Source organism: Actinomycetospora sp., from assembly GCF_036497245.1.
Lineage (GTDB): Bacteria > Actinomycetota > Actinomycetes > Mycobacteriales > Pseudonocardiaceae > Actinomycetospora.
On record NZ_DASXJS010000029.1, the window covers coordinates 1 to 42,931 of the forward strand.

The following is a 42,931-nucleotide window of genomic DNA, read 5'->3' on the forward strand; positions in this document are numbered from 1 at the left end:
CCCCGCGTGTGGGCGTTCAACATGCCGGTCGCCTACAAGCGCTTCGCGAAGATCGCGACGGCCATGGGCGTGGACACCACGCACATGACCGACGTGCAGGCCGCGGAGGCCGCGCTCGCCGCCTCCATCCGGCTGCTCCGCGACGTGGGCATCCCGGAGAAGTTCACCGACGTCACCCAGGACTCGTACTCGAAGAACCGCCTCGGGCAGGGCCCGACGAAGTTCTACGAGAACGAGAAGACCATCACGGGTAACGACGCCGACGTGGACCGCATCACCAACCACGTCCTCGGTGACGCCTGCACCCCGGGCAACCCGAAGGAGTGCACCTTCACGACGGTGCGCCCCGTCATCGACCACTGCCTCAACGGTGACCTCGACGACCTGCTCAGCTGACGTTCCTGGCTGATACTCGTCACTGGTGCCCGGCGGACCCTCCAGGGCCCGCCGGGCATCGGTGCGTTCCCCTCGCCTTGCACCGTAGGAAGGACCCTCGCGTGACCAGCACGTCCGAGCAGCCCGCTCCCGAGACCGCGGCCGCCCCCGCCGACCCGTTCGCCTCGGTCGACGACGTCGTCGAGGCGCTCTCGGCCCAGGGCTACATCGCCGACCGGCGGCTGGCCACCACCGTCTTCCTCCTGACCCGTCTGGAGAAGCCGCTCCTGCTGGAGGGCCCGGCCGGCGTCGGCAAGACGGAGCTGGCCAAGATGCTCGCCGCGGCCACGGGCCGCAGGTTCCTGCGGCTGCAGTGCTACGAGGGCCAGGACGAGACCAAGGCCCTCTACGAGTGGGACTACGGCAAGCAGCTGCTCTACACCCAGATCCTCCGGGAGAAGATCGGGCAGGTCGTCGAGGACGCTCCCGACATCCCGACCGCCGTCGACCGCATCGGCGCCCAGGACTCCGTCTTCTTCTCCGAGCGCTTCCTCGCCCCGCGCCCGCTGCTGCAGGCGATCCGCTCCGAGGAGCCCGTCGTCCTCCTGATCGACGAGGTCGACCGCGCCGACGAGGCCCTCGAGGCGGTGCTGCTCGAGACGCTCGGCGAGTTCCAGATCTCGGTGCCCGAGGTCGGGACCTTCGTCGCGGACAACAAGCCCTACGTCATCCTGACCAGCAACAACACGCGTGACCTGGCGGCCGCCCTCAAGCGCCGCTGCCTGCACCTGTTCCTCGACTACCCGACGGCCGAGCGGGAGCTCGAGATCGTCCGCTCGAAGGAGACCGGGCTGCCGGAGGCCGCGGCCCGCGAGCTGGTCGAGGTCGTGCGCGGGCTGCGCGAGCTGGAGTTGCGCAAGGCCCCGAGCATCTCCGAGACGATCGATTGGGCGCGGACGCTGGCCGTGCTCGGCGTCGACGAGCTGAACTCCCAGATCCTCGCCGACACCGTCTCCGTCGTCGTCAAGTACGACAAGGACGTCACCAAGGCCCTCGGTGCCCTGCCGAAGCTCGTGGACCCGAACTCGGTGGTCGACGACTCGAACGCCCACGGCCACGGACACGGGCACGGCCACGGGCACGACGGGGACCACTCCCACGACGACGCGGCCTCGTCGGGCGCTCGCGACGGCGGGCGGGTGCAGGTCGAGGACGACGACGAGAACGACGGCCCGGACGGCCGCGCCGTCCGGGCGGCGAAGGACCAGGAGGGCAGGCACGCCGGCGTCTACGGCGCACCGGGGCGCGACGCCCAGGAGGCCGCGCGCCGCGCCGACGAGCTGGGCGTGAAGCCGCGGCCGGTGAGCCCCTCGCAGGGAAGCCGCTCCTTCGGGCTCGGCAAGCGCCGCGCGCTGTAGACCACCCGTCGCGTCGGGGAGATGGGCACGCCGGCGCTCCCCGGCCGCAGCGTCCTGCGCCCCGCCGTTCCCACACTCGAGAGGAGGCCGTCGTGGAGGCCAGCATCCACCGTTTCGTGCGGCTCCTGCGCATCCGCCAGGTCCGGGTCTCCACCTCGGAGGTCCTCGACGCCATGCGCTGTGCCCGGGAGCCGGGCGTGCTCGCCGACCGCGCGACGCTCAAGGCCGCGCTGCAGGTCTCACTGATCAAGGACATCCGCGACGAGGCGACGTTCGAAGAGATCTTCGACGCGTTCTTCGCGCTCGTGCGCATCGGCGAGCGGGACACCGGCCACGGTCACGGGCACGGCCACGAGGACCTCTCCGACAACGGCGCCCTGGAGAACTTCACGCTGTCCGAGGAGCCCTCGGAGACCCCGGAGCAGGGTCACGACCACGGCACGCCCGTCGACATCAAGCAGTTCTTCGACCCGGAAGACATGGCGCAGCAGTACAACCTCCACCAGGAGGCCAACAAGATCGACCTCGCGGCGATGACCGACGAGATCGTCTTCTCCAAGGACGGGGCCACCGACCAGACGAACACCGGTGAGAAGGTCCAGATCGAGACCGACCACCTGCACGGCGGTGGCATCCCCGGCGAGATCGCGACGGACTCCGGCACGAAGGTCGACGCCGACCTCAACGTCGCCCAGCAGGAGGCCCTGCTCGGGTGGCTGCAGGGCGTCGAGGACGGTATCGACGACGACGGCGACGAGACCGACGCGATGGCCTTGCGCCGGCGCCTCGCCGGGATGCTTGAGAACCTCCCCGAGGCGATCAAGGCCCACCTCGAGCGGCTGCTGGAGATCGAGCAGCGGGTGATGGACGGCGGGCACGCCGACGAGGACGCGCGCCAGGCGGAGGTCGACCGCGCCGAGGAGCACGAGCGCCAGCAGCTCGAGGACTCGCTGCGCCGGCTGGCCAAGACCCTCCACGGGGCGCTCACCCACCGCCGTCGCCAGTCCCCGCGCGGGCGGATCGACGCCGGGCGCACCATGCGCCGCAACATGCGCTTCGACGGCGTCCCGTTCACCCCGGTCACGGTGAGCCGCGCGGAGGACAAGCCGCGCCTCGTGATCCTGGCCGACGTGTCGCTCTCGGTGCGGGCCACCGCCCGGTTCACCCTGCACCTCGTGCACGGGCTGCAGGATATGTTCGGCCAGGTGCGCTCGTTCGCGTTCGTGGGCGAGCTCGTCGAGGTCACCGACCTGTTCGCCGACCACACCGTGGAGGACGCCCTCGGGCTGATCTTCGGCGGCGACATGCTCGATGTGGACGCCAACTCCAACTACGGCGAGGCGTTCGGGACCTTCCTCGAGGACCACGCCTCGGCCGTCAACCGGCGCTCCACGGTGATCATCCTGGGCGACGGCCGGGGCAACGGGAACGACCCGAACCTCGAGGCGTTCGCCGAGATCGCCCGTCGCGCCCGCGAGACGATCTGGTTGACCCCGGAACCGCGCTACTCGTGGGGTCTGGGGGCGTGCGACCTGCCGCAGTACGCCGAGTTCGTCGACCGCATCCGCGTGGTCCGCGACCTGACCGGGCTCTCCGAGGTCAGCCACGACATGGCCGCCGAGATGATCGGCCGCTAGCCCGGTGGAGACGACGCAGCGGTGACCGTCACCCCGCCCGCGGCAGGCAGTGCCCGCATCGACCCGCTCGCCCCGGCCCACCCCGGCCGGTGGGAGAACGGCCCCGTGGTGGTGTGCCACCTCGACCGCGCCGCGGTCCCCGTCCGGCTCGCGTCGCAGCGCGCGCCCGAACTGGTCACCGAGCACTTCGAGGTGCACCGTCCCGGCGGGCGCCTGCTCGTCCTGCACCGCTTCCGGCCCGACGAGCTCGACGACGACGTGTCGGCGCTCGTGGCGGGCGAGCTCGGCGCGGTGGTGGACTCGGCACCGGTCTTCGAGCGGGTCGTCACGGGCATCGTGCGCTCGACGGTGGGCGACGCCCTCACGGCGTGGTCGACGTTCTACGCCAACTCCCTCGCCGTCCTGCGCCACCCGGACGGCGTGGCGGCCGCGGGCCCCGGCGCGATGGACGGGCTCCCCGGGGCCGCGTACCCGCCGGAGGCGTCGCTGGCCGGGTTCGCGCCGGTGCACGCGCGGGCGCTCGAGGAGGTCGGCGGCACGACGGTCGCCGACCTCGGAGCGTGCTTCGGCTTCCTCCCGCTGCTCATGGCCGAGCGGGGCCTCGACGTGATCGCGACCGACCACACGCAGGGCACGATGCGGCTGCTCGCCGCCGTCGCGGGCGCCGGGGTGGTCCCGGAGGCGACGACCCGGCTGCGGACGCTGGCCTGCGACGCGCGGGCGGTGCCGCTGGGTGACGACGCCGTCGACACCGTCACCGCGATCCACCTGCTCGAGCACCTGCCGGCGAGCGGCTCGGCGGGCGTCGTCGCCGAGATGTGCCGGGTCGCGCGCCGGCGGGTGGTGGTCGCGGTGCCCTTCGAGGACGTTCCCGACCCCGTCTACGGCCACCTGTGCCGCTTCGACACGGACACGCTGACCGCGCTCGGCGAGCAGACGGGCGCGCGGTTCCGGGTCGACGAGGACCACGGTGGGTGGCTGGTGATCGACCTCTAGACCGGGCACCCCTGCCCGCGGGCGACCTGCTGCTCGTCGAGGCGGAACATCGGGCCGGACTCGGTCGGCTCGTCGTAGTACCGGTGGAAGACCGGCGTGAGGCCACCCGAGATCGGCGGGACGATCCAGCTCCAGTCCACCGGGCACGACCGTCCCGCGCTCTCCTCGCGCTCGAGGTGACGCAGGAAGCGCTGGGACTCCCCGTGGTGGTCGGCCATCGAGACGCCGGCCTGGTCGAACGAGTGCTGGACGGCGAGGGTCAGCTCGACCGCGGCGCGGTCGCGCCACATCGTCCGGTCGCTCGAGGTGTCCAGGCCCATCCGCTCGGCCACCTCGCCGAGCATGTCGTAGCGCTCGGAGTCGGCGAAGTTGCGGGCCCCGATCTCGGTCGCCATGTACCAGCCGTTGAAGGGGGCCGCGGGGTAGGAGACGCCGCCGATGTCGAGCCGCATGTTGCTGATCACCGGGAGGGCGTGCCACCGCAGCCCGAGCTCGGCGAACCACGGGTGGTCGGGGTGCGTGAGCTCCACCTCGAGCGCGGACTCCCGCGGCACCTCGGAGAACTGCGGACCCTTCTCGGCCCATTCGCCGCCGCCCGAGACCACCAGCGGGAGCACGTCGAAGCGTCCCATCGGCGAGGGCGGGACCCAGCCGAGCGAGCGCGCGTGATCGGTGAACCCGACGTAGCGCGGGTCGCCGAGCACCCGCCCGCCGGTGCGGTACCCGGCGTAGCGGATGAGCTGCTCGTTCCACACCCGGGGACCCGGCGAGGTCGGGGTGTCGGGGGCGAAGACGGTGATCGTCGAACGGATCCGCCCCCGCCGGGTCGCGTCGTCGAGGTGGCCGACGCACTCGGCGGCGACCTCCTCGGGCGCAGTGACGTGGCGGCGGTCGCGCAGGTGCAGGCTGCGCCAGTACAGCCGCCCGATGCAGCGCGCGGAGCTCCGCCAGGCCACGCGGGCCCCGAAGGTGAGCTCCGCGGAGGTGTGGACGTAGGTGCCGGTCCGCTCGATCTCGTCGCGGACCTCCTCGAGGCGCTCCTCCAGCGGCGCCGTCCGGCCCGCCGCGCCCTTGACGGTGGTCGCGCCGGGCTCCTCGCCCTCGGCGTAGAAGAGCCGGAGGAACTCCTCCGCCACCTCGGGGTCCACCGGCGCCACCGACGTCGACGACGAGGCGGGAGCGCCCCAGGACGTCGCCCCGGAGCCCTCCGTGGCGTCAGCGACGACCTCGGCGGCCGGGGCGGCAACGGCAGCGGGGTCGGGAGCAGCAGGTTCGGGAGCGGTGGGGTCGGGAGCAGTGACGGCGGGGTCCGGGCCGACGGTGGGGTCCGTGGCCTGCCCCGGCGGTGAGGCGGTCCGGGCCGCGGGCACCCGCGGCGCCGCCACGGTCGCCTCCGGGTCCGCGGACGGGTCGGCCGCGGACGGGCCGGCCGCTGGCGCCGGGTCGGCGGCGGGCCGCGGGTCGGCGGCGGGCGCCGGGTCGGACCCGGACGCCGCGTCGGGCCGGGACGCCTGCGGCGGCGCGCCGTAGGGACGCGGTCGCGGGGTGGGGCGGGGCCGGCCGGACTGCGGGGGGGCGGACGGCTCGGGGGCGGGAGGCGTCGTCCCGGACACCGCCGGGACCTCGCCGCCCGGTTCCTGGCCGCCCGTTCCCTGTGCCGTCAGCGGTGCCGTCGGCTCACCGGTTCGGCCGTGGTCGGGACCGACCGCCTGCCGTTCCGGGGACGGGATACCGCCAGCCGGCGTGCTCGGCTCCTCGGCGTCCGCCGTGGGGCCGTTCACGGCCATCGTGGCCATGCCGCGCGCCATGCCACCTCCGTGTCCGAGGTCCTGCCGTTTCGTCGTGTCTCGTCGCCCGCGACGTCGGCGATGTGAAGCCATCACCGTCGTCCCTGACGACCCGAGCCGGACCCCCGCGCGCCCGCCGTCCATCATCACTGCCGGGCAACAGAATGGGATCTGGCCGTTCGGACTCAAATCATCCGGTGAGCAGCCCTTCGATCATCGGCCGTTCGGAGCATTCCCTGCCGCCGGAACCACCTGCGACACCGCCCGGGAGCCCGATTCCCGCCCAGGTCGAGTGGTCCAGCTCGACCGTGCGGGACCTGCTGCGGGCGCGATTCACGCCGACCGGTGTCGAAGAGGTCACGGCGCACCACTGTAGGGGGTCGCCCGTCGCCCCCTGGTGTGCGGCACGTCATCACCGATCGTCACCCGACCGGGCCGTCCGTGTCCGGGCCCCGATGACCGGTCGCTGCGCCGTCTGGCACCCTGTCTCGACGACCGGCAGTAGTCGTTGCGCGAACCGTGCGTGACGAGATGACGGTGGGAGGACCACGCGTGAGCCGAGCCGGACGGGGCCGTCCCGGGGGTAGTGGTGGTCGCGGGCGCGCGGGCGAGATGCGCGAGCGCGCGGACGAGATGGCCGCACTGCTCGACGAGGCCGCCCCGCGTGCCGCCCGCACCCGCCGTCGCCGGACCACCGCCGTGCCTGCCGCCGTGGCGGCGTTCGGCGCTCTGAGCATCGGCGGGGTCGGGCTGGCGCTCGGCCTGACGCCGACCGGTGCGGAGGGCGTCCTGCCCGCCAGCCCTTCCCCCGCGCTCGCCGACCCGGCCTCGTCGCTGCCCACGACGGCGCCGGACGGCACGACGGGCGGCACCCCGACCGAGGACGGTCGGGTCGCGGACCCGGCGGTCGCGGGCGCGGACCTCATCCGCGCCGACGACCACGGCACACCCGCCGACCACTCCGAGGCGCGCCCGGCCCCCGCCGCCGGGTCGACGACGGCGCCCCCGTCGACCACCCGGGCCCCCCGGCCGACCAGCGCCAGGCCGGCTCCCACCTCGACGCGCCACCGCCCCCCGTCGTCGCGGCCCACCCCGACCTCGACCCGGTCCGCGACGCCGCGCTCCACCTCCACCCGACCCGCGACGGGCCGGACGTCGTCGCCGACCCCGCGGCCCGTGGCGCAGCGCGCGTCGCTCCCGCCGCGGACCTCCGGATCCGACGGGCCCGCGAGCACCGGGTCCGGACCGGCGACGACCACGACCGCTTCGTCCCCGCCCGACGCGGGTTCCCCCTCCGAGTGAGAAGAACGGTCGATTGGCGACGACGGGTGACGACGAGCGCCGGACCGTCGCTCGTCCGTGGTCGAAACCGACACCGCTCACCGGTCCCGGCCGTACGCTGACCGCACGGCCGCACACGCCCGATGCTCGCGCGGGGACACCGAGTAACGTGACGCGCTAGTGCCCACCGGTAGGGTGCCCTCGCGGGGGGCCGAGCGAGTCATCGTGAGATGAGGAGTCGACCGGACGTGACCGCAGCGAGGAACAACGGTCCCGACGCGGGGCGTCATGGCCCCGGCGGGCCTGCGGGTCCTCCCCGCGATACGGGACCCGGCCGGGACGACGGTGCCTGGACAACCCCGGGCCACGAGCGTGCCGGCGGATGGGGTGCCGCAGCCCTCGACCGACCCACGGTGACGGGACACGGCCCGTCCGATCCCGGAACGTACGGGTCGTCCGGCGCCGGACCGGCCGGACGGGCACCCTTCGGAGGCGGGTCCTACGACCCGGACGACGCCGTGTTCGACATCGCCGACGACCGGCGCGACGACGGGACGACGATGAGCCAAGCCCCCGGCCGCGGAGCGGTACCCCCGCCTCCGCCGCGAAGCCCGGCCTACCCCCCGCCCTCCCCCCGGGAGCCCGGCCAGGGGTACGAGCCCGGCGGTTACGAGACCGGTGGCCACGAGCCCGGCGGCTACGACACGGGGGGCTACTCCTCCGGTGGCGGGTACGGCGGCCGGTCGTCCGGTGGCTACGACGGGTACTCGACCGGCGGCTACGACGACTCCGGCCGTGGCGGGTCCGGCTTCGGCAGCTCCGGCCACAGCGGCAACGGGTACGGCGACCCCGGCTTCGGTGGGTCCGGGAACGGTGGGTCCGCGTACGGCGGCGACCCCGGCTTCGGCAGCTCCGGCTTCGGCAGCTCCGGCTTCGGCAGCTCCGGTTTCGGCGGCTCCGCCTTCGGTGGGTCCGGCAACGGTGGGTCCGGCAACGGCGGGTCCGCGTACGGCGGCGACCCCGGCTTCGGCGGATCCAGCTACGGCGGCTCCGCGTACGGCGGCTCGGGCAACAGTGGCTCCGGGTACGGCGGCGACGCCGGCTTCGGCAGTTCCGACTTCGGCAGCTCCGGGAACGCCGGCTTCGGGGACTCCGGCTACGGCGGATCCGGCTACGGCGGCTCCGCGTACGGCGGCTCCGCGTACGGCGGCACCGACACCGCCGGACGGAGCGGGCACTCGGCCCCCGGACAGGGCGGCTACGGCGCGCCGCCGGCGAACGGCACCGGGAACCACGGCGGCTGGTCGAGCCACGAGGAGCCGGCCCGCACGACGGCCATGTCCGCCGCCGTCGGCCCGACCGGCATGGCCGACGGCGTCGGCCTGCCGACGCCGCGCGAGTCCACCCCCGCGCCCCAGCAGGACGCCTCGGACATGGTGGCGATCATCCGGAGCAGCTTCGAGGCGGTCGCGCCGCGCGCCGACGAGCTGACCCAGCTGTTCTACGGCTGGCTCTTCCGGATCGCCCCGGAGACCCGCGAGCTCTTCCCCGTGACGATGGAGCTCCAGCGCACCCGCCTGCTGCGCGCGCTCATCCACGTGGTGCAGATGGTCGACCGTCCCGACGAACTGACGGTCTTCCTGCGCCAGCTCGGCCGCGACCACCGCAAGTTCGGGGTCATCGGCGAGCACTACGACAAGGTCGGCCAGGCGCTTCTCGGCGCCATCGGCGAGATCGCGGGCCCGCTATGGACCCCGGAGATCAAGCAGGCCTGGGTCGGCGCCTACGGGATCGTCTCCCAGGCGATGCGTGAAGCCGCCGACGCCGAGCGCGGACCGGCCGTGTGGATGGCCCGGGTGATGGAGCACCGCCGGGTGGCGCCCGACCTCGCCGTCATCCGGGTGCAGACCAGCCAGCCGGTGCCGTACCTCGCCGGCCAGTACGTCTCGGTCGAGACGCCGCAGCGCCCACGGATGTGGCGCTCGCTGACCCCGGCGAACGCGCCCGGCCCGGACTGCGTCATGGAGTTCCACGTCCACACCGTCCCCGGCGGCTGGGTGAGCCGGGCGATCGTCTCGCACGCCCGCGTCGGTGACGTGTGGCGGATCGGCCCGCCGATGGGCCAGATGACGCTGGACCCGCGGTCCCGCGCCGACCTGCTCATGGTCGCGGGCGGCACCGGCCTCGCCCCGGCCCGTTCGCTCATCGAGCAGCTCATGGTCGACGGCTCGGACCGCAAGGTGGCGCTGTTCGTCGGCGGCCGCACGTGGGACTCGCTCTACGACATCGACACGCTGCGCCGCATGGCCCAGGACAACCCGTGGCTGACGGTCGTCCCGGTCATCGAGGAGGACGGCCGACGCCACGGCGCCGAGACCGGCACCCTCGGTGAGGTCGTCGCCCGTTACGGCGCCTGGGCCGACCGGCAGGTCGTCGTCGCGGGCTCGCCGCCGATGGTCCGCTCGACGGTCTCGGCGATGCTCGACGCGGGCACGCCGTTCATGCAGATCCACTACGACCCGTACCACACCGACTGACGGGTCCACCGCGACGACGACAGCCCCCTCGCTCCTGGTGAGCGAGGGGGGCCGTCGTCGTGCGAGCGGTCGGTCAGGCCTGGGCGGTGGCGCCCTGCTTGCCGAGGTTCAGCGAGACCTGCGGCGAGCTGACCAGGGTCTGGTAGACGACGCAGTACCGCTCGGTCAGCTTGTGCAGCGTCGCGAGGGTGTCGTCGTCGGCGTCGGTGTCCAGGTCGAACGACAGCCGGATGTCCTTGAAGCCCACCGGGGCGTCCTTGGCGACGCCCAGCGTCCCGCGGAAGTCGAGGTCACCCTCGGCGTGGATCGTCCCGCCGCGCACGTCCACGCCCATCGACGTGGCGACCGCGCGCAGCGTCACCCCGGAGCAGGCGACGAGCGCCTCGAGGAGCATGTCCCCGGAGCAGAGCAGCTCCCCGGTGCCGCCGGTCGCGGGGTGCAGCCCGGCCTCGACCATGGCCTGCGCGGTCGAGACGCGACACGCGATGCCCGAGCCCGCCAGGTCGCCGTCGGCCTTGAGGACGACGGTGGCCGACTCGGGGTCGTCACGGTACTGCTGCTTGAGGGGGCCCTGGGTCTCGGCGAGCGCTGCCTTGTCCATCCTTCGAGTCTGCCTGTTCCGGCGCCTCGGCGCCGCTTCGGGTCGGGGCCTGGATGACCGCCCGGCGGCGCGGACGGCACGCGAAGACCGCGATCGCCCCGAGGAGCGAGAACACGGTCGCGACGATGACGGCGGTGTCGAATCCCTGGAGCAGTCCGACGGGGCCGGGAGGCAGGCCGGGTCGGGTCGCCACCACGGCCACGACCGTCGTGCCGATGGCCGACCCGACGTAGCGCGCCATGTTGTTCGCGCCGCTGCCCATCGCCGCGCGCCCGGCGGGCACGCTGGCGACCGCCTCGCGGCCCAGGGCGGAGTTCACCACCCCGCTCGTGATCCCGGCGACGAACAGCCCGGGGACGTAGCGCCACGGCGAGGACTCCGGCGTGGCGCCCAGCAGCATCAGCTGACCGACCGCGACGACGACGAGGCCGACCGCGAGCTGGAGCCGCCCGCTCCACGACACCGGGAGCCGCCGGGCGAGCAGCGAGGTGACCACGCCCGTGGCCGACCACGCCAGGAGCACGACGGCGCCGATGACCGCGGGCGCGCCGAGGCCGCGCGACATGACGGTGAGCAGGAACGAGCTCGTGGCGATGATCCCCGCCCCGGTCGCGAGCGCCGCCAGCGTGGCCGCCAGGAACGGCGGCGAGCGGAAGAGCCCGACGTCGATCATCGGGGCGCTGCTGCGGCGCTCGACGAGCAGCCAGAGGCCGAGCAGCAGGAGCCCGCCGAGCACCAGGACGATCACGAGCGGGCGGGTCGGGCCGCTGCGGGCCTCGACGAGCCCGGTCAGCAGGACCCCGACCCCCGCGGCGAGCAGGACCACCCCCGGCACGTCCACCGAGCGCGGGTGCTCGGCCCGGGACTCCTCGAGCAGGAACCGCGCCGCCAGGGCGAGCGCTACGGCAAGCACCGCCTCGAGCCAGTACGACGCCGCCCAGCCGGCGAACCGTTCGGCCCCGGTCGCGAGCAGCGGGCCGACCGCGATGCCCGCCCCGAGCGCCGCGCCCCAGATGCCGCTGGCCCGCCGCGCCTCCGGCGTCCCGGCGGGGAAGGCGTGGCCGATCAGGCCGAGACCTGCCGCGATCAGCGCCGCGCCGCCCACCCCGGCCGCGATCCGGCCGGCCACGAGCACGGCCGTCGTCGGGGAGAGCGCGCAGACCACCGAGGACACGGCGAGCACCAGGCTGCCGAGGACCAGCGCCCGCCTGCGTCCCAGGTCGTCGGCGACCGCGCCGGTGGAGAGCAGCGCGACGCCGAGCCCGATGCTCATCGAGCTGAGGATCCACGCCTGCCCCTCGGGCCCGGACCCGAGGGCCGCGGACGTCGCGGGGAGTGTCGCGAGTGGAGTGGTGAAGGCGATGAGGGCGAGGAACGTCGCCGTGGAGGCGACGGTGACCGTGGCGCCGGAGCTGGACCGCACGGTCCGGAACGCTAGCACGATCGGTTCGGTCATTGAACCGATGTGACGTTACCCTGGTCTTCGTGCCTCTCGGCCAGGGATATCCACGGCAGGACTGCTCGATCGCGCGCGCCCTCGAGGTGGTCGGCGACCGTTGGACGCTGCTGGTGCTGCGCGACTGCTTCTTCGGCGTCCACCGCTTCGCCGACCTCGTCGCCCGCCTCGACGTCCCCCGCGCCGTGCTCTCCGACCGCCTCGCCCGCCTCGTCGAGGCCGGGCTCCTCGCCCGCGACGGGGCGGACTACCGGGTCACCGACGAGGCGACGCCGCTCTGGCCCGCGCTACGGGCGCTGGCCGCCTGGGGGGAGTCCGGTCAGCGCGCGGCCGGCGGGTCGGTGCGTCGCTTCGCCCACGCGGACTGCCCCGCCGGGGGCCGGCCGGACACGACGCCCGACGGCCGCTGCCCCGCCTGCGGCACGGTGCCCGGCCCGGCCGACCTGGTCGTGCGACCGGAGGACGGGTCGGGCACCTCGCGCCGCGACGACGCCGTCAGCCGCGCGCTCGGCGAGCCGCACCGCATGCTGACACCGCTGCCGTGAGGGCGGCTGACGCGATCACCATCCGCCGCCCGCGGGCTGGCGCACCGGGGCGTTGAGCCGGTTGAACAGGTTCGAGGTGGCGATCCAGAGCAGCAGGGCCGCGATCCCCGTCTCGTCGTAGTGCCGGGTGACGTCCGCCCACAGGGCGTCCGGGACGGCCTCGCCGCGGTCGGCGAGCCGCGTGACGTGCTCGGCGAGCTCGAGCGCGGCACGCTCGGCGTCGGTGAACCACGGCGCCTCGCGCCAGGCCCCGACCGTGGCGAGCCGGTCGTCGGTCTCCCCGGCGTCGCGCAGGCCCCGCGTGCCCGCGTGGACGCACGACGAGCAGCCGTTGATCAGGCTCACGCGCAGGTGGACGAGCTCGAGCAGGCCCTCCGGGAGCCCACCGGCGTGGGCGGCCGCGGCGAGCCCGCCGATCGCCTCCCCCACGCCGGGCAGCAGCGCCGCGGGGTTGGGCATGCGTGCGGTGAGGGTGGCCGTGCTGGTCATGGATGCTCCTCGTGTCGGACCGCGTGCCGGTCACGTTCTGCCGGGTCGGTCGGTCATGGTGATGACACCGACGCGCGGAGGAACGTGACCGATGGAGCCGACCGGGGCCCTCGCCGCCCGATTCACCGAGCACCGCCCGCACCTGCTCGCCGTGGCCCAGCGCCTGCTCGGCCCGACCGGCGAGGCGGACGACGCCGTCCAGGAGACCTGGCTGCGCCTGCAGCGCGCGTACGCCTCCGCCGACCCCGGGATCGAGAACCTCGCGGCGTGGCTCACCACGGTGGTCGCCCGCATCGCGCTCAACCTGCTGCGAGCGCGACGCACCCACCCCGAGGAGTCGACCGACGAGAACCACGACGCCCCGCCGTCGGCGGATCCCGGTCCCGAGGAGCAGGCGCTCGCCGCGGATGCGATGGGGCCCGCGCTGCTGGTCGTGCTCGACACCCTCGCGCCCGCCGAGCGGCTCGCGTTCGTCCTCCACGACGTGTTCGGGCTGCCCTTCGACGAGATCGCCCCCATCGTCGAACGCTCGGTGCCGGCGACCCGTCAGCTCGCGAGCCGGGCCCGCCGCCGGGTGCGCGGGGGCGGGTCGGTGACCGACGACGTCGTGCGGCGGCGGGAGGTCGTCGAGGCGTTCCTCACCGCCTCGCGCGAGGGCGACTTCGGCGCGCTGCTCGCCGTCCTCGACCCCGACGTGGTGCTGCGCGCCGACCCGGTGGCCGTGTCGATGGCGGCGGCGAACGCCGGACGGGGCGCCCCCGAGCTCTCCGACCAGGTCTCCGGGGCCGACGCGGTGGCCCGGGTGTTCGCCGGCCGCGCCCGTGCCGCGGCGCCTGCGCTGCTCGACGGCGTCCCCGGGCTGGCCTTCGCGATGCGCGGTCGGACGCTGTCGCTGTTCCGGATGACGATCAGCGACGGCCGGATCACGGCGGTCGAGCTCGTCGCCGACCCGGAGACGATCGCCGAGGTGGACGTCGAGTTCACCTGAGGGCCCCGGGCGGGTGGCCGAGTTCGGCCTTCACCCTGGCGCCGAACGCGCTCGCGGAGGCGTAGCCGAACTCGGTGGCGACCCGGGACGGCGGGTCGCCGCGCGCGAGCGCCTCGAGCGCGCCCGCGAGCCGCGCCCGTCGCCGCCACCGGGCCACGCCGAGCCCGGTCTCCTCGGCGAACCGCCGCTCCACCGTCCGCCGGGCGGCGCCGCAGCGCCGGCAGAGGAGGTCGACCCCGCCCGGCTCACCCGGGTCCGCGAGGATCCGGCTCGCGACGAGGTCGTGCGGATGCGGTGTGGTTCACCGGCCGCGACCACCACGGCGGCGCCGGGCGGCACGAACCAGGTGCCCTCCGGTACCTCGACCGTCATCGCCCCGGACGCCGCCAGCAGCACCTGTGCTTCCGGTGGAGCGCCAGCCCCGGGCCGCGCCAGACTCGCCGCCATGGACGAACACCCCCGGGCCGGGACCGTGGCCCACTTCGCCGTCAACGCCGACGACCTCGAGGCCAGCCGCGCCTTCTACGAGGCGGTCCTGGACTGGCGGTTCGTGCCGTGGGGCCCGCCGGAGTTCTTCCAGATCCAGGGCCCCGATGGGACCACGCCCGGCCCGATCGGCGCGCTGCAACGGCGACGGACCTTCGACGACGGGACCGCGGCGCCGGTGGAGATCACGGTCGCCGTCGACGACGTCGCCGCGTGCTGCGCCGCCGCGGTGAGCTCGGGCGGACGGGTGCTCATGGCGGCGACCGTCATCGCCGGGGTCGGGGAACTGGCCTTCGTCGCCGATCCGGCGGGCACGCCGATCGGGCTGATGCGCTACGACTCGACGGCGGAGTAGGCCCGGCCCATGATCACCGGGACGGTGTGGCTACGGTCTCGGGAGGACGACAGCCACCCGGTCCCGATGATCACGGCAGAGGTTCGACGGCGGCGCGGGTGACGCGCTCGCGCAGCCCCGCGGCGAGCCCGGCGACGGTCAGCAGGTCCGCCAGCTCGCCACCGGTGCGCACCAGCCAGACCCGGCGCACCCCGGCGATGCGGAAGCGCAGGTGCACGCGTGTCCCGGCCGCACCGGGACGGAGGACGATCGCCCAGCTGATCCGCAGCTCGCCGCGCTCGGAGCGGTGCACCAGCGTCGTCGGCGGGGTGTGCTCGACGATGGTGAACGTCGCGTCGCGACCGCCCCAGTCGTCGATGACGTCGCCCGGGGCGAGGTGCTGCAGCGTCGGCTCGATCCGGCGCAGACCGCGACCGCGGGACGGGACCGCCCGCTCGATCCACGCGGGGAGATACCAGCCGGCGCGATTCCTGCCGAGCTGCGCGAACCACGGCCAGACCGTCTCCGGCGCGGCGGGGAGGTCGAACGCGCGGTCCATCGTCACCTGGGCGTCGGGCACGATCCCGTCCCCCGCCAGGCGCGCCGCCACCTCGTCAGGGCGGGCGGAGACCCTCAGATCAGGCCCATCTTCGAGGCGGCGTACACGGCCTCGGCGCGACGGGAGACGTCGAGCTTGCGCATGAGGTTGCCGACGTGGAACTTCACCGTCGTCTCCGAGATGAACAGCTCCTTGCCGATGGTGCGGTTGCTCATCCCGCGGGCGAGCAGGCGCAGCACGTCCAGCTCGCGGCCGGTCAACGTCTCGCCGTGCGGCTGCTGGCCGTTGAGGGAGCGCACCACCGCGGCGGCGGAGCGGGAGTCGAACGCCGACTCCCCCCGCGACACGGCGCGGATCGCGGCGATGAGCTCCGTGGTGTCGACGTCCTTCACGACGTAGCCCCGGGCACCCGCGTGCACGGCCTCGACGACGAGGCGGTCGTCCAGGAACGTCGTCAGCACCAGGACCCCGACGCCCGGGTGGGCCTGGGTGAGCTGCCGGCACAGCTGCAGGCCCTCGGAGTCGGAGCTGGTGGAGAGCTTGAGGTCGAGCAGGACGATCGAGGGCCGCTCGTGGGCGACAACGGCGAGGGCCTCGGGGGCGCTGGACGCCTCGCCGACGATCGAGAGCTGCGGCTCGCGCTCGAGCACCGAGCGCAGGCCCTGGCGCACGATCGCGTGGTCGTCGACGAGCACGATGCGGACCTCGCCGCGGCGGACCGCCGCGCGGGCGGGGATGCGGATGTCGGTCATGTCGTGCTCCCAAGATCATGCGCGGCGGGGTCGTTCGCGGCCGGGCGGTGCCCGGAAGGCTCGCGCGCGGCGTCGGCGGTCCGCTGTCCATCCTCACCGCCGGAGGGTGCCGCGGTCCCTCCCGGTTCGGAGGGTTCTCCGTGCTGTGCGGGGCCCGGCGTCGTGACGTGCGGGGTGGCGCGCGCGGCGCGGGCGGCGTTGGCCACCTCGTCGATGGGCAGCGGCACGCCCACCTGGACGCGGATGCCGCCCTGGCGGGCCCGCTGCACCTGCAGCGAACCGCCGATCTCGCGGGCCCGCTCGGCCATGTTCGCGAGGCCGCGGTGCGACCCGTCGAGGTCGCGGGCGGCGGCCACCCGCAGGGAGCGGCGCACCTGCTCCGGGTCGCCCGTGCCGTCGTCGGCGACCGTGAGCACCAGCCGGTCCTTGCGGAACGCGAGCCGGACGACGGCGACCGAGGCCTCCGCGTGGACGGCGGCGTTGAACAGCGCCTCGCCGGCCACGCGGAAGAGCGAGCGCTCGGCGGTGGCGGGAAGCGAGACCGGGCGGCCCTCGATGCGCACCTGGACCTGCAGGTCGGAGGGCATGTGCACCGTCGAGAGCTCCTCGAGCATCGCGGGGAGGCTGCGGTGCCCGTGCTCGCCGGAGTGGTTCAGTGCGTAGATCGCCGAGCGCAGCTGCTCGACCGCGCGCCGGGTCAGCTGCTTCGCGGTCTCGAGGCGCTCGCGCTGGCCCTCGTCGCGAATCTCCGAGCGCACCACCTCGATCTGCATGCCCGCCGAGAGGGCGTACTGGGTGACCGAGTCGTGCAGCTCCCGGGCGATGCGGTGGCGCTCGGAGTCCAGGACCTCACGCTGCCGGGCGACGGTGAGCGCGTCACGGGTGCGCTGCAGCTGTTCGTTGCGCGCGGCGAGATCCGCCGCGTGGCGGCTCGCCTCGTCGTAGAGCGAGAGCGTGCGCTGGTGCAGCGCGGAGTTCTGCAGCGCCGCAGCGGTCTGGCTGGCGAGCACCCGCAGCACGGACGCGTCCGTGGCGTCGATTCGGCGGTCGACCCCGGTCCACGCGACGATCTCGCCGACGACGGCCCCGTCGAGCCGGACGGGGACGTGGAGGTGGTGCGGGTCGTGCGGCCGGGTCACGCGCGAGGAACCGCCCTCGGCGGCGTCGAGACCGGGCAACCCGTCCCCGTGGGGGCCTGCGCCGGTGGACCCGAGGTCGGAGGCCTCGTGCTCGCCGTGCCGTACCGCCTGCAGGTGGCGCAGGACGAAGGGCGGGAGCGCGTCGGGATCGTCGGTCGGGGCCTCGACGAGGTCGGGGCCGAGGACGAGGACGCGTGGCGCGGCCTCGGGCAGCGCGCCGTCGGCGAGTGCGAACACCACCCAGTGCGCGGTCAGGTGCTCGGCGGCCGCCTCGGCGACCGCACGGACCAGGGTTCCCGGGCCCTCGGTGGTGCGCACGAGCGCACGGCTGATCCGGTCGAGCGCGTGGATCACCCGGCGCAGGCGCTCCGCCGAGGCGAGGTACTCGACGTAGAAGGACGGCTTGCCCGACCGGATGCCGGTGAGCAGGTCGAGGTCGGGGCCCTCGGCGCGGTGTTCGACGGACCTGGGATCGATACGGGGTTCCACGGGGATGCGGCTACAACGCCTGCCGGAACAGCGCCTCGATGTCGGCGCGGTCGGCCTCGCGCGGATTGGTCGACAGACAGGCATCGGCCATGGTCATCGTCGAGAGGGTCGGCACGTCCTCCGCTGTCACCCCGATCTCGCCCAGGCCCTTGGGGACGCCGAGCTCGTCGGCGAGGCGCCGGACCTCGCAGGCCGCCCACTCGGCGGCGTCCTCGGCCATCGCCTGGGTGCACGACCGTCCGACCGTGCCCGGGAAACCGAGCGCCTGCGCGATCGGGACGAAACGCGACGGGTCCGGAGCGGCGTTGAAGCGCACGACGTGCGGCAGCAGGATCCCGTTGATCACGCCGTGGGGCAGGTCCAGCAGTCCGCCGACCTGATGGCTCATCGCGTGCGCGGCGCCCAGGATCGCGTTCGTGAAGGCGAGCCCGGCCTCCAGGGCGGCCTGCGCCATGTGGGTCCGCGACTCCTGCTCGAGCGGGTGGTCCATGGTGCGCTCGAGGTGGCCGCCGACCAGCGAGATCGCCTGCAGCGCGTGGTGGTCGGTCAGCGGGTTGTGCGCCCGCGAGACGTACGCCTCGATGCCGTGGGTGAGGGCGTCCAGCCCGGTCGCGGCGTTGAGCCAGTCCGGCATCGTGGTGAGCAGGTGCGGGTCGACCACCGAGACGTCCGGGACGAGGGCCCGGCCGAGGATCGTGATCTTCGTGTGCCGCACGGTGTCGGTGACGATGCAGAACTGCGAGACGTCCGCGCCGGTGCCCGACGTCGCGGGCACCATCACCATCGGGGGGATCGGGGCGACCATTCGGTCGACACCCTCGAAGTCGGTGATCACGCCGCCGTTGCCGGCGAGCAGTGCGATCCCCTTGGCAGCGTCGATGACCGACCCGCCGCCCACCGCGACCAGGACGTCGCACCCCGCCGCGCGGTAGGCCTCGTGCCCGGCGGCGATCTCGTGGTCCTTGGGGTTCGGGGTGACCCCGCTCCAGACGGTGGCGTCCATGCCCCCGTCGGCGAGGTGACGGCGCAGCTGGTCGGGCCAGCCGGCCGCGAGCAGGCCCTCGTCGGTGACGAGCATCGGCCGACGCGCTCCGAGGCGGGCCGCGGCATGCGCGGCCTCGGGGAGGGAACCGGGCCCGAACACGATCTCCGGGACGTGGAACTTGGCCAGGCGCGGGGTCTCCGGCTGCGCCGCGACGTGCGCGGCGCCGTGCGGGCGCGACGGCCCGGCGGGCGCGTGCGGCATCGCGCGTGAGCCCGGCCCGGACGTCGGCGGGTCGTCCTCCCGGGACTGCCTGCCGCGGACCACCATGGACTGACCCGCTCGCGTCACGGATTCGACGAGGACCACGCTGCCCCCTTCCCCACCGTCGGATGCTCGGTGTTGCCCACGTTACAGCCGGAAGCGGGACGGCGGCAGCCTCGGAGCCCACCCCCGGACCCGTCGAGGCCACCGAATCGGGTGGTCCCGGCCCCTACCCGCTGGTAGGGGTCGGGACCGTCCGATCAGCGTGGTCCGGATGCGAGCTCCGCGGCGCGAATACCCGGTTCGACGTTGGAATCGCCGTGGATCGGGCCTTCGCGGTCGGACAACGGGGTCCCGTCGCCGCCCCACTGCCGGGCGATCATCTCGGCAGCGATGGACACCGCGGTCTCCTCCGGGGTCCGTGCGCCCAGGTCGAGACCGATGGGGCTGGACATGCGCTCCAGCTCGGTCTCGGTGACCCCGATCTCGCGCAGCCGGTCCATCCGGTCCTCGTGGGTCCGCCGCGACCCCATCGCCCCGATGTAGCCGATCTCAGGCAGCCGCAGCGCGACCTCGAGCAGCGGGACGTCGAACTTCGGGTCGTGGGTGAGGACGGCGAGCGCGGTGCGGCCGTCGATGCGTCCGGCCTCGGCCTCGGCGGCGAGGTAGCGGTGCGGCCACTCGACGACGACCTCGTGGGCCTCCGGGAAGCGGCTCGACGTCGCGAACACCGGTCGGGCGTCGCAGACCGTCACGCGCATCCCGAGGAAGGTCCCGATGCGGGCGACGGCGGCCGCGAAGTCGATGGCGCCGAAGACGATGAGGCGGGGCGGGGGCGCGAACGACTCGACGAAGATCCCGAGTCCCTCGCCGCGGCGCTCCCCGTCGGTGCCGTAGGTGACGAGGGTGGTGCGCCCGGCGGCGAGCAGGCCGCGGACGTCGTCGCGGACGGCGTCGTCGAGGCGATCGCTGCCGAGCGTGCCCTCGACGCGATCCGGCCACACCACCAGGCGGCGCCCGACGCCGGGCCCGGACACGATCGTCGCCGTCGCGACGGACCGGTGATCGCGGACCGCCTCGGCGATCTCCCCGAGCTGCGGGAAGTTCTCGCGGTCGACCTGCTCGACGAACACGTCGAGGATGCCGCCGCAGGTCAGCCCGACGGCGAACGCGTCGTCGTCGGAGACCCCGTAGCGCTGCAGCGTCGGGTCGGCGCCCTCGAGGATCTCGTTCCCGAGCTCGTACACCGCGCCCTCGACGCAGCCGCCCGACACACTCCCGACGGCCTGGCCGTCGGAGCTGACGAGCATCGAGGCGCCCGGCTGCCTCGGCGCCGAGCGGAAGGTCCCGACGACGGTGGCGAGCGCCGTCGACCGGCCCTCGTCCCACCACGACCCGAGGGTCGGGAGCACGTCACGCATCCGACAGCACCTCCGTGAGCTCCTGCAGCGTCGCCAGCGAGTGGCCGGCCAGCAATCGGTCAACGTGCGGCAGGGCCGCGGCGATTCCCCCCTGCACCGGCTCGTAGCCGCGCTTGCCCGCGTGCGGGTTCACCCACACCACGCCGTGGGCGAGGCGGGCGAGGCGCTCCATCTGCTCGCCGAGCAGCTCGGTCCCCCCTCGCTCCCAGCCGTCGGAGAACACGACGACGACGGCCCGGCGCGCGACGCCGCGCTGACCCCAGTGGTCGAGGAACGCTCTCAGCACCTCGCCGAGCCGGGTTCCGCCCGACCAGTCCGGGATGGCGTTGCCCGCGTCGCGCAGTGCCCGTTCGGGATCGCGCTGGCGCAGCTCGCGGGTCACGCGGGTGAGCCGGGTGCCGAGGGTGAAGGTCTCGACGGCCTGCGGGGTCCGCCGCGTGAGCACGTGCGCGAAGCGCAGCAGCGTGTCGGCGTAGGGCGCCATCGACCCGGACACGTCCAGGAGCAGCACCACCCGGCGGGGACGCTCGCGCCGGGCGCGACGCTCGAGCCCCGGAATCTCGCCCGCGTGACGCAGGGTCGACCGCAGGGTCCGGCGCGCGTCCGGTTCCCCGCGGCGCGCGGGACGGCGCCTGCGGGCCCGGCGTCGTGGGGGGTCCGGGCGCAGCAGCGCGAGCATCCGGCGCATGTGCTCGCGCTCGCCGATGGTCAGGTCGGCGATGTCCCGGTCGCGCAGCACCTCCTCGCCGGAGGCGGCGACACGCAGTTCGGGGACATCGCCGTCGTCCTCGCCGCTCCCGCTGCGCTCGGGGCTCGAGAGCGCGGCGATCGTCGCGGTCCGCGGCTTCGGCGGCGCGGCGCGGCCCATCCGCTGCTCGCGCGGGTCGGACGAGAACCACGCGTGGAAGGCCTGGTCGTAGCGGGCGATGTCGTCGGGGTCGGCGCACAGCGTCAGGCGGCCCGCCCAGTAGGTCGCGACCTCGCTCGCCAGGTCGACCTCGCGCAGGGCCCGCAGGTAGGTCGCGGTGCGGTCGGGGGTGACCGGAACCCCCGCGTTGCGCAGCAGGCGGGTGAAGGCGGTGAGGTCGGTCAGGACGGCGTCCCTGTCGGGGGCGGCGGTGTCGTCGAGCTCTTCGACGACACCGGAGGCCAGCAGCGCGCCGGCGTGCGGGCGGGGGGCGGGTCCGTCGGTGCTCCCGCCGCGGTCGCCAGTACTCATGACGCGAGCAGGGCGTCCAGCGCGTCGCGGGCCCGGTCGGCGTCCTCGCGGTACTTCAGGACGGCACCCAGCGTCGCGGTGGCCGACTCCAGGTCGAGGCGGCGCGCGCCGACGAGCTCGAGGGCCGCGGCCCAGTCCAGCGTCTCGGCGACCCCCGGCGGCTTGAGCAGGTCGAGCCCGCGGAGCCGCTGCACGGCCTGCGCCACCTGCTGGGCGAGGTCGTCGGCGAGCTGGGGCATGCGGGCCTTGAGGATGGCGACCTCGCGGGCGAGGTCGGGGTGGTCGAGCCAGAGGTAGAGGCAGCGACGCTTGAGTGCGTCGTGCACCTCGCGGGTGCGGTTGGAGGTGAGGACCACCAGCGGCGGCGTCTCGGCCTTCACGACGCCGATCTCGGGGATCGTCACCGAGTTCTCCGCGAGCACCTCGAGCAGGAACGCCTCGAACTCGTCGTCGGCGCGGTCCACCTCGTCGACGAGCAGCACGCTCGGCGTCGTCTGCAGCGCCTCGAGCACCGGACGGGCCAGCAGGAAGCGGCGGTCGTAGAGGGAGGCCTCGACGGCGTCCGCGTCGAGCTCGGAGTGCGACGCGGTCGCCGCCGCCTCCATGGTGCGCAGGTGCAGCAGCTGACGCGGGAAGTCCCAGTCGTAGAGGGCCTGCGCGGCGTCGATGCCCTCGTGGCACTGCAGCCGGATCAGCGGAGCCTCGAGCACCTCCGCCAGGGCCTGGGCGAGCGCGGTCTTCCCGGTGCCGGGCTCGCCCTCACAGAACAGCGGGCGTCCCATGCGCAGGGCGAGGAACGCCGCCGAGGCGAGGCCGGAGTCGGCGAGGTACCCGGTGCGCGCAAGAGCGGCGCTGACGTCGTCGGGCCCGGCGAGATCGGTGGCAACGGTCACGGGTCCATCGTCCCCCAGGCGGGATCACCGGACCACCAGGGCGTCGGACACCCCGACCCGACGAGTGCTCTGCATCACATTCTTTCCTGAGAACACGGTGACGACTGTGACAGTCCCGCCTCCTGTCACGGCCGTATGACATCGATGAGAACACCGCTGGTCATCGCACTGAGCAGGCGCAATGAGCGTGCGGCCCGGGGATCGCCGGTGTTTTCGCTGATCGTTTCTCTTCTGAGACCGGGTTGAAACAGCGCGTGTGCTCCGTACCGTTCGGCGTCGGCCGTCCCGAGGACGGTCCGAACCACCCCGGGGTCGCCGCGCCCGCCGCTTGTCCAGCGTCTCCGGGAGACCCCACACGAGAGGTGCGGACCGGACAGGCGCGAGCAGCACGGAACTCGGCACGCCCCACGGGGCGTGCCCGGTGGCGAGACCGCGTGGAACCGGTCGACGACCCGCTGGGGAGCTCTTCCCGGTCCGTTGTCTGCGGGGGCGCGGTGCGAGTGAGAGGTCATGCTTCGTAGTAACAATGAGTCGCTGGCGCGCGTCCTCACCCGTCGGGCGGCCCAGATGACGCTGGTCGGCGCGCTGGCGGCGACCCCGCTGGCGATGGCGGCAGGCACGGCCTCCGCGACGGACTGGGACTCGATCGCCCAGTGCGAGAGCAGCGGCAACTGGAACACCAACACCGGCAACGGGTACGGCGGTGGGCTGCAGTTCACCGACTCGACCTGGAAGGCCTTCGGCGGCAAGGGCAGCCCCGAGAACGCCAGCCGCGAGCAGCAGATCCAGGTGGCCGAGAAGGTCAAGGGCAGCCAGGGCATGGGCGCCTGGCCGGTCTGCTCCAAGAAGTCGGGCGAGTCGGGCTCCTCGAAGTCTTCCTCGTCGAAGTCGTCCAGCTCGTCCGACGACAGCTCGTCGAGCTCGTCCGACGACAACTGAGGCACGACCTCTCCGGGCCCCGACCCGGATGCACGACGCCCCGGCACCCGCGCGGTGCCGGGGCGTCGTCGTGTCAGCGGCCCCTCAGGGGCAGTTCACCCACTCCTGGGAGCCGTCCGCGAACTCCTGGCGCTTCCACACCGGCAGCTGCCGCTTGACCTCGTCGACCAGCTCGCTGCACGCGTCGAACGCCTCGCGGCGGTGCTCGGCGGCGACCGCGCAGGCGAGCGCGACGTCGCCGATCGCGAGCGGCCCGACCCGGTGCGACACGGCCACCGCGGTGACGCCGGCGAAGCGCCCGGCCACCTCCGCGGCGACGCGCTCCACCACCGCGCCCGCGCTCGGGTGGCCCTCGTAGTCCAGGGCGCGCACCGACCGGCCGTGATCGTGGTCGCGCACCACGCCGGAGAAGGTGACCACGGCACCGCTGCGGGGCCCGTCGACGAGTGCGGCGTGGGCCGACACGTCGAGCGGCTCCTCCCCGACGGCGGCGCGCAGCACGACGGGGGTGGTCGGCGCGGTACTCACTGGTGGTCCCCTCCCTGGATCTGGTCGACGGCGTGGTCGAGCACGGGTTCGAGCACGGCCAGACCGTCGCGCACCCCGCCCGGCGAGCCGGGCAGGTTCACCACCAGTGTGCGTCCGGCGACGCCGGCGACGCCGCGGGAGAGCATCGACGTCGGCACCTTCTCCGCGCCCGCCGCGCGCACCGCGTCCGCCAGACCCGGGACCTCGTAGTCGATCACGGCGCGGGTGGCCTCCGGGGTGGCGTCGGTCGGCGAGATGCCGGTTCCGCCGGTGGTCAGCACCACCTGCACCCGCTCCGCGACCGCGGCGCGCAGCGCCTGGGCCACCGGCTCGCCGTCGGGCACCACCAGGGCGTCGTCGGCGGTGTACCCGTGGGTGCGCAGCCAGTCGACGATCAGCGGGCCGCCGCGGTCGTCGTAGACACCCGCCGCGGCCCGGTTCGAGGCGGTGACGACGCGGGCCCGGCGCAGCGGTTCGTTCTCGGCCATGCCGCCCATCATCGCCCTTCCGGCCGGGTCCAGACGCCGGAGCGCCCGCCCTCCTTGCGCTCCAGCCGCACCCCGTCCATCGTCGCCGCGGGGTCGAGCGCCTTGACCATGTCGTGCAGCGCGAGCCCTGCGACCGACACGGCCGTCAGGGCCTCCATCTCCACCCCGGTGCGGTCGGCGCTGCGCGCGGTCGCCGCCACCCGGACCTCGGTCTCGCCCACCTCGAGGTCCACCGTCACGCCCGCGAGCGGGATGGGGTGGCAGAGCGGGATGAGGTCCGGGGTGCGCTTGGCGCCCATGATCCCGGCGATCCGCGCGGTGGCCAGTGCGTCGCCCTTGGGGACGGTGCCGTCGCGCAGCGCGGCGCACACCTCGGCGGTGGTGCGCAGAACGCCGCTCGCCGTGGCCACGCGTCGGGTGACCTCCTTGTCGCCGACATCGACCATGCGGGCGGCGCCGGTCGCGTCGACGTGGGTGAGACGGCCCGCACCGTCCTGCGGGCTCACCCGTCCTCCTCGCGACGCGCGCCGTCCGCGGACTCCGACCCGGCGTCGAGGGCGTCCTGGACCGAGCCGGTCGGGCGCCCGGCGCGCTCGCCCTCGCTGACCCGCCGCACGGCGGACGCGACCGCGGGCGACACCGTCGAGTCGAAGACGCTCGGCACGATGAACAGCGGGTTCGGCTCGGTGACCACGTCCGCGATCGCGGCCGACGCCGCGAGCAGCATCGCGTCGGTGATCCCGCGGGCCTGCGCGTCGAGGAGGCCGCGGAAGATGCCGGGGAACGCGAGCACGTTGTTGATCTGGTTCGGGTAGTCCGAGCGGCCCGTGGCGACCACGGCGGCGTGGTGCACCGCGATGCCCGGGTCGATCTCGGGGTCGGGGTTGGCGAGCGCGAAGACGATCGCGTCGGTGGCCATGCCCTTGACGTCGTCGGCGGTCAGCAGGTTCGGGGCCGAGACGCCGATGAAGACGTCCGCCTCCGGCAGGGCGTCGTGCACGTCGCCGGTGCGGCCCCCGGAGTTGGTCTGTTCGGCGACCCAGCGCAACGAGTCGTGCAGCCCCGGACGGTCGCGGTGGATGATCCCGTCGACGTCGACCGCGATCAGGTCCGCCGGCTCGAGCGGCAGCAGCAACCGGATGATCGCCGATCCGGCCGCGCCGACCCCGCACACCACGATCCGGCAGTCCTCCGAGCGCTTCCCGACCACCCGCAGGGCGTTGCGCAGCGCCCCGAGCACGACGACGGCGGTGCCGTGCTGGTCGTCGTGGAACACCGGGACGTCGAGGCTTTCCCGCAGCCGCGCCTCGATCTCGAAGCAGCGCGGGGCGGCGATGTCCTCGAGGTTGATCCCGCCGTAGACGGGGGCGAGCACCTGGACCGTCCGGATGATCTCCTCGGTGTCCTGGGTGTCGAGGCACACCGGCCACGCGTCCACCCCGGCGAAGCGCTTGAACAGCGCCGCCTTGCCCTCCATGACCGGCATCGCCGCGGCGGCGCCGAGGTTGCCCAGGCCCAGCACCGCGGACCCGTCGGTGACGACGGCGACGGTGTTCCGCTTGATCGTGAGGCTGCGGGCGTCGTCCGGGCGCGCCGCGATGGCCTGGCACACCCGCGCGACGCCCGGGGTGTAGGCCCGTGAGAGGTCCTCCCGGGTGCGCAGGCCGACCTTCGGGGTGACCTCGATCTTCCCGCCGAGGTGCACGAGGAACGTCCGGTCGGAGACGTTGCGCACCCGCACGCCGTCGAGGCCGCCGAGGGCCTCGGTGATCTCCTCGGCGTGCCGCTCGGAGAGGGCGTTGCACGAGATGTCGACGATGACCGCCTCGGCGCGGGACTCCACCACGTCGAACGCCGTCATCACGCCGCCCACGCGGCCGACGGCCACCGCGAGGTCGCCCGCCGCGGTGGCGCTGGCCGGCGCCTCGACGCGCGCGGTGATGGCGTAGCCCGGACCCGGGACCGCCACGGTCCTCACCTCTCCCGATCGGCGCTGATCCCGCCACGGACCCTGGCCAGGTCGGCCGGGGTGTCGACGTCGTCACGGGTCGCGAGGTCGCCGACCTCCACGGTCCGCACGTCGTCGCGCCCAGCAAGGTATCCCCGGGCCCCGACGTCGTCGTGCGCGGCCGCCGCCACGGCGGGCAGGTGCTCCGCCCCGAGCAGGACCGGGTGGCCCGGACGGCCCCGGTAGCTGCCCCGGGCGAGCCCGGCGGGGTCCGCGGCGGCGGCGACCCGGCCGAGGGCCGCGGCGCCGATGCCGGGGGTGTCGACGAGCAGCACGAGCACGGCGTCCACATCGCGCGGCACGGCCCCGAGACCCGCGCGCAGCGAGGCACCCATCCCGTCGGCCCAGTCGGGCGCGACGACGACGACGGCCTCGGGATCGGCCGCGTCCACGGCGCCGGCCGCCCGGTCGGCCTCGGCGCCGAGCACGACCAGTCGCGGGTCGAGCCCGCCCCCGCGCAGCGCACGCAGGGCGCGGGCGACCAGCGGCTCGCCGTCGAGCTCGACGAGCGCCTTCGGCCCACCCATGCGCCTGCCGGCCCCCGCGGCGAGCAGGAGGCCGGCGACCCGCACTAGCGGTTGATCTCCGTGACGGGGTGCTCGTAGCCGAGCTCGTCCTGGGGTAGCGGGAACTGCGTCTCGCCGAACGGCGAGGAGGCGCCCTGGGTCGGGGCCAGCAGCTCGGTGACGGGATGACCGCCCTCGACCTCCGGCCACCACGGGTCCTGCCGCGGCGTGACGGCCTTCTCGCCCTCGCTCTGCGCTGCCACCGGTTCCTCCTGGTCGGGCGTGGTCGGCCTGCTCGGCCGGGGTCCCAGTCTGCCGCACCCACCACCCCGGGGGCGAACCGCTCGCCCCGCGCGGGTGGCCGGCGTGGTCTCCTGGGCCCGTCCGCGTCGTCCCCGGTGAGGCCCCGGACGGCCACGACTACGCTGGTCGGGATGGCCGGCCGACCCGGGACCCTGCTCGACCACCTGCGCGCCCAGGACGACACGACCCTGGGCGCCCTGCTGCGCGCCCGCCCGGACCTGGCCCTGCCCGCGCCGGCCGACACCGGCGTCGTCGCGACCCGCGCCGGGGTGCGCACCTCCGTCGGGCGCGCCCTCGAGGACCTCGACGCGCTGCACCTCGCCGTCGTCGACGCCCTGCTGGTCGCGGGGGCCGACGAGGGGCCCGTCCCGCCGGACTCCGTCCTGGCCCTGCTCGGCCCGGCCGTCCCCCGCGAGGCCGCACGCGCGGCGCTCGACCGGCTGCGCGCCCTGGCGCTCGCCTGGGACGTCGACGCGAAGGGCACCCTCGACGACGGCGCGTCGGTGTCCCTCGACGGCGGACCCGGCGGGGTCCGCGCGGCCCCCGCCCTGCGCGACGCCGCCCGCCGCCATCCCGCCGGGCTCGGCAGGCCCGCCCCCGAGACCTCGGCACTGCGCACGGGCGACCCGGCCGCGGTCGTGGCCGCGCTGCCCGACGACCAGCGCGCCGTCGTCGACGCCCTCGACCGCGACGGCCCCGTCGGGCGCAGCCGGGCCCGCGACGGCGACGACAACCCGGTCGCCCGGCTGCTCGCCTCCGGGCTCCTGCGCCGGGTCGACGACGAGACCGTGGAGCTCACCCGCGAGGCCGGTCTGGCCCTGCGCGGCGACCACCCGCTCGGCGAGATCGCCGCGACCGACCCCATGCCCGCCCCCCGCGAGCACGACCCGGACACCGTCGACGCCACCGCCGCGGGCGAGGCGCTGGAGACACTGCGCCGCGCCGAGGGGGTCATCGCCGCGTGGTCGGCCGCCCCGCCCACGGTGCTGCGCTCCGGCGGGCTCGGCGTGCGCGACCTGCGCAGGCTCGCGAAGGACCTCGAGACCGACGAGTCCGGCGCCGGGCTGCTCGTCGAGGTGCTCGCCTCCGCGTCGCTGGTCGCGGTCAGCGAGGACGGCGACCCGGTCTGGTGCCCGACGACGACCGCGGACCGCTGGCTCGCCGCGCCGCCGGAGACGCAGTGGGTCGCGCTGGCCCGGGCCTGGATGGAGATGCCGCGCCTGCCGTCGTCGATCGGCGCCCGCGACTCGAACGACAAGCTGGTCGGGCCGCTGTCCGACGAGGTGCGCCGCCCGTGGGCCCCCCAGGTCCGGCGCCGGGTGCTCGAGCGGCTCGCCGAGTTCGGTGAGGGCGCGGGGCCGGCCTCGGTCGACGACCTCGTCGCCTCGCTGGCCTGGCGCGCCCCGCGCCGCGGCGGCCGGGCCCGCGACGAGCTGGTCCGCGCCGCCGTGCGGGAGGCGACCGCGCTCGGCGTCGTCGCCCTCGACGCCCTCACCTCGGCCGGGCGGGAGCTGCTGCGCACACCGAAGCGGCCCGACGACGACCCGGACGCCGCGGCGGCCGGCGCCCTGCGCCCGGCGCTGCCCGCCCCCGTCGGGCACGTGCTGCTGCAGGCCGACCTCACCGCTGTCGCGCCCGGACGGCTGGAGCCCGAGCTGGCCGCGGCGATGGACCGCGTCGCCGACGTGGAGTCCGCGGGCGGCGCGACGGTCTACCGCATCAGCGAGGCCTCGGTCCGGCGCGCGCTCGACCTGGGCTGGACCGCCGCCGAGGTCCACGACCTGTTCGGCACCCGCTCGGCGACCCCGGTGCCGCAGAACCTGACCTACCTCGTCGACGACGTGGCCCGGCGTCACGGGCGCCTGCGCGGCGGGTCGGCGGCGTCGTTCCTGCGCTCCGAGGACGAGGCGCTGCTCGCGGAGGTCGTGTCGCGGCCGGAGGCGGAGGCGCTGGAGCTGCGCCGGATCGCCCCGACCGTGGTGGTGTCGACCCACCCGCTCGCCGAGGTGCTCGACGCGCTGCGCGGCGCCGGGCTCTCCCCCGTCGCGGAGGACGCCGAGGGCGGGGTGCTCGACCTGCGCCCCCGGGGGCGGCGCACCGCCCCGCGCCGGCCCGACCGCGCGGGCATCGGCGGGTCACCGCGACTGTCCGACGACCAGGTGGCGGCGCTCGTCGCGCAGCTGCGCGCGGGGGACAAGGCGGCGACGGCGTCGCGCGGACCGGCGACGGTGCCCGGGTCCACCCGCCAGACCGCGTCGGCCACCGTCGCAGTGCTCGCGGACGCGGCCCGCTCCGGGCGCACGGTGTGGATCGGCTACGTCGACGCGCAGGGCACCGCTTCGCAGCGGGTGGTCCGCCCGCTGCGCGTGGGCCACGGGCTGCTCGAGGGGACCGACGCCGCCGTCGAGGACGACGCCGAGCCCGGCCCTTCGGTGAGCTTCGCGCTGCACCGGATCACGTCGGTCAGCGTGCTGGCCTGACCGCGCGGGTAGCGCGTCCGGCGGGGTCCGGGACTCCGGATGAACGATCGCCCCCACGTGGGAGCGTTCCTACACTGCTCCGGTGACCACCGCCGGACGTCGCCCCGGGTCGGTGAGCCGATCGCCGCAGGGCGGCCTCGCCGAGGTGCTCGACCTCATCCTCGACAAGGGCCTGGTCATCGACGTCTTCATCAAGGTCTCGGTGATCGGTATCGAGATCCTGACCATCGACGCCCGGGTGGTCGTCGCGAGCGTCGACACCTACCTGCGTTTCGCGGCGGCCACGGATCGCCTCGACCTGCACGCCAAGGGCGGCATGGGACTCGACGAGCTCCCGGGCAAGATGACCGAGGACACCATGCACGGCGCGGCCAAGGGCATCACCAAGGGCGTGCTCGACGCGGGCCACGAGATGTGGCGCGAAGTGCGCGACGAACATCGCGAGAAGAAGCAGGCGCGACGCGACCGGTGAGGCTCCCCGACCCGCGGCCCGGCCTGCGGCGGGCCGCACCGACAGGGCGAGCGCCTAGGCTCGGGCGCCGACCGCCCAGACCTGCATGGCGTGCTCGACGAGCGCGATGAGGGTCTCCTTCGTGGACTCGCGGTCCCGGGCGTCCACCGTCACGACGGGCACGGCCGGGTCGACGGCCAGTGCGTCCACCACGTCCTGCAGGGAGTGCGCGAGCACCCCGTCGAAGCAGTTGACCCCGAGCACGTAGGGCAGGTTGCGGTCCTCGAAGAAGTCGACCGCGGCGAAGCAGTCGGCGAGCCTGCGGGTGTCGACCAGGACGACCGCGCCGATCGCGCCGCGCACCAGGTCGTCCCACATGAACCAGAACCGGTCCTGCCCGGGCGTCCCGAACAGGTAGAGGATCAGGTCGGCGTCGAGCGTCACGCGCCCGAAGTCCATGGCGACCGTCGTGGTGCGCTTGTTCGGCACCGCCGTGAGGTCGTCGACACCGGCGCTGGCGTCGGTCATCACGGCCTCGGTGGTCAGGGGGTCGATCTCGGAGACCGATCCCACGAAGGTCGTCTTGCCGACCCCGAACCCCCCGGCGACGACGATCTTCGCCGACGTGGTCGTCGGCGCAGGAGCCTCAGAGCCGTCGTAGTCCACTCAACACCCTTTCCATCAACGCCATGTCCGGGGAATCGCCCGTCGACGAGGCGGTCTCGTGCACCACGATCGAACCGTGCGCGGCCATGTCGCCCAGCAGGACGCGGGCGACGCCGAGCGGCAGGGACAACAACGCGCCGACCTCGGCGACCGACTTGGGCTCGCGGCACAGGTCGGCGATCATGCGGTGCTCGTACTGGGTGACCTGTTCGGGGTCGCGTCCGTGGGCCGTCGTCGACAGCAGCGTCTCGACGGCGAGGTCGTAGGCCGGCCGGGTCCGGCCGCGGGTCCAGGCGTAGGGCCGCACGAAGGACGACTCGGGCGGCTCGTCGCCACCGCGGGGACCGTCGGGGTAGTCGGGCGGTCCCTGGTCGTACTGGCCCACCGGGATACCGCCGGGCGTGGTCGGCGCCGCGGTGTCGGCCTCGTCCGGACGGCCCGCGACGTCGGGGCGCCAGCCACCGGGCTGCGGTCCCGACGGCGGCCCGAGCGGTACGCCCTGCGGAGGGCTCCGGTGGGCGCCGCCCTGGTCCATCGGCGGCCGGCCGTCGAGGGACTGCGCGGCATCGCGGTCGGCGGCGGACGTGTCGTCCGTGTCCTTGCGACGGCGCCCGAACAGCCCGCGCCGCTCACCCGAGCGACGCGCCGTCCCGCCGGTGATCCCGTTGAGGACGTCGGCGAAAGCGTCCTCGTCCGGTCCTTGGCTCACCGTCGCTCACCTCTCCCGGCGGCTCATCGGAATCCCGATCCCTGCAGCTCGGCACGCAGCTCGGGGGTGAGCAGCTGGCCCACCCGGTCGACGAGGAGGGTCATCTCGTAGCCGACCAGCCCGATGTCGCAGTTCGGCGCGGCGAGGGTCGCGAGACACGAGCCGTCGCTGATCGACATGAGGAGCACGATCCCGCGCTCCATCTCGACCACGGTCTGCACCACCTCGCCCGCCTCGAAGCACCGGGCGGCGCCCTGGGTGAGGCTGATCAGCCCGGACGCCACGGCGGCGAGCTGGTCGGCCCGGTCGCGCGGGAGCCGGTTCGACGCGGTGAGCAGCAGGCCGTCCGCCGACACCACGACCGCGTGCGCGACGCCCGGGACGCGCTCCGCGAAGTTCGAGACCAGCCAGCCGAACCTGCTGGGCTGCGACTGGGGTGCCGTCACTGCTCCTCCTCGTCGGTGCGTGGGCCGGCGGAGTGCGCCGGGCCGTTCGTCGGGTCCTCGTCGGCGGGTCCGCCGTCGGGGGGCTGGGGCGGGCGCGTCGACCGGCCGTCGGCGACACCGCGCTGGTAGCTGGCGAGCCGGCCCCGGACGGCGTCCGGGTTGCGGCGCGGCGTGGCGGTGTCCGCGGACGCCGCGGCGGCAGGCGGCGGGGCGGCCGGGGCGCTGCCCGGCACCAGCTGGGCCCGGGGACGCCTGCGCGGCAGCCCGGCCTCGGTGGTGCCCGCGTCCACGGAGGTCAGCGAGGGCGCCCCGGCGGCGAAGCCGGGGTGGCCGCCGTCGGCCCATTCCGGGTCGACGCCCGCCGGGTCGTTCGGCTCCGCCTCACGGAACCAGACCGACGCGACCTCGTCGAAGATCGGGGTGCGTTCCCGGTTGGGGAGCACCGCTCCCGGTCGCCGGGACAGGGTCTCGGACCCCGGACGGGTCGGGCCGGGGGTCCCGCGGCCGTTCCCGTTCCGGCCGTTCCCGTTCTGACCGTTGCCGTTCTGACCGTTGCCGTTCTGACCCGCACCGTTGCGGCCGTTGCCGTTCTGGCCGGCTGCGGCCTGGTCGGCGCCGTGCTGGTCGACTCCTGGCTGCTCGGCCCCGTGCGGGTCGGCGTCGGCCGGAGCCGCTCCGTGCGCGCCTGCCCCGTGGGAGGCCACGCCGTTCGGCGCGTGCGGCTCGGGTGCGGCGTCGACCGGCGGGCCGACCGCGGCGGCACCGGTGTCCTCGGCGGACGCGAACAGCTCGTCACCCGCCGCGGACTGCTCTGCGGCATCCGATCCGTCCGCCTCCTGGAAGGGACGGGGACGCAGCCGGGGCGCCGAGCCGGGCCGCAGCAGCGGGCCCCCCTCGGTCTGGCGCCGTTGGGAGAGCGGGCGCAGCGAGAGCCGGGACGGCCGGGGGACGGGCGTCTCGCCCGGCTCCTCGACCGCCGTGTCCGCCGCGGGCCGACCCGTCCCGTCGTCGTACGCGGCCGGGGTCGCGTCGGCGGCACCGGCCACCGCCCCGTCGGCCGGGGCGGCGTGGTCGGGGAACTCGGGGTACGTCGGTGCGGGGACGTCCGCGTCGTGCGGGGCGACCGGCGCGGCCGCCTCCTCCGGAGCGTCCTGCGGTGTCGGGAAGCCACCCGTGCCTGCGGTCTCCGCCGGCGCCGCGTCGCCCGCGGGCGGCGGAACGACCTCGGCCCCGTTCCACATCGGTGGCTGCGGAGCGGGCGGCGTGCTCGCCGGGCCGGCGCCCTGGTCGGACGCGGCGGGCTGCTCCCCGGACCCGCCACCGGGCGGGGCCCAGGGGCCGGGACGCGGACCCGGCTGGGGGCGGCCCGGGAGGGCGCCCGGGCGCGGCGGGAAGCCGGGGTGGCTCGGCGGGCCGGGGCGGGCCCCGGGAGGCGGCGGACCCTGCTCGGCGGGTGTCCACCCGTCCGGCCGGGGGACCGGACGGGGTCGCGGCGCGAACCCGCCGTCGGGGGCGCCCTGCGGACCCGGGCGCGGCGGCAGCATGCCGTGCCGTCCTGCGGGCCCGTCACCCTCGGTGACCGGCGCGGCGTCGTCGGACGCCTCGCCGTCGGTGTCCTCCACGATCCTGCCGTCGGGGCCCCGCCAGGCGTGCGCCGCGACCGCGCGCGTCGGCACGCCTGGCCCCGGAGCGGGCTCCTCGGCCGGCGGTGCCGGCGTCGCGGTCGCGGTTCCGGCGGCATCGGCCTCGTCCGGGTCGCCGCCGGTCTGGCTCCAGACGGTCACGCCGTCGTCGCCGTTCCCGGTGTCGTCGCCGATCACCGAGGCGACGCGGTCGTCCTCGTCGTCGACCTCGTCGGTGTCGTCGTCGTCCGCCTCGTGACCCGTGACCGCGGGCGCGGGTCCGGCGGGGGCCGGAACGTCCTGGTCCGGGCCGGCGGCGTCCTCGAAGGTGGGCGCCGGACCGGGCCGCATCGGACGTCGCGGCAGCGCGGACGCGAGTGAACCGGGCAGGCCGTTGCGGCGCGGCTGCTCCCCGCCGGCCTCCGGCTCCGGAGCGGACAGCGGGCCCGGGGCCTGCGTGGCGCCCCCGTCGCCGTCGGGGTCGACGGCCGGCGCGAAGAACGCCGCCGCGCCGGCGGCACCGGCCACGCCGGCGGCACCCGCCGCGGCCGCACCGCCGCGGGAGGCGGTCCGGCGGGGCAGGCCCGGAGCACCCTCACGCGGTTCGCCCGCGCCCTGGCGCGGGATGGGCGTGCCCGCCGTCTCCGGGCGGGGCGAGCCGTTCGTCGGGGACGCGGGCGCGCCCTGCGGGCTCTGGCCCGGCGCACGGACCGGCAGACCGGTCCCGCCGAGCGCGCGGGTCGACTGGGTGCCGACCGCACGGCCACCGGGGCCGCCGGACAGCACGGCCGCCGCGGGGATCCGCACCGCGGCGATCACGCCGCCGCCGTCGCGGGTGTGCAGCGTGACCGCGATGCCGTGGCGGATCGCGAGCCGGCCGACCACGAACAGGCCCATGCGCCGCGACGCGGAGACGTCGACGGTGGGGGGCGACCCGAGGCGCTGGTTCGACTCGGCGAGGTCCTGGTCGGTCATGCCGACGCCGCGGTCGGAGATCTCGAGGACGATGGCGCCGTCCTGGTCCGGACGGGCCCCGACGTCGACGCGGGTCTCCGGGGCCGAGAACGCCGCGGCGTTCTCCAGCAGCTCGGCGACGAGGTGCACGACGTCGCCCGCGGTGCGGCCGAGCAGCTGCACCGACGGCGGCGAGGCCAGCTCGACGCGCTGGTACTGCTCCACCTCGGACGCCGCGGCGCGCAGCACGTCGACCAGCGGCACCGGGCGTCCGCCGCGGCGTGCGAGGTCGGTGCCGGAGAGGACGAGGAGGTTCTCCGAGTTGCGGCGCATGCGCGTCGCGAGGTGGTCGAGCTGGAAGAGCTCGGCCAGCGCCTCCGGGTCCTCCTCCTTGTTCTCCAGCTGCTCGATGAGGCGCAGCTGGCGCTCGACGAGGGCCTGCGAGCGCCGCGAGAGGTTGACGAAGATGCTGTTGAAGGCGGTGCGCAGACCAGCCTGTTCGGCCGCCAGGCGGACCGCCTGCTCGTGCACCTGGTCGAACGCGCGAGCGACCTCGCCGATCTCCTCGCGCGTCTCGATCGGTGTCCGGGTCACCTCGGTGTCCGGTGCCTCGCCCTCGCGCAGGCTCCGGACCGCCGCGGGGAGTCTGCGCTCGGCGACGTCGAGGGCGGTGCGGCGCAGCAGCCGCAGGGGCCGCAGCAGCGAGCGGGTCACGAAGAACACGACCGCGGCGCCTGCCATCAGCGCGAGCAGCAGCACCACCGAGGCCACGCCCGCCGCGTTGCGCGCGCCGTTCTGCAGGGCCGCGGCGTTCGACTGGAGGCGTTCGCGCAGCTGGTCGGAGACGTCGGTGACCTTCTGCTGCACCGCGTTCGACGCCGCGTCCCAGTCCTGCGCCGAGACCTGCAGGGGCAGGCCGGCGCTGCCCCGGCCGAGGACGACCTGGGCCAGCCGGTCCCGGGCGTCGACGTCGGGCCCGACGACGGCGTCGGCCAGTGGGGCGTTGTCGGTGCCCACCGCGCTGCGGAACTCGTCGACGGCGATGCTGCGGCGCAGCGTGGCGTTGCGGGCCTGGTCGATCGAGGGGGCGTCGATCCGCCCGCCCGCGATCGCCGAGGCGACGACCGCCTGCACGTAGGCGTCCTGCTCACGGACCTCGGAGAGCGCGTAGAGGCCGTTCGACAGCCCGGCGATGGAGGGGTCGGCGGCCTCGCGCGTGAGCGACTCGTCGAAGGTCAGCACCGCGGAGGTGGCGTCGGTGTAGCGCGAGATCGCTCCCGCCGGGTCGACCCGCCCGCCCCGCACGTCGTCGCGCACCCGGTCGAGCTGCGCGATCGCGCCCGACGCGTCCCGGTAGGAGGACCGCGTCTGGTCGTCGACCGAGTTCGCCGACTCGTAGGTGCTGCGCAGCCGCGCGAACTTGTCGTTGGTGTCGTCCGCCCGGTCCTGGACGGGCCCGAACCCACCCGCCCGGTTGGTCGCGAGGAACACCGCGGCGCCACGACGCTCCCCGTCGAGAGCGCCGAGCAGCCGGGCGCTGTCCCCCTCGAGCGCGACGGCCTGCTGCACGCCGTCGTACGACCGGGCCTTCTCGGTCTGTTCGACGATGCGCAGCACGCCCAGCGTGATGACGAACAGCGTCGGGACGAGCAGGACGGCCGCGAGCTTGACCGGCAGGCTCCAGTTGCGCAGCGCCAGGCGCTCGCCCATGGGCGCGCGGTCGGGCGCGCCGGGCTCGGGGGCACCACCCGCGCGGGCGTCACCCCGCGCGTCGGGTCGGCGGACGGGAGCGGTCACGCGCTCATCCTTCCCATTGCACCGGTCGGTCGGTGGCCTGCCGTCGGTCGTGGCCCCTGATCGGACGCCTGCCGCACCGTGCGTAGTTGTTCATGGGCTACACTGCCCGCGAACAGTCCGACGCGGCGCCAACGGAGTGACGGTGTCACCCCGGGTAACGAGCGTGCGTGCGCACAGCGTGCATGCGGCGCAGTCGTGAGACGCATTCGGTGGGTCCATCGCAGGTGTTCGGCCCGGGTGGACAGTACGGACGGATCCGCGGCCGATGCTCCCGGGCGGGGTATGGGGGTCAGGGCAGGTCGGCCGGGGCGCGAGCACACGATCAGTGCGCCCACGGCGGCCCCGTCGGGTGGTGTGTCACTCCTCGGAGCAGGTGTCGGTGGCCCGGGAGTGTATCCGCACCCCCCGACGAGATCATCTCCCCGTCGACGACACCCCCCGTCCGCGCGCGGACGATCACGGGACGTGGCTGGTCAGCGCATCGGGCGGACGCGGGCCGGTGATCGTCTCCCGAACGGGGACAATGGAGACCGACGGCGGGTCGCCGTCGCCCGCACCATCGAGCATCGCCGAGGAGGACCCGAGACCGTGAGCACCCCCGGGACCGGACCGCTGATCGTCCAGTCCGACAAGACGTTGCTCCTCGAGGTCGACCACGAGGACGCCGGAGCGGCGCGCATCGCCATCGCGCCCTTCGCCGAGCTCGAGCGCGCGCCGGAGCACGTGCACACCTATCGGGTCACCCCGCTGGCGCTGTGGAACGCCCGGGCGGCGGGGCACGACGCCGAGCAGGTCGTCGACGCCCTCGTGAAGTACTCCCGCTTCGCGGTCCCGCAGGCGCTGCTCATGGACGTCGTCGAGACGATGGGCCGCTACGGGCGCCTCCAGCTGACCAACGACCCCGCCCACGGTCTCGTCCTCGTCTCCTTCGACCGCGCGGTCCTCGAGGAGGTGCTGCGCAACAAGAAGATCGCCCCGATGCTCGGCACGCGCCTGGACGACGACACCGTCGCGGTCCACGCCTCCGAGCGCGGCCGGCTCAAGCAGATGCTGCTCAAGGTGGGCTGGCCCGCCGAGGACCTCGCGGGCTACGTCGACGGCGAGGCGCACGCCATCGAGCTCGACCAGACCGAGTGGCAGCTGCGCGACTACCAGTCCGAGGCCGTCGAGGGCTTCTGGGCCGGCGGGTCGGGCGTCGTGGTCCTGCCCTGTGGTGCCGGGAAGACGCTGGTCGGCGCGGCGGCGATGGCGAAGGCCTCCGCGACGACGCTGATCCTCGTCACCAACACCGTCGCCGGGCGCCAGTGGAAGCGCGAGCTGGTGGCGCGCACGTCGCTGACCGAGGAGGAGATCGGCGAGTACTCCGGGGAGCGCAAGGAGATCCGGCCGGTCACGATCGCGACCTACCAGGTCATGACCCGCAAGACGAAGGGCGAGTACCGGGCGCTGGAGCTCTTCGACTCCCGCGACTGGGGCCTGATCATCTACGACGAGGTCCACCTGCTGCCCGCGCCGGTGTTCCGCATGACCTCGGACCTGCAGTCGCGCCGGCGGCTCGGCCTCACCGCCACGCTGGTCCGCGAGGACAACCGCGAGGGCGACGTCTTCTCCCTCATCGGGCCCAAGCGCTACGACGCGCCGTGGAAGGACATCGAGGCGCAGGGCTGGGTCGCGCCCGCCGACTGCGTCGAGGTCCGCGTGACGATGACCGACAACGAGCGGATCATCTACGCGACGTCCGAGGCCGAGGAGCGCTACCGGATGTGCGCCTGCGCCCGGACCAAGATCCCGGTGGTGCGCTCGATCCTGGACCGCCACCCCGACGAGCCCACCCTGGTCATCGGCGCCTACATCGACCAGCTCGAGGAGATGGGCGCCGCGCTGGACTGCCCGATCATCCAGGGCTCGACGACCAACAAGGAGCGCGAGCGGCTGTTCGGGGAGTTCCGCCGCGGCGAGCTTCCCCGGCTGGTCGTCTCGAAGGTCGCGAACTTCTCGATCGACCTGCCCGAGGCCTCCGTCGCCATCCAGATCTCGGGGACGTTCGGGTCACGGCAGGAGGAGGCCCAGCGGCTGGGTCGGCTGCTGCGCCCGAAGGGTGACGGCAGGCAGGCGCACTTCTACTCGGTGGTCTCGCGCGACTCGGTCGACGCCGAGTACGCCGCGCACCGGCAGCGCTTCCTCGCCGAGCAGGGCTACGCCTACCGCATCGTCGACGCCGACGACCTGCTCGGCCCGGCGGTGCCCGAGACCACCACGGAGACCGAGGGTGACCCCGAGGAGCGCGACACGTCGTCCTGAGGTGCCGACCCGGTCCCGGCCGGATCAGGGCGTCGGGGCCTTCTCGACCAGCTCGAGGGCGCCGAGACCGGTGAGCAGGCCCAGCTCGTCGGCCACCATGTGGATCCCCGAGATCCGGCCGTCCGTCAGGGTGAGGACGTCGATCACGCGGACGTCGATGGGCTGCCCGGTCGGCGCCACGGTGCCGAGCGGGGTGGCGAGCGGGCCCGTGTGGGTGCCGCGCAAGCGGAAGGCGATGACCAGGCGGTCGGGGGTGTCGACGCGGTCGAGCAGGTGGTGGTGGAGCCCGCTGTAGGCACCCTGCAGGGCACGGGCCCGGGCCAGCAGGTCGGCGGCGGCCACGACCGTGCCGTTGACCTCGACGGAGTCGGTGTAGAGCCCGCGGACGGCGGCGAGCGCCTCGGCGTCGTCGTCGGGCAACGGTGTCGACCACAGGCTCATCAGGCGGGCGGCGAGGTCGTCGGGGGTGTTCGAGGAGTGCGTGGTCACGGCCTTCTCCGATCTTCGGGACGGGAGTCCGGCGGTCGGGCCTGCTCCGTCCCGGCCGGCGGCGCGTCCCGGCGCCTCAGCGGCCGTACCAGGGGATCTCGGTCTGCGGGGGCCGCCCGGCCACCGGAGCCGGTGCGGTCATGGCGCGCGGCGGGGCCACACCGAACGAGCGCTTGTCGTCGACGTCGACGATCCGGCGCCCGAGCGGGGTGAGCGAGACCGGGATCAGCTTCAGGTTCGCCCACGCGAACGGGATGCCGACGATGGTCACGGCGAGCGCGATCGCGGTGACGATGTGCCCGATCGCCAGCCACCACCCGGCGACGACGAACCACACGATGTTGCCCAGCGTCGACCCGAGACCCGCCTGGGGAAGGCGCTCGAGTCGCTGACCGAAGGGCCACAGCGCGAACAGGGCGATCCGGAACGAGGCGATCCCCCAGGGGATGGTCACGATCAGGCAGCAGCAGATGACGCCCGCGATCACGTAGCCGATCGCCATCCACACGCCGGCCAGCACGAGCCAGACGACGTTCAGGACGATCCGGATGCCTTCCATGGCTCCAGGATGCCCCGTCCGGGCTGAGCAGCGGCTGAGGAAGACGGTAACTATTTCCCGACGACGGGTCCCCGCGGTCCGCTTCCCCTCACTCGGCCCTCTCCCCCGGCCGTGATCACCGTTTCGTCGCGGATCCGAGGACTGGGCATCCAGATCCGCGACGTTCTGATGATCACGGCCGAACAGGGAGCCGCGCGGCCCCGAATCGCGTCCAACCCACGTGGACATCCAACGGTTCCTGGCCACGCACGACGGCGTGATCTCCCGCGCTCAGGCACATGCCTGTGGCCTGAGCGACGACCAGATCGCGTGGAAGGTCGCGACCGGCGAGTGGATCCGCCGCGCGCCGGGGGTCTATTTCGCGGTCGCCTGGCCGTGGGCGCCGGCCGCGCGGGTCCGGGTCGCCGCGGAGTGGGTGCGTCCGGTCGGGGCGCTCGTCGGCATGAGCGCTGCCTGGTGGCTGGGACTCGGGGTGGCGAGCCCGCACCCGGTCACGGTGACCGCGCCGCCCGGGTCCCGCCGGCGTGCGCCGTCCGGTGTCTACCTCGTCCGCCGCGATCTACGCGGTGACCGCATCGAGTACCGCGGGCTGTGGGTGGCGAGCAAGGCCCTGGCCACGCTGGACGCGGCGGTCGCCCTCGGCCGTGACGGCCAAGCGTTCCTCGACCGCGTCCTCCAGCAGCGCGTGGTGACCCTCGAGGAGCTGCGCGCCACGCAGGCCCGGCACCTGGGTCGACGCGGCTCCGCCACCGCACATCGGTTGCTCGTCCAGGCCGGCGACCGGGCGGCCTCGGAGCCCGAGCGCCGCTTCGTCGCGCTCCTGCGCCGCGGCGGTATCGCGGGCTGGCGTGTGAACCTGGAGGTCACGCTGACCAGCGGCCGCGAGGCGATCCTCGATGTCGCGTTCCCCGCGGTCCGCTTCGCGATCGAGGTCGACGGGTGGGCCTTTCACAGCGAGCGGGATCGCTTTGTCCGGGACCGCTCACGCAAACGCGCGCTCGTGGCCGATGGCTGGACGGTCGTCGAGGTCACCTGGGACGACCTGGTGAACCGTCCCGGCGAGGTACTGGACGAGGTTCGCCGCACCCTCGCGCGGCTGGGCGCGGTCACTCGGTGATCGCCAGAAGATCGCGGATTCGAGGCCTGGGCATCCGGATCCGCGACGTTCCGGTGATCATGGACCGGCGGCGGGCTCAGCTGAGGACCCGGCCCTTCGTCTCCGGCAGCGTCAGGATGATCAGGAACGCGACCAGTGCCGCGCCGGAGACGTACCAGAAGAACAGCTGGGGCTGGCCCGCGCCGGACAGGGCCGAGATCAGCAGGGGCGCGGTGCCGCCGAAGATCGCGACCGTGAGGTTGTACCAGGCACCGATCCCCAGGGCCCGCAGCTCGGTCGGGAACAGTTCGCTCATGATCGCCGGCGCGATCGAGGACATGAACGTGTAGAGCCCGAGACCGACGGCGAACACCACGATGAGGTTGATCAACGGGGTCCGCTCCGTGATGAGCAGCGACAGCGGGACGGTGAGCACGACCATCAGCGCCGACCAGATCAGCAGCTGGGGCTTCCGCCCGAACCGGTCGGACGCCGCGCCCATCGGGTACTGCAGCGCGATGAACACGACGGTGCCGATCGAGAGCGCGAGGAAGACGCTTCCGCCGGTCGCGCCCCGGAACTGCACCGCGAACGGGGTGATCGCGGTGAAGAAGACGTAGAAGCACAGCGTCGAGAGCAGCGTGAACCCGAAGAGCTGCAGCACCGAGCGCGGGTGGTCGGCCAGGGTGCGGAGCAGCGGGTTCCGGGTCTGGCGGGCGCGCTCGACGTTCTGCTCGAACTGCTCGGTCTCGGTCAGCGTACGGCGCAGCCACAGACCGACGAGGCCGAGAACGCCACCGGCCGCGAACGCGATCCGCCAGCCCCACGACTCGAGCTCGGGACGGGTCAGCGTCGTCGTCAGGAGCAGGCCGAGCAGGCTCGCGAGGAGCAGCGCGACGCCCGTCGAGATGTAGAAGAAGCTCGAGTAGCGCCCGCGCCGCTCGGGTGGGGCGATCTCGGCCAGGTAGACCGACGCGTTGGACACCTCGCCGCCGAGCGCGAGTCCCTGCGCGATCCGGGCGAGCAGCAGCAGGATCGGCGCGAGCCACCCGACCATCGCGTAGGTCGGCAGGATCGCGATGACGAGCGACCCGCCCGCCATGAGCACGATCGTCATGATCATCGCGAACCGCCTGCCCCGCAGATCGGCGAACCGGCCGAGGAGCACCCCGCCCAGCGGCCGGAAGAAGAACGCCAGCGCGTAGGTGCTCGTGGTGCCGATGAGCGCGAGGGTCGGGTTCGCCTTGTCGAAGAACTGCGAGGAGAAGTAGACGGTGAACGTCGCGTAGATCGTCCAGTCGAACCACTCGACGGCGTTGCCGATGCTCGCCGCGACGAGGGTCCGGACGGGAAGACGATGACGCTCGGTGGACGACGGGTCGGTCACCTGGCTCATGAGCGCTCCTCACGGTCATCCCCCGGACGCGCACCGTAGGCGATTCGTCCGGCCTCGACCAGAGCCGCCACGGGGGTTCGGCCGTCCGCGGACGAGGGGCACACCAGGCCGTCCGGACGGACCCCGCCGCTGCCTCCGGTGCTGATGACCAGCGACGGGCCCGGGCCAGCGACAGCCCCGGATCAGCGACAGGCCCCGGACAGCCGAAAGGCCGCACCCCCGTGTGGGGATGCGGCCCTTCGACCGGATCAGGAGGCGGGACTCAGAAGTCCATGCCGCCCATGCCACCCGTCGGGTCGCCGCCTGCACCGGCGCCGGCCTTCTCGGGCTTGTCGGCCACGACGGCCTCGGTGGTGAGGAACAGCGCGGCGATCGACGCGGCGTTCTGCAGCGCCGAGCGGGTCACCTTGGCCGGGTCGATGATGCCGGCCTTGACCAGGTCCTTGTACTCGCCGGTGGCGGCGTCGAGGCCCTCACCGAGCGGGAGACCGCGGACCTTCTCGGCCACGACGCCGGGCTCGAGGCCGGCGTTGTGCGCGATCTGC

36 protein-coding genes and 3 pseudogenes are annotated in these 42,931 nt (G+C 74.5%); 14 read left to right on the forward strand and 25 right to left on the reverse strand.

The genetic code is table 11. The features are described from left to right. The 4 genes and pseudogenes from VGI02_RS03815 to mftM all read left to right on the forward strand — a co-directional run. Nucleotides 1–396, forward strand: a pseudogene (locus VGI02_RS03815) (NDMA-dependent methanol dehydrogenase); the annotation flags it as partial. Between the two features lie 101 nt (nucleotides 397–497). Beyond that, nucleotides 498–1,793 carry an AAA family ATPase gene (locus VGI02_RS03820; RefSeq protein WP_331625931.1) on the forward strand — a complete coding sequence of 432 codons (1,296 nt, stop codon included), beginning with the start codon at nucleotides 498–500 and terminating at the stop codon, nucleotides 1,791–1,793. 92 nt (nucleotides 1,794–1,885) lie between these two features. Beyond that, nucleotides 1,886–3,430: a VWA domain-containing protein gene (locus tag VGI02_RS03825; protein ID WP_331625932.1), complete on the forward strand. Its 1,545-nt coding sequence runs from the start codon at nucleotides 1,886–1,888 to the stop codon at nucleotides 3,428–3,430. 21 nt (nucleotides 3,431–3,451) lie between these two features. Then, nucleotides 3,452–4,426, forward strand: a complete 975-nt coding sequence (gene mftM / locus VGI02_RS03830; RefSeq protein ID WP_331625933.1) for a mycofactocin oligosaccharide methyltransferase MftM — start codon at nucleotides 3,452–3,454, stop codon at nucleotides 4,424–4,426. Here mftM and VGI02_RS29080 read toward each other — a convergent pair. Continuing rightward, nucleotides 4,423–6,234: a nitric oxide synthase oxygenase gene (locus tag VGI02_RS29080; protein ID WP_414638190.1), complete on the reverse strand. Its 1,812-nt coding sequence runs from the start codon at nucleotides 6,232–6,234 to the stop codon at nucleotides 4,423–4,425. The genes mftM and VGI02_RS29080 overlap by 4 nt on opposite strands. A gap of 531 nt (nucleotides 6,235–6,765) precedes the next feature. Between VGI02_RS29080 and VGI02_RS03840 the strand changes: the two genes are divergently transcribed. Together VGI02_RS03840 and VGI02_RS29085 are read left to right on the forward strand one after the other, a co-directional pair. Next, on the forward strand, nucleotides 6,766–7,515 hold the full coding sequence (locus VGI02_RS03840; protein WP_331625934.1) for a hypothetical protein: 750 nt from the start codon (nucleotides 6,766–6,768) through the stop codon (nucleotides 7,513–7,515). Nucleotides 7,516–8,927: 1,412 nt separating this feature from the next. Then, a complete protein-coding gene (locus tag VGI02_RS29085; RefSeq protein ID WP_414638192.1) occupies nucleotides 8,928–10,031 on the forward strand; it encodes a globin domain-containing protein in 1,104 nt (367 codons plus the stop codon). Between the two features lie 73 nt (nucleotides 10,032–10,104). Here the strand turns inward: VGI02_RS29085 and VGI02_RS03850 are convergent, their stop codons facing one another. Continuing rightward, on the reverse strand, nucleotides 10,105–10,632 hold the full coding sequence (locus tag VGI02_RS03850) for an OsmC family protein (RefSeq protein ID WP_331625937.1): 528 nt from the start codon (nucleotides 10,630–10,632) through the stop codon (nucleotides 10,105–10,107). Next, the gene (locus VGI02_RS03855) at nucleotides 10,577–12,088 is read right to left on the reverse strand and encodes an MFS transporter (protein ID WP_331625939.1); all 1,512 of its coding nucleotides are present in this window, start codon (nucleotides 12,086–12,088) and stop codon (nucleotides 10,577–10,579) included. Before VGI02_RS03855 ends, VGI02_RS03850 begins: the two co-directional genes overlap by 56 nt. 29 nt (nucleotides 12,089–12,117) lie before the next feature. Here VGI02_RS03855 and VGI02_RS03860 point away from each other — a divergent pair, with 29 nt between their 5' ends. Further along, entirely contained in the window at nucleotides 12,118–12,633 is a 516-nt protein-coding gene (locus tag VGI02_RS03860; protein ID WP_331625940.1) for a winged helix-turn-helix transcriptional regulator, read from the forward strand. A 15-nt stretch (nucleotides 12,634–12,648) separates the two neighbouring features. On the opposite strand, the gene VGI02_RS03865 is transcribed toward VGI02_RS03860, so the two are convergent. Then, complete coding sequence (locus tag VGI02_RS03865; RefSeq protein ID WP_331625941.1) at nucleotides 12,649–13,122, reverse strand: carboxymuconolactone decarboxylase family protein; 474 nt, start codon at nucleotides 13,120–13,122, stop codon at nucleotides 12,649–12,651. Between the two features lie 91 nt (nucleotides 13,123–13,213). Between VGI02_RS03865 and VGI02_RS03870 the strand changes: the two genes are divergently transcribed. Then, nucleotides 13,214–14,110, forward strand: a complete 897-nt coding sequence (locus VGI02_RS03870) for a sigma-70 family RNA polymerase sigma factor (protein WP_331625942.1) — start codon at nucleotides 13,214–13,216, stop codon at nucleotides 14,108–14,110. Here the strand turns inward: VGI02_RS03870 and VGI02_RS03875 are convergent. Beyond that, a complete protein-coding gene (locus VGI02_RS03875) occupies nucleotides 14,103–14,303 on the reverse strand; it encodes a helix-turn-helix domain-containing protein (RefSeq protein WP_331625943.1) in 201 nt (66 codons plus the stop codon). The genes VGI02_RS03870 and VGI02_RS03875 overlap by 8 nt on opposite strands. 252 nt (nucleotides 14,304–14,555) lie before the next feature. Between VGI02_RS03875 and VGI02_RS03880 the strand changes: the two genes are divergently transcribed. Beyond that, nucleotides 14,556–14,951: a VOC family protein gene (locus VGI02_RS03880; protein WP_331625944.1), complete on the forward strand. Its 396-nt coding sequence runs from the start codon at nucleotides 14,556–14,558 to the stop codon at nucleotides 14,949–14,951. Nucleotides 14,952–15,021: 70 nt separating this feature from the next. Here the strand turns inward: VGI02_RS03880 and VGI02_RS03885 are convergent, their stop codons facing one another. The 7 genes from VGI02_RS03885 to VGI02_RS03915 form a co-directional block, all read right to left on the reverse strand. Beyond that, nucleotides 15,022–15,540, reverse strand: a complete 519-nt coding sequence (locus tag VGI02_RS03885) for a hypothetical protein (RefSeq protein ID WP_331625945.1) — start codon at nucleotides 15,538–15,540, stop codon at nucleotides 15,022–15,024. Between the two features lie 23 nt (nucleotides 15,541–15,563). Continuing rightward, nucleotides 15,564–16,241, reverse strand: coding sequence for a MadR family response regulator transcription factor (locus tag VGI02_RS03890; protein ID WP_331625946.1), 678 nt, complete (start codon nucleotides 16,239–16,241; stop codon nucleotides 15,564–15,566). Further along, nucleotides 16,238–17,869, reverse strand: coding sequence for a sensor histidine kinase (locus VGI02_RS03895; protein WP_331625947.1), 1,632 nt, complete (start codon nucleotides 17,867–17,869; stop codon nucleotides 16,238–16,240). The genes VGI02_RS03890 and VGI02_RS03895 overlap by 4 nt, the downstream gene beginning before the upstream one ends. 10 nt (nucleotides 17,870–17,879) lie before the next feature. Beyond that, nucleotides 17,880–19,202 (reverse strand): iron-containing alcohol dehydrogenase, encoded by a 1,323-nt coding sequence (locus tag VGI02_RS03900; protein WP_527249120.1) that lies wholly within the window; start codon nucleotides 19,200–19,202, stop codon nucleotides 17,880–17,882. Between the two features lie 173 nt (nucleotides 19,203–19,375). Continuing rightward, nucleotides 19,376–20,536, reverse strand: a complete 1,161-nt coding sequence (locus VGI02_RS03905; protein ID WP_331625949.1) for an XdhC family protein — start codon at nucleotides 20,534–20,536, stop codon at nucleotides 19,376–19,378. Then, the gene (locus VGI02_RS03910; protein ID WP_331625950.1) at nucleotides 20,529–21,755 is read right to left on the reverse strand and encodes a vWA domain-containing protein; all 1,227 of its coding nucleotides are present in this window, start codon (nucleotides 21,753–21,755) and stop codon (nucleotides 20,529–20,531) included. Before VGI02_RS03910 ends, VGI02_RS03905 begins: the two co-directional genes overlap by 8 nt. Beyond that, on the reverse strand, nucleotides 21,752–22,648 hold the full coding sequence (locus tag VGI02_RS03915) for an AAA family ATPase (RefSeq protein ID WP_331625951.1): 897 nt from the start codon (nucleotides 22,646–22,648) through the stop codon (nucleotides 21,752–21,754). The genes VGI02_RS03910 and VGI02_RS03915 overlap by 4 nt, the downstream gene beginning before the upstream one ends. Nucleotides 22,649–23,158: 510 nt before the next feature. Here VGI02_RS03915 and VGI02_RS03920 point away from each other — a divergent pair. After that, nucleotides 23,159–23,587: a transglycosylase family protein gene (locus VGI02_RS03920; protein WP_527249121.1), complete on the forward strand. Its 429-nt coding sequence runs from the start codon at nucleotides 23,159–23,161 to the stop codon at nucleotides 23,585–23,587. A gap of 84 nt (nucleotides 23,588–23,671) precedes the next feature. On the opposite strand, the pseudogene VGI02_RS29090 reads toward VGI02_RS03920, so the two are convergent. From VGI02_RS29090 to VGI02_RS03950, 5 genes and pseudogenes are all read right to left on the reverse strand, one after another. Next, nucleotides 23,672–24,603, reverse strand: a pseudogene (locus tag VGI02_RS29090) (molybdenum cofactor biosynthesis protein MoaE). A gap of 8 nt (nucleotides 24,604–24,611) precedes the next feature. Continuing rightward, nucleotides 24,612–25,109: a cyclic pyranopterin monophosphate synthase MoaC gene (gene moaC / locus VGI02_RS03935; RefSeq protein WP_331625954.1), complete on the reverse strand. Its 498-nt coding sequence runs from the start codon at nucleotides 25,107–25,109 to the stop codon at nucleotides 24,612–24,614. Then, entirely contained in the window at nucleotides 25,106–26,572 is a 1,467-nt protein-coding gene (locus tag VGI02_RS03940; RefSeq protein ID WP_331625955.1) for an NAD-dependent malic enzyme, read from the reverse strand. Before VGI02_RS03940 ends, moaC begins: the two co-directional genes overlap by 4 nt. A gap of 5 nt (nucleotides 26,573–26,577) precedes the next feature. Continuing rightward, nucleotides 26,578–27,183: a nucleotidyltransferase family protein gene (locus VGI02_RS03945; protein WP_331625956.1), complete on the reverse strand. Its 606-nt coding sequence runs from the start codon at nucleotides 27,181–27,183 to the stop codon at nucleotides 26,578–26,580. Continuing rightward, nucleotides 27,183–27,380: a hypothetical protein gene (locus VGI02_RS03950; protein WP_331625957.1), complete on the reverse strand. Its 198-nt coding sequence runs from the start codon at nucleotides 27,378–27,380 to the stop codon at nucleotides 27,183–27,185. The genes VGI02_RS03945 and VGI02_RS03950 overlap by 1 nt, the downstream gene beginning before the upstream one ends. Nucleotides 27,381–27,551: 171 nt before the next feature. Between VGI02_RS03950 and VGI02_RS03955 the strand changes: the two genes are divergently transcribed. Together VGI02_RS03955 and gvpJ are read left to right on the forward strand one after the other, a co-directional pair. Next, nucleotides 27,552–29,900 (forward strand): helicase-associated domain-containing protein, encoded by a 2,349-nt coding sequence (locus VGI02_RS03955; protein WP_331625958.1) that lies wholly within the window; start codon nucleotides 27,552–27,554, stop codon nucleotides 29,898–29,900. An 82-nt stretch (nucleotides 29,901–29,982) separates the two neighbouring features. Then, nucleotides 29,983–30,372 carry a gas vesicle protein GvpJ gene (gene gvpJ, locus VGI02_RS03960; RefSeq protein WP_331625959.1) on the forward strand — a complete coding sequence of 130 codons (390 nt, stop codon included), beginning with the start codon at nucleotides 29,983–29,985 and terminating at the stop codon, nucleotides 30,370–30,372. Between the two features lie 54 nt (nucleotides 30,373–30,426). Here the strand turns inward: gvpJ and VGI02_RS03965 are convergent, their stop codons facing one another. Genes VGI02_RS03965 through VGI02_RS03980 form a run of 4 tightly spaced genes read right to left on the reverse strand, consistent with a single transcriptional unit; the run spans nucleotide 30,427 to nucleotide 36,545 of the window. Then, nucleotides 30,427–31,017 (reverse strand): GTP-binding protein, encoded by a 591-nt coding sequence (locus VGI02_RS03965; RefSeq protein ID WP_331625960.1) that lies wholly within the window; start codon nucleotides 31,015–31,017, stop codon nucleotides 30,427–30,429. Beyond that, nucleotides 30,998–31,726: a DUF742 domain-containing protein gene (locus VGI02_RS03970; protein WP_331625961.1), complete on the reverse strand. Its 729-nt coding sequence runs from the start codon at nucleotides 31,724–31,726 to the stop codon at nucleotides 30,998–31,000. Before VGI02_RS03970 ends, VGI02_RS03965 begins: the two co-directional genes overlap by 20 nt. A gap of 23 nt (nucleotides 31,727–31,749) precedes the next feature. Continuing rightward, the gene (locus tag VGI02_RS03975; protein ID WP_169182283.1) at nucleotides 31,750–32,172 is read right to left on the reverse strand and encodes a roadblock/LC7 domain-containing protein; all 423 of its coding nucleotides are present in this window, start codon (nucleotides 32,170–32,172) and stop codon (nucleotides 31,750–31,752) included. Next, nucleotides 32,169–36,545: a sensor histidine kinase gene (locus tag VGI02_RS03980; protein WP_331625962.1), complete on the reverse strand. Its 4,377-nt coding sequence runs from the start codon at nucleotides 36,543–36,545 to the stop codon at nucleotides 32,169–32,171. Before VGI02_RS03980 ends, VGI02_RS03975 begins: the two co-directional genes overlap by 4 nt. Before the next feature lie 588 nt (nucleotides 36,546–37,133). On the opposite strand from VGI02_RS03980, the gene VGI02_RS03985 reads away from it, so the two are divergent. Then, nucleotides 37,134–38,846 carry a DNA repair helicase XPB gene (locus VGI02_RS03985; RefSeq protein ID WP_331625963.1) on the forward strand — a complete coding sequence of 571 codons (1,713 nt, stop codon included), beginning with the start codon at nucleotides 37,134–37,136 and terminating at the stop codon, nucleotides 38,844–38,846. Between the two features lie 24 nt (nucleotides 38,847–38,870). Here VGI02_RS03985 and VGI02_RS03990 read toward each other — a convergent pair whose 3' ends face one another. Further along, the gene (locus VGI02_RS03990; protein WP_331625964.1) at nucleotides 38,871–39,335 is read right to left on the reverse strand and encodes an ester cyclase; all 465 of its coding nucleotides are present in this window, start codon (nucleotides 39,333–39,335) and stop codon (nucleotides 38,871–38,873) included. A 181-nt stretch (nucleotides 39,336–39,516) separates the two neighbouring features. Then, nucleotides 39,517–39,885 (reverse strand): annotated as a pseudogene (locus VGI02_RS03995) (YccF domain-containing protein); the annotation flags it as partial. Nucleotides 39,886–40,114: 229 nt separating this feature from the next. On the opposite strand from VGI02_RS03995, the gene VGI02_RS04000 reads away from it, so the two are divergent. Beyond that, on the forward strand, nucleotides 40,115–41,011 hold the full coding sequence (locus VGI02_RS04000; protein ID WP_331625965.1) for a type IV toxin-antitoxin system AbiEi family antitoxin domain-containing protein: 897 nt from the start codon (nucleotides 40,115–40,117) through the stop codon (nucleotides 41,009–41,011). 76 nt (nucleotides 41,012–41,087) lie between these two features. On the opposite strand, the gene VGI02_RS04005 is transcribed toward VGI02_RS04000, so the two are convergent. Continuing rightward, nucleotides 41,088–42,386: an MFS transporter gene (locus VGI02_RS04005; RefSeq protein ID WP_331625966.1), complete on the reverse strand. Its 1,299-nt coding sequence runs from the start codon at nucleotides 42,384–42,386 to the stop codon at nucleotides 41,088–41,090. A gap of 262 nt (nucleotides 42,387–42,648) precedes the next feature. Continuing rightward, nucleotides 42,649–42,931 (reverse strand): TCP-1/cpn60 chaperonin family protein (locus VGI02_RS04010; RefSeq protein ID WP_331625967.1); only part of this gene is annotated, 283 nt, incomplete at its 5' end.

Coding starts and splice junctions, on each gene's coding strand:
- VGI02_RS29080 (WP_414638190.1), bottom strand. CDS start 6,234: ATGGCGCGCGGCATGGCCACGATGGCCGTGAACGGCCCCACGGCGGAC.
- VGI02_RS03880 (WP_331625944.1), top strand. CDS start 14,556: ATGGACGAACACCCCCGGGCCGGGACCGTGGCCCACTTCGCCGTCAAC.
- VGI02_RS29085 (WP_414638192.1), top strand. CDS start 8,928: ATGGTGGCGATCATCCGGAGCAGCTTCGAGGCGGTCGCGCCGCGCGCC.
- VGI02_RS03855 (WP_331625939.1), bottom strand. CDS start 12,088: ATGACCGAACCGATCGTGCTAGCGTTCCGGACCGTGCGGTCCAGCTCC.
- VGI02_RS03910 (WP_331625950.1), bottom strand. CDS start 21,755: ATGAGTACTGGCGACCGCGGCGGGAGCACCGACGGACCCGCCCCCCGC.
- VGI02_RS03955 (WP_331625958.1), top strand. CDS start 27,552: ATGGCCGGCCGACCCGGGACCCTGCTCGACCACCTGCGCGCCCAGGAC.
- VGI02_RS03870 (WP_331625942.1), top strand. CDS start 13,214: ATGGAGCCGACCGGGGCCCTCGCCGCCCGATTCACCGAGCACCGCCCG.
- VGI02_RS03890 (WP_331625946.1), bottom strand. CDS start 16,241: ATGACCGACATCCGCATCCCCGCCCGCGCGGCGGTCCGCCGCGGCGAG.
- VGI02_RS04005 (WP_331625966.1), bottom strand. CDS start 42,386: ATGAGCCAGGTGACCGACCCGTCGTCCACCGAGCGTCATCGTCTTCCC.
- VGI02_RS03865 (WP_331625941.1), bottom strand. CDS start 13,122: ATGACCAGCACGGCCACCCTCACCGCACGCATGCCCAACCCCGCGGCG.
- VGI02_RS03905 (WP_331625949.1), bottom strand. CDS start 20,536: ATGCGTGACGTGCTCCCGACCCTCGGGTCGTGGTGGGACGAGGGCCGG.
- VGI02_RS03920 (WP_527249121.1), top strand. CDS start 23,159: ATGCTTCGTAGTAACAATGAGTCGCTGGCGCGCGTCCTCACCCGTCGG.
- VGI02_RS03850 (WP_331625937.1), bottom strand. CDS start 10,632: ATGGACAAGGCAGCGCTCGCCGAGACCCAGGGCCCCCTCAAGCAGCAG.